The 54001-nt window shown below is 39.8% G+C and carries 50 protein-coding genes and 1 tRNA gene; 30 read left to right on the top strand and 21 right to left on the bottom strand.

The features are described 5' to 3' along the window. Positions 1 to 85: 85 nt before the first annotated feature. The 5 genes from pssA to cmk all read right to left on the bottom strand — a co-directional run bounded on the left by pssA (position 86) and on the right by cmk (position 4379). Complete coding sequence (gene pssA, locus I6E11_RS06620; protein WP_235337206.1) at positions 86 to 796, bottom strand: CDP-diacylglycerol--serine O-phosphatidyltransferase; 711 nt, start codon at positions 794 to 796, stop codon at positions 86 to 88. A gap of 9 nt (positions 797 to 805) precedes the next feature. Then, a complete protein-coding gene (locus I6E11_RS06625) occupies positions 806 to 1492 on the bottom strand; it encodes a phosphatidylserine decarboxylase family protein (RefSeq protein WP_235337207.1) in 687 nt (228 codons plus the stop codon). A gap of 248 nt (positions 1493 to 1740) precedes the next feature. Next, positions 1741 to 2721 (bottom strand): 6-phosphofructokinase, encoded by a 981-nt coding sequence (gene pfkA, locus I6E11_RS06630; protein WP_235337209.1) that lies wholly within the window; start codon positions 2719 to 2721, stop codon positions 1741 to 1743. Between the two features lie 106 nt (positions 2722 to 2827). Then, positions 2828 to 3694 (bottom strand): 4-hydroxy-3-methylbut-2-enyl diphosphate reductase, encoded by an 867-nt coding sequence (locus tag I6E11_RS06635; RefSeq protein ID WP_235337210.1) that lies wholly within the window; start codon positions 3692 to 3694, stop codon positions 2828 to 2830. Then, positions 3687 to 4379, bottom strand: coding sequence for a (d)CMP kinase (gene cmk / locus I6E11_RS06640; protein ID WP_235337212.1), 693 nt, complete (start codon positions 4377 to 4379; stop codon positions 3687 to 3689). Before cmk ends, I6E11_RS06635 begins: the two co-directional genes overlap by 8 nt. A 193-nt stretch (positions 4380 to 4572) precedes the next feature. Here cmk and I6E11_RS06645 point away from each other — a divergent pair, with 193 nt between their 5' ends. The 8 genes from I6E11_RS06645 to I6E11_RS06680 all read left to right on the top strand — a co-directional run bounded on the left by I6E11_RS06645 (position 4573) and on the right by I6E11_RS06680 (position 9732). Beyond that, positions 4573 to 5259 carry an energy transducer TonB gene (locus I6E11_RS06645; protein ID WP_235337213.1) on the top strand — a complete coding sequence of 229 codons (687 nt, stop codon included), beginning with the start codon at positions 4573 to 4575 and terminating at the stop codon, positions 5257 to 5259. Between the two features lie 67 nt (positions 5260 to 5326). Then, the gene (locus tag I6E11_RS06650; protein ID WP_235337215.1) at positions 5327 to 6310 is read left to right on the top strand and encodes a polyprenyl synthetase family protein; all 984 of its coding nucleotides are present in this window, start codon (positions 5327 to 5329) and stop codon (positions 6308 to 6310) included. After that, a complete protein-coding gene (locus I6E11_RS06655) occupies positions 6307 to 7086 on the top strand; it encodes a TatD family hydrolase (protein WP_235337217.1) in 780 nt (259 codons plus the stop codon). The genes I6E11_RS06650 and I6E11_RS06655 overlap by 4 nt, the downstream gene beginning before the upstream one ends. Positions 7087 to 7244: 158 nt before the next feature. Beyond that, positions 7245 to 7332, top strand: a tRNA-Ser gene (locus I6E11_RS06660). Positions 7333 to 7412: 80 nt separating this feature from the next. After that, on the top strand, positions 7413 to 8168 hold the full coding sequence (locus I6E11_RS06665) for a MotA/TolQ/ExbB proton channel family protein (protein WP_154043203.1): 756 nt from the start codon (positions 7413 to 7415) through the stop codon (positions 8166 to 8168). A gap of 8 nt (positions 8169 to 8176) precedes the next feature. After that, on the top strand, positions 8177 to 8644 hold the full coding sequence (locus I6E11_RS06670) for a hypothetical protein (RefSeq protein ID WP_204404377.1): 468 nt from the start codon (positions 8177 to 8179) through the stop codon (positions 8642 to 8644). Between the two features lie 30 nt (positions 8645 to 8674). Continuing rightward, on the top strand, positions 8675 to 9265 hold the full coding sequence (locus I6E11_RS06675; RefSeq protein ID WP_204447124.1) for an ExbD/TolR family protein: 591 nt from the start codon (positions 8675 to 8677) through the stop codon (positions 9263 to 9265). A gap of 2 nt (positions 9266 to 9267) precedes the next feature. Beyond that, on the top strand, positions 9268 to 9732 hold the full coding sequence (locus tag I6E11_RS06680) for an ExbD/TolR family protein (protein WP_154043200.1): 465 nt from the start codon (positions 9268 to 9270) through the stop codon (positions 9730 to 9732). 60 nt (positions 9733 to 9792) lie between these two features. Here I6E11_RS06680 and I6E11_RS06685 read toward each other — a convergent pair whose 3' ends face one another. Together I6E11_RS06685 and I6E11_RS06690 are read right to left on the bottom strand one after the other, a co-directional pair. Further along, positions 9793 to 10326: a GNAT family N-acetyltransferase gene (locus tag I6E11_RS06685; protein WP_235337218.1), complete on the bottom strand. Its 534-nt coding sequence runs from the start codon at positions 10324 to 10326 to the stop codon at positions 9793 to 9795. A 23-nt stretch (positions 10327 to 10349) separates the two neighbouring features. Continuing rightward, positions 10350 to 11639, bottom strand: coding sequence for a M64 family metallopeptidase (locus I6E11_RS06690; RefSeq protein WP_394800110.1), 1290 nt, complete (start codon positions 11637 to 11639; stop codon positions 10350 to 10352). Positions 11640 to 11785: 146 nt separating this feature from the next. Here I6E11_RS06690 and I6E11_RS06695 point away from each other — a divergent pair, with 146 nt between their 5' ends. Next, positions 11786 to 12268, top strand: coding sequence for an Lrp/AsnC family transcriptional regulator (locus I6E11_RS06695; RefSeq protein ID WP_235337221.1), 483 nt, complete (start codon positions 11786 to 11788; stop codon positions 12266 to 12268). Positions 12269 to 12271: 3 nt separating this feature from the next. Here the strand turns inward: I6E11_RS06695 and I6E11_RS06700 are convergent, their stop codons facing one another. Both I6E11_RS06700 and I6E11_RS06705 read right to left on the bottom strand, forming a co-directional pair. After that, positions 12272 to 12760, bottom strand: a complete 489-nt coding sequence (locus I6E11_RS06700) for a dihydrofolate reductase (protein WP_235337222.1) — start codon at positions 12758 to 12760, stop codon at positions 12272 to 12274. A gap of 20 nt (positions 12761 to 12780) precedes the next feature. Continuing rightward, the gene (locus I6E11_RS06705; RefSeq protein WP_235337224.1) at positions 12781 to 13575 is read right to left on the bottom strand and encodes a thymidylate synthase; all 795 of its coding nucleotides are present in this window, start codon (positions 13573 to 13575) and stop codon (positions 12781 to 12783) included. 89 nt (positions 13576 to 13664) lie between these two features. Here I6E11_RS06705 and I6E11_RS06710 point away from each other — a divergent pair, with 89 nt between their 5' ends. Further along, complete coding sequence (locus tag I6E11_RS06710) at positions 13665 to 15098, top strand: methyltransferase RsmF C-terminal domain-like protein (protein WP_235337225.1); 1434 nt, start codon at positions 13665 to 13667, stop codon at positions 15096 to 15098. Here I6E11_RS06710 and I6E11_RS06715 read toward each other — a convergent pair. Further along, positions 15082 to 17229 (bottom strand): DNA topoisomerase 3, encoded by a 2148-nt coding sequence (locus I6E11_RS06715; protein WP_235337226.1) that lies wholly within the window; start codon positions 17227 to 17229, stop codon positions 15082 to 15084. The genes I6E11_RS06710 and I6E11_RS06715 overlap by 17 nt on opposite strands. Before the next feature lie 754 nt (positions 17230 to 17983). Between I6E11_RS06715 and I6E11_RS06720 the strand changes: the two genes are divergently transcribed. Beyond that, positions 17984 to 18496 carry a flavodoxin family protein gene (locus I6E11_RS06720; RefSeq protein ID WP_235337227.1) on the top strand — a complete coding sequence of 171 codons (513 nt, stop codon included), beginning with the start codon at positions 17984 to 17986 and terminating at the stop codon, positions 18494 to 18496. After that, on the top strand, positions 18484 to 19089 hold the full coding sequence (locus I6E11_RS06725; RefSeq protein WP_235337228.1) for a hypothetical protein: 606 nt from the start codon (positions 18484 to 18486) through the stop codon (positions 19087 to 19089). Before I6E11_RS06720 ends, I6E11_RS06725 begins: the two co-directional genes overlap by 13 nt. Before the next feature lie 46 nt (positions 19090 to 19135). Here the strand turns inward: I6E11_RS06725 and recQ are convergent, their stop codons facing one another. Beyond that, a complete protein-coding gene (recQ, locus tag I6E11_RS06730) occupies positions 19136 to 20947 on the bottom strand; it encodes a DNA helicase RecQ (RefSeq protein ID WP_235337229.1) in 1812 nt (603 codons plus the stop codon). 146 nt (positions 20948 to 21093) lie between these two features. On the opposite strand from recQ, the gene I6E11_RS06735 reads away from it, so the two are divergent. From I6E11_RS06735 to I6E11_RS06765, 7 genes are all read left to right on the top strand, one after another. Then, positions 21094 to 21558: a helix-turn-helix domain-containing protein gene (locus I6E11_RS06735; protein ID WP_235337230.1), complete on the top strand. Its 465-nt coding sequence runs from the start codon at positions 21094 to 21096 to the stop codon at positions 21556 to 21558. After that, complete coding sequence (locus tag I6E11_RS06740; RefSeq protein WP_235337232.1) at positions 21545 to 23509, top strand: dipeptidyl-peptidase 3 family protein; 1965 nt, start codon at positions 21545 to 21547, stop codon at positions 23507 to 23509. Before I6E11_RS06735 ends, I6E11_RS06740 begins: the two co-directional genes overlap by 14 nt. A 9-nt stretch (positions 23510 to 23518) precedes the next feature. Beyond that, on the top strand, positions 23519 to 24190 hold the full coding sequence (locus tag I6E11_RS06745; protein ID WP_235337233.1) for a DNA alkylation repair protein: 672 nt from the start codon (positions 23519 to 23521) through the stop codon (positions 24188 to 24190). A gap of 53 nt (positions 24191 to 24243) precedes the next feature. Next, a complete protein-coding gene (locus I6E11_RS06750) occupies positions 24244 to 24702 on the top strand; it encodes a Fur family transcriptional regulator (RefSeq protein ID WP_235337235.1) in 459 nt (152 codons plus the stop codon). A gap of 23 nt (positions 24703 to 24725) precedes the next feature. Further along, positions 24726 to 25997 carry an adenylosuccinate synthase gene (locus I6E11_RS06755; protein WP_235337237.1) on the top strand — a complete coding sequence of 424 codons (1272 nt, stop codon included), beginning with the start codon at positions 24726 to 24728 and terminating at the stop codon, positions 25995 to 25997. 365 nt (positions 25998 to 26362) lie between these two features. Next, positions 26363 to 28306 carry a ribosomal protection-like ABC-F family protein gene (gene abc-f, locus I6E11_RS06760; RefSeq protein WP_235337239.1) on the top strand — a complete coding sequence of 648 codons (1944 nt, stop codon included), beginning with the start codon at positions 26363 to 26365 and terminating at the stop codon, positions 28304 to 28306. 60 nt (positions 28307 to 28366) lie between these two features. Next, the gene (locus I6E11_RS06765) at positions 28367 to 30403 is read left to right on the top strand and encodes a M13 family metallopeptidase (RefSeq protein WP_235337241.1); all 2037 of its coding nucleotides are present in this window, start codon (positions 28367 to 28369) and stop codon (positions 30401 to 30403) included. A 62-nt stretch (positions 30404 to 30465) separates the two neighbouring features. Here I6E11_RS06765 and I6E11_RS06770 read toward each other — a convergent pair whose 3' ends face one another. From I6E11_RS06770 to I6E11_RS06780, 3 genes are all read right to left on the bottom strand, one after another. Further along, positions 30466 to 31065 (bottom strand): LysO family transporter, encoded by a 600-nt coding sequence (locus I6E11_RS06770; RefSeq protein WP_235337242.1) that lies wholly within the window; start codon positions 31063 to 31065, stop codon positions 30466 to 30468. Next, the gene (locus I6E11_RS06775) at positions 31062 to 31319 is read right to left on the bottom strand and encodes a LysO family transporter (RefSeq protein WP_394800111.1); all 258 of its coding nucleotides are present in this window, start codon (positions 31317 to 31319) and stop codon (positions 31062 to 31064) included. The genes I6E11_RS06770 and I6E11_RS06775 overlap by 4 nt, the downstream gene beginning before the upstream one ends. A 511-nt stretch (positions 31320 to 31830) precedes the next feature. After that, on the bottom strand, positions 31831 to 32841 hold the full coding sequence (locus tag I6E11_RS06780) for an aspartate-semialdehyde dehydrogenase (RefSeq protein ID WP_204401907.1): 1011 nt from the start codon (positions 32839 to 32841) through the stop codon (positions 31831 to 31833). A 181-nt stretch (positions 32842 to 33022) separates the two neighbouring features. Between I6E11_RS06780 and I6E11_RS06785 the strand changes: the two genes are divergently transcribed. The 5 genes from I6E11_RS06785 (at position 33023) to I6E11_RS06805 (ending at position 38360) form a co-directional block, all read left to right on the top strand. Continuing rightward, the gene (locus tag I6E11_RS06785; RefSeq protein WP_235337244.1) at positions 33023 to 35170 is read left to right on the top strand and encodes a cation:proton antiporter; all 2148 of its coding nucleotides are present in this window, start codon (positions 33023 to 33025) and stop codon (positions 35168 to 35170) included. Further along, positions 35149 to 35874, top strand: a complete 726-nt coding sequence (locus I6E11_RS06790; RefSeq protein ID WP_154044301.1) for a tRNA threonylcarbamoyladenosine dehydratase — start codon at positions 35149 to 35151, stop codon at positions 35872 to 35874. Before I6E11_RS06785 ends, I6E11_RS06790 begins: the two co-directional genes overlap by 22 nt. 13 nt (positions 35875 to 35887) lie before the next feature. After that, positions 35888 to 36538 (top strand): ABC transporter ATP-binding protein, encoded by a 651-nt coding sequence (locus I6E11_RS06795; RefSeq protein ID WP_204390702.1) that lies wholly within the window; start codon positions 35888 to 35890, stop codon positions 36536 to 36538. A gap of 40 nt (positions 36539 to 36578) precedes the next feature. Beyond that, a complete protein-coding gene (locus I6E11_RS06800) occupies positions 36579 to 37418 on the top strand; it encodes a CvfB family protein (RefSeq protein WP_235337245.1) in 840 nt (279 codons plus the stop codon). 129 nt (positions 37419 to 37547) lie between these two features. Continuing rightward, positions 37548 to 38360, top strand: a complete 813-nt coding sequence (locus tag I6E11_RS06805; protein WP_235337246.1) for a DUF4890 domain-containing protein — start codon at positions 37548 to 37550, stop codon at positions 38358 to 38360. A 157-nt stretch (positions 38361 to 38517) separates the two neighbouring features. Here the strand turns inward: I6E11_RS06805 and I6E11_RS06810 are convergent, their stop codons facing one another. From I6E11_RS06810 to I6E11_RS06830, 5 genes are all read right to left on the bottom strand, one after another. Beyond that, positions 38518 to 39846 (bottom strand): TolC family protein, encoded by a 1329-nt coding sequence (locus I6E11_RS06810; protein WP_235337247.1) that lies wholly within the window; start codon positions 39844 to 39846, stop codon positions 38518 to 38520. A gap of 27 nt (positions 39847 to 39873) precedes the next feature. Beyond that, positions 39874 to 40968 carry an efflux RND transporter periplasmic adaptor subunit gene (locus I6E11_RS06815; RefSeq protein WP_235337249.1) on the bottom strand — a complete coding sequence of 365 codons (1095 nt, stop codon included), beginning with the start codon at positions 40966 to 40968 and terminating at the stop codon, positions 39874 to 39876. A gap of 184 nt (positions 40969 to 41152) precedes the next feature. Further along, complete coding sequence (locus tag I6E11_RS06820; RefSeq protein ID WP_235337251.1) at positions 41153 to 42397, bottom strand: ABC transporter permease; 1245 nt, start codon at positions 42395 to 42397, stop codon at positions 41153 to 41155. A gap of 2 nt (positions 42398 to 42399) precedes the next feature. Next, a complete protein-coding gene (locus I6E11_RS06825) occupies positions 42400 to 43647 on the bottom strand; it encodes an ABC transporter permease (RefSeq protein WP_235337252.1) in 1248 nt (415 codons plus the stop codon). A gap of 15 nt (positions 43648 to 43662) precedes the next feature. After that, on the bottom strand, positions 43663 to 44382 hold the full coding sequence (locus I6E11_RS06830) for an ABC transporter ATP-binding protein (protein ID WP_235337254.1): 720 nt from the start codon (positions 44380 to 44382) through the stop codon (positions 43663 to 43665). Positions 44383 to 44520: 138 nt separating this feature from the next. On the opposite strand from I6E11_RS06830, the gene I6E11_RS06835 reads away from it, so the two are divergent. Continuing rightward, positions 44521 to 45495 carry an ROK family protein gene (locus I6E11_RS06835; RefSeq protein WP_235337256.1) on the top strand — a complete coding sequence of 325 codons (975 nt, stop codon included), beginning with the start codon at positions 44521 to 44523 and terminating at the stop codon, positions 45493 to 45495. A 76-nt stretch (positions 45496 to 45571) separates the two neighbouring features. Here I6E11_RS06835 and I6E11_RS06840 read toward each other — a convergent pair whose 3' ends face one another. Continuing rightward, the gene (locus tag I6E11_RS06840) at positions 45572 to 45967 is read right to left on the bottom strand and encodes a VanZ family protein (protein ID WP_235337258.1); all 396 of its coding nucleotides are present in this window, start codon (positions 45965 to 45967) and stop codon (positions 45572 to 45574) included. A 92-nt stretch (positions 45968 to 46059) separates the two neighbouring features. Between I6E11_RS06840 and I6E11_RS06845 the strand changes: the two genes are divergently transcribed. Then, complete coding sequence (locus tag I6E11_RS06845; RefSeq protein WP_235337259.1) at positions 46060 to 47427, top strand: sodium-dependent transporter; 1368 nt, start codon at positions 46060 to 46062, stop codon at positions 47425 to 47427. A 15-nt stretch (positions 47428 to 47442) separates the two neighbouring features. Beyond that, positions 47443 to 48171, top strand: coding sequence for a ComEA family DNA-binding protein (locus I6E11_RS06850; protein ID WP_235337261.1), 729 nt, complete (start codon positions 47443 to 47445; stop codon positions 48169 to 48171). A gap of 137 nt (positions 48172 to 48308) precedes the next feature. On the opposite strand, the gene I6E11_RS06855 is transcribed toward I6E11_RS06850, so the two are convergent. Beyond that, complete coding sequence (locus I6E11_RS06855) at positions 48309 to 49730, bottom strand: alkaline phosphatase (protein ID WP_235337263.1); 1422 nt, start codon at positions 49728 to 49730, stop codon at positions 48309 to 48311. Positions 49731 to 49870: 140 nt separating this feature from the next. Between I6E11_RS06855 and I6E11_RS06860 the strand changes: the two genes are divergently transcribed. The 3 genes from I6E11_RS06860 to I6E11_RS06870 all read left to right on the top strand — a co-directional run bounded on the left by I6E11_RS06860 (position 49871) and on the right by I6E11_RS06870 (position 52893). Then, positions 49871 to 50788, top strand: coding sequence for a fimbrillin family protein (locus I6E11_RS06860; protein WP_235337265.1), 918 nt, complete (start codon positions 49871 to 49873; stop codon positions 50786 to 50788). Positions 50789 to 50881: 93 nt separating this feature from the next. After that, entirely contained in the window at positions 50882 to 51451 is a 570-nt protein-coding gene (gene xpt / locus I6E11_RS06865) for a xanthine phosphoribosyltransferase (protein ID WP_235337267.1), read from the top strand. A gap of 110 nt (positions 51452 to 51561) precedes the next feature. Next, positions 51562 to 52893: a nucleobase:cation symporter-2 family protein gene (locus tag I6E11_RS06870; RefSeq protein WP_235337269.1), complete on the top strand. Its 1332-nt coding sequence runs from the start codon at positions 51562 to 51564 to the stop codon at positions 52891 to 52893. Positions 52894 to 54001 lie beyond the last annotated feature (1108 nt).

Below are 54001 nucleotides of genomic sequence, written 5' to 3' on the forward strand. Positions count from 1 at the left end.
ATGAAAAATATTATACCTAAAATGTGAAACATAGTTATTGCTTTTTTCTAGTTATTAATACAATAACTGTGCCAAGTTTATTGTATTATGATTTTTTGTACGTAATGGCAGATAATATTATATACCATATTATAACTATAGTAATACCACTTAACCTGAAAAGAGTAAGCAATATAATACTTACTATAAGGAAAATGTATTTAATGCTATTGTATTTCCATGAAAGATTCTTGAACTTTAAGGAGAACATAGGCAATTCAGAAACAAGAAGCAATGACATTATTATTACTAATAATAATAGATATAATGCATTAAATTCTTCAAGTAAAATAGAATTCTCGTTTATGCATATAGCTAATGAACTCCAAAAAAGGGCATTGGCTGGTGTGGGCATACCAATGAATGAACTAGTCTGTCGTTCGTCTAAATTAAACTTGGCTAGTCTAAGTGCTGAAAAAACAGATATTAGAAATGCACAATACGGGATTAGTTTTGATATACCTAACATAAACTCTGGTATATTTACCTCTTTAAATAGGGAAAAAACTATTGCAGAAGGTGCGAGTCCAAATGTTATATTATCAGCTAATGAATCAAGCTCCTTTCCAATAGGGGAAGAAACCTTTAATAATCTAGCGGACATACCATCGAAGAAGTCAAATACAGCACCTAATACTATAAATAACATAGCATTTCTATAGTCGCCTAAAAAAGCCATGTACGATGCAATGCACCCACAGAATAGATTGCAACTTGTGATGCTGTTAGGGATATTTCTTATAATGATATTGGGCATATGTTTTTTTTATTTTAGTTTTGCTATCACAGTTTCATTTCCTGTTGTCTTTTGGTTCATTTTTACGCAAACCTCTGAATCTAAAGGTAAGTATACGTCAACTCTTGAACCGAATTTAATGAATCCCATATGTTCGTCTATATAGCATTCTTCTCCGGGAGTAGCATATGTAACTATTCTTCTTGCCACAGCTCCTGCTATCTGACGTGCCATAACAGTCTTACCCTCAGGAGTTTCAATTATTATTGTTGAACGTTCGTTTTCTGTGCTGGCTTTGGGTAGCCATGCTTTCATAAATCTTCCGCTATGATGTGCCACATGTTTTACTACGCCATCAACTGGATACCAGTTAGCATGTACGTTGGTGATATCCATAAAGATAGAAATCATTAATCTGCGGTCATGGAAATATTCGTGCTCATCAACTTCTTCTATTACAACAATTCTTCCATCTGCAGGTGCAACTACCGTTTTTTCAGTTTCACCTTTGTACAACCTGATAGGACAACGGAAAAAATTAACCATTAGCAGATATAATACAATACTTATTACAGCAACCACATAAAAAGGAATTTTATTATCTATGAGGAAGAAAAATGCTGAGTTAATCGCTATGAGTATTATTGCGCTTGTGATTAATATATTGGTACCCTCATGATGTATGCGGATTTTTTTCAATTTCTTTATTCTATTCATGGTGATTAATGTAAGTGTGTAAGTTTAAACATACAAAAGTAAGGGTATTTTAATTACTCTGCAAATAAAAATAATAGAAAAAACTATTTTAAGGTCATATTGTATATTTCTTCCGTTATATTTTTGTATTTGGGCTACAATTCTTAAATGTTTCCAAGTAATGTTGTGTTATTATATATATGTAAATAATCCCGGACATCCAATTATCTTATTGGCATATCCGGGATTATTTTTAGTTTATTCTTTTATCAGATTGATAATTCATTCAGTACATTCACCAGCTCACGGTCAATAGGCTTGTCATTCTTTATAGCCTTTGCGAATGGGACATATACAATTTTGTCATTTTCAATACCAATCATTACGTTTCTTTGTCCCTCCATAAGTGCTTGAATACTTGCTACTCCCATGCGGCTAGCTATAATTCTGTCGTGTGCTGTAGGTCTTCCTCCTCGTTGCAGGTGTCCCAATATCGTAACACGTACATCATACTGTGGGTATTCATTTTTTACGCGTTCTGCATAATGCATTGCCCCTCCTGTGATTTCACTTTCGGCAACCAATACTATAGAACTGCTCTTTGATTTACGGAACCCGTTTTTAATAAATTCTTCCAATTGGTCGACTTCTGTGTTAAATTCAGGGATAATAGCAGCTTCGGCTCCTGCTGCGATTGCTCCGTTTAACGCTAAGAAACCAGCATCTCGTCCCATAACTTCAACGAAAAACAAACGTTCGTGAGATGTTGCTGTATCTCTTATCTTGTCCACTGCGTCAAGTATGGTGTTCAATGCTGTATCGTAACCGATTGTTGTATCAGTTCCATAAAGGTCATTGTCTATTGTTCCAGGAAGACCTATACATGGAACATCAAATTCTTCTGCTAATAATCTTGCTCCAGTTAGGGAACCGTCACCACCAATTACTATCAAAGCATCTATGCCTTCGCGTACCATTGTTTCGTGGGCAATTTGACGTCCTTCCGGAGTTTTGAACTCCATACATCTTGCCGTTTTTAATATTGTACCGCCTAGTTGTATGATGTTACTTACATTTTGAGTCTTGAACTCTTGTATCTCTCCGGTGATAAGTCCTTTATATCCTCTATAAATACCTTTAACTTTTAATCCGTTGTAAATAGCAGCGCGAGTTACGGCGCGGATTGCTGCATTCATACCTGGAGCATCTCCTCCAGATGTAAGGATACCAACACATTTAATACTTGCCATATTGTTGAATATTATTAGTTTGTTTCGATGTTGCAAATTTACAAATTCCGTTGTTATGTTGTATTAAATCTATGTGTATTTTAAGTTAATATGGATTGTAAATTCTTTAGTCTTTATTCAGGATTACATTCTTGCATTTATCCATTAGCCATTTAGGAGTTGAGGTAGCCCCACAAATACCAATCGATCTTGCGTTTTGGAACCATTGCATATCTATATCTTCCGGTTTGTCAACCTGATATGTTCTTGGATTAATTTCTTTGCATTCGTGGAATAATATCTTACCATTCGAACTTTTTTGCCCGCATACAAACAAAATAACATCGTGCGCGGCTGCGAATTTCCTTATGTTAGGCATACGGTTCGCTACCTGTCTGCATATGGTGTCAAAGTACTGAAATGTTGCCGATGGTGAGATGTTCTCTTCTATGTAAGAAACTATTCTTCTGAATTCGTCAAGAGATTTCGTCGTTTGTGAATATAATCTAATATCTTTATTTAAATCTATTTTGTTAATCTCATCTATTTTTTCGATTACTATAGCTTCTCCATTAGTTTGTCCTACTAATCCAAGAACTTCGGCATGGCCGTTTTTACCATATATAACTATCTGTTTTTTCTTGTCCGTTTCCTCTGTCTTATATTCCTGCTTTATTCTCTTTTGCAGTCTTAGAACTACAGGACATGTGGCATCAATGATCTCGATGTTATTCTTTTCAGCTATTCTGTATGTCTCGGGTGGTTCGCCGTGAGCACGCAGTAGCACCTTGACGTTCTTTAATTTTGCGTATTCCTCATGGTTTATTGTTATCAGCCCAAGCTTTTTCAGACGTTCGCATTCCTGACCGTTATGTACAATATCGCCAAGGCAATACAGTGGAGTCCCTTTTGCCAGTTCTTCTTCCGCTTTTTTTATGGCTGTTGTTACACCGAAGCAAAATCCTGATTCATTATCTATTTCTATGTTATACATTGGCGGCTTTCAGAAATTCATTTTTTAACCAAGTTCTTTGTTCTTCTATAGACATGTTGCTGTTGTCCAGAGTTATTGCATCATCTGCTTTTTTCAGAGGACTAACTTCTCTGGTTTGGTCTATTCTGTCTCTTTCTTCTACATTTCTGAGTATGTCTTCGTAAGAAACGGATTGACCTTTAGCTGTCAATTCGTCATATCTTCTCTGGGCTCTGATTTCTGCCGATGCAGTTACAAAAATTTTTAATTCGGCATCCGGAAAAACGACAGTTCCTATATCTCGTCCATCCATTACTATGCCTTTGTTCTTTCCCATTTCCTGCTGTAGCCTTACCAGAGCTTCTCTCACGAAACCTAATGCGGCCACAATGCTAACTTTGGATGATACCTCCATAGTCCTGATTTTTGATTCAACATTCACTCCATTTAGATATGTTTCAGGCTTGGACGTATTGGGGTTTAAGCAGAATGAAACGTGAATATTATCAATTTGTTTTCTTAGTTCGTCTGTTTTTATATTTCCATCAGCGTTAAAGAGAGAGTTTTCTATACAATATAATGTAATAGCCCTATACATAGCACCGCTGTCTATATAGATATATCCAATTTCTCTGGCAAGATCTTTTGCCATTGTACTTTTCCCGCAAGAAGAGAAGCCGTCTATGGCTATGGTTATTTTTTTCATATGATGTGTATTTATATAATAATGTGTAATTATACTATTTGAAAGTCAAAGATAAAGAAAAGTTTTTACTGTTTTGTCCGCGTTTATAGAAATCTTTCCGTTTTAGTCTATTTTTGTCGTTTTGGTGTTGGTTTTTAAAATAAATGTGCTACATTTGCACTCAGAGAGTTATTAACAATTTATCAAATCATTTATGGAAGTTAAAAAATCGCCCAAAGCAGACCTCGAGGGTAAGAAATCCACGTGGATGCTGATTGGTTACGTGCTGATATTGGCAGCAGTGTTTGTGGCTTTCGAATGGACAGAACGCGACAAACAGGTGACTACCGATACTGGTGTCGTTGAACCGATTTTTGAGGAGGAAATGATTCCTATCACAGAAGAACCGGAGCAAAAGCAAGCACCTCCTCCACCAGAAGCTCCGAAAGTAGAAGAAGTAATTCAGATTGCAGAAAACGATGCGGATGTAGAAGAAACTACTATCAAATCTAGTGAAGAAGACAATACAGCCGTAGAAATCAAGTACATTGAACCTGTAGTTGAAGAAGAAGAACCTGTAGAAGAAGAAATCTTCATGGTTGTAGAACAAATGCCTGAATTCCCAGGTGGTATGGCAGAATTGATGAAATTCCTCGGACAGAACATCAAATATCCTACTATCGCTCAGGAAAACGGTATTCAGGGACGTGTAATCGTTCAGTTTGTCGTTAATCAGGACGGTTCTATCGTTGACCCTGTAGTTATGCGCTCTGTCGATCCATATCTTGACAAGGAAGCTCTTCGAGTTATCAGTACCATGCCAAAATGGAAACCAGGTATGCAGCGTGGTAAAGCTGTACGTGTAAAATATACAGTGCCTGTAACATTTAGATTGCAGTAATAACTTTATAACAATAATAAGGCTGTCCTTTGGGGCAGCCTTTTGTTTTTTCAAATACTAGAGCATTATGAAGCAGTACGAAGATAAAGAATTATTAGAGTATGTACAGAATTATATTGGACAATTGTCATATGTTCATGAACCGGAAAATCTGTATAAACCAATAGAATATGTACTAGGATTGGGTGGAAAGCGAATACGCCCGGTATTGATGCTTATGGCCTATAATCTTTACAAAGATGATGTGTCGGCTATTTACCAGCAGGCTGCAGCTTTGGAAACCTACCATAATTTCACTTTGCTTCACGACGATTTGATGGACAAAGCCGATATGAGAAGAAACAGGCCCACGGTTCATAAAAAATGGGATGAAAATACTGCCATATTATCAGGTGATGCAATGCTTATTCTATCATTTAAAATGATGATGGAATCGTGCCCAATGGAGTATGTTTCAGACGTAATGTCTACTTTTAGCAAGGCGGCACTTGAAGTCTGCGACGGTCAGCAATGGGATATGGATTTCGAAAAAAGACTAGATGTGAGTGTTGATGAATATATGAATATGATTCGTCTGAAGACTTCAGTACTTTTGGCTGCTTCTCTTAAGATAGGTGCTATATTAGGAGGAGCTACCAGTCAGGATGCCGATTTGCTTTATGATTTTGGTATTAAGATGGGACTTGCTTTCCAGCTTCAGGATGACTATCTTGATGTGTATGCCGATTCTTCTGTATTTGGAAAGAATATTGGAGGAGACATTTGTTCTAATAAAAAGACCTTTATGCTTATCACAGCTTTAGCGAAATCTTCGGAACAAGATAGGGTAGAACTCGAAAGGTGGATAAGTTTGGATGATTTTGTTGCAGACGAAAAAATAAAAGCTGTAACATCTATATATAATAAAGTGGGTGTGCCGGAAGTATGTATGGAAAAGATAAATGAACTATATACCGAAGGTTTGCAAATACTTGAAAAAGTGTCTGTAGATGATGCTTTGAAAAATATATTAAGAAACTTTACCGGAAAATTAACGAATCGAGTATTATGATAGGACTTATAGATACCCATACCCATCTTTTCTGTGAAGAGTTCGATGATGATAGAGGACTTGCAGTCATAAGAGCCAAGGAAGCTGGAGTGACCCGACTGTTTATGCCCAATATAGATGATACAACTATAGATCCTTTATTGTCCTTATGTGATACCACACAAGGATGTTATCCCTTGATGGGCTTCCATCCCACTTCAGTAGATGCCGACTGGAAAAACAGGCTTGCTAAAGTAGAGACTGTGTTGCGTTCTGGGAAAACTTTTTACGGGATAGGTGAGGTTGGCCTTGATTTATATTGGGATAAGACTTATGCCGAGGAACAGAAAACAGTTTTCAGAACACAAATAGAATGGGCTTTAGAGTTTAATCTTCCACTTATTGTCCATTGTAGAAATGCGCATGATGATTTGATTGAGGTTATGTCCCCATATGTAAATACTCCACTTAGAGGTATTTTCCATAGTTTTGGAGGAACTCTTCAGGAAGCGAGCCAGCTGTTGGCTTTCAAGAATTTTATGTTGGGGATAAACGGAATAGTGACTTTTAAGAAAAGCACATTACCTGAAGTAGTCAGTCATTTGCCACTTGACAGGATTGTTCTTGAAACAGATTCGCCGTACTTGGCTCCAGTTCCATATAGGGGAGGTAGAAATGAAAGTGCCTATATATTGTCGATTGCAGCCAAACTTGCAGAGGTATTTGATACGACAATTGATGATATAGCACGTATTACTACTACAAATGCATTAAAAGTCTTCCAAAATGCCGATTAAAGTCTTTAAATAATATTAATTTTATGACTTATCGAAAACTTTTTCTGCATTTAGGCTATGTAAGAAAAAAAAAAAGAATACATTTGTGACTGAAAAAGGACAAAAGAGTACCGATTACGGATAAAATTAAATATGTAAGAAGGGAAAAATGATGTTGAGGAGAGGTGCTCGAGTGGTTGAAGAGGCACGCCTGGAAAGCGTGTATACGCCAAAAGCGTATCACGGGTTCGAATCCCGTTCTCTCCGCGATAGTCAAAGAGAAAAAATAACAAATAAGAATAAACAATAAACTATTAATTAATTAATCTTAAAAAATTAGACACACAATGAAAAAGTTATTTGCAATTCTTGCAGTAATGGGAGTTCTCTCATTCGGAATGACTCAGTCTGTTATCGCACAGGACGCTCCTGCGGCAACTGAAACAGTAGTAGTTGAAGAAGGTGGTATGCACAAAGAACTTAAGACTAAGTTCATCGAAGGTGACGCTGGTTTCATGTCTTTGGTTGCTATCGCATTGGTACTTGGTTTGGCTTTCTGTATCGAACGTATCATTTACTTGAGCCTTGCTGAAGTTGACACTAAGAAATTGATGGCAAAACTTGAAGAAGCTTTGGAAAAAGGTGATGTAGAAGGTGCAAAAACTATCTGCCGTAACACTCGCGGACCTGTTGCCTCTATCTGCTATCAGGGATTGATGAGAGTTGACGAAGGTTTGGATGTTGTTGAACGTTCTGTAGTTTCTTACGGTGGTGTTCAGGCTGGTTACCTTGAAAAAGGATGCTCTTGGATTACATTGTTTATCGCGATGGCTCCGTCACTCGGATTCTTGGGTACTGTGATTGGTATGGTCATGGCGTTCGACCAAATCCAGATGGCAGGTGATATTTCTCCGACAGTCGTAGCAGGTGGTATGAAAGTGGCCTTGATTACTACTATCTTCGGTCTTATCGTAGCTTTGATTCTTCAAACTTTCTACAACTACATCTTGTCTAAGATTGAAGCTATCACAAGCCAGATGGAAGACTCTTCAATCACTTTGCTTGATATGATTATGAAGTACAACTTGAAATACAAAAAATAATAAGAACGATGACTAAATTATCATATAAAGTATCTTACTACGTATTCTATGTCTGCGTAGCACTTATCTTGGTGGTACTTGGCATGTTCTACGGTGTAGGATACAGCGAAACAAACGCAGCAGGTTTGACAGAACCTGCCAATACTCCGGCTTTGATGTATTTAATGTACGGATTGTTTGCATTATGCGTGGCTGTGACTATCATAGCAGCGGTTATCCAATTCGGTGCCGCACTAAAGGATGACCCAAAAGCTGCATTGAAATCATTCTTGGGATTTATTCTTTTGGTAGTTCTACTAATCGTAACTTATAATATGGGTTCTGACGAAACCGTAGTTTTAGGTGGTGGCGTAACCTATGACAATAAGTTCTTGATTAAGGTTACTGATATGTTCTTGTATTCAACCTATGTACTGCTCGTAATAGCAGCAATAGGTACTTTGCTGAATTTATTAGGCGTATTCAAGAAAAGATAAAGTTTTAATTTTATTGTAAGATAAAAATATATGGCAAAAACAAAAAGAAAAGTGCCAGGAATCAATGCAAGTTCCACGGCCGATATTTCTTTTATGTTGCTTATTTTCTTCCTTATAACGACATCAATGGACACCGACCGTGGTTTGGCAAGGCGTCTGCCCCCACCACCGGAAAGTGAAGAACAAAAAGATGACATTATCATTAAGGAAAGAAACATTCTCCAGGTTAAACTTAACAAAGATGACAATTTGATGGTTAACGGAGAAGTTGGTTTTGACATAAGACAACTTAAAGACAAAGCAAAAGAATTCATTGCCAATCCGAATGATGACCCTAATATGCCGGAAAAGCATAGAAAGAATCTACCATTCTTTGGCGATGTTATGATAACTGAAAAGCATGTAATTTCTGTACAGAACGACGTTGGTACAAGCTATGATGTTTATATCCAGGTTCAGAACGAATTGGTAGCTGCTTATAATGAATTGCGTAACGAATTAGCGATGTCACAATTCGGCAAATCATTTGCAGACTGTTCAGAAGAACAAAAAGAAGCTATCATAGATTACTATCCACAGAAGATATCTGAAGCAGAACCTAAAAAATATGGAGGAAAATAATAATGGGAAAGTTTAATAAAACAGGTAAGCGAGAAATGCCGGAGTTGAATACTTCGTCTCTGCCTGACCTTATTTTTACCATTTTGTTCTTCTTCATGATTGTGACTACTCTTCGTGAGGTTACATTAAAGGTTCAATTTAGGGTTCCACAGGCAACAGAATTGGAAAAGCTTGAAAAGAAGTCATTGGTTTCCTTCATCTACATAGGCAAACCGTTACCTGAGTTCCAAAAGAAAATGGGTACTACAGACCGTATCCAGCTGAACGATAAATTCTCTGAATCAAACGAAGTTCAAGATTACATTTATCAGGAACGTGAAAACATGAAAGAAGAGGACAAACCTTTCATGACAGTATCACTGAAAGTTGACGCAAAAACTAAGATGGGTATTGTACAGGAGGTTAAACAAGCACTTCGTCAGGCATACGCTTTGAAGATCAACTATTCTGCAACACAGCGTCAGTAATAGTAAATTGATAGACATAAAAAAAGAGTTACCTTATCGGGTAACTCTTTTTTTATGTTGTTAAATGGTGGAATAGACTTTACTATATATCTCAGACTTGATTTTTTCAAAATATGTATCAATAGATTCCGTACCTGTAAACATTATATGCATAGGTATCGAAGTTCCATTTGCTCTGTATGGAGGCTGCATATATGACTTTGAGCATAAGTTGAAACCATTCCTTTCATAAAAGCCAATGCGCCTTTTGCTTAATTCATCTTCAGGAAGTTCTACTTCAAGGACTATTGTGCTACCTTTAAAGTCATTTAATAACGTCTGCATAATAGACTTTCCATATCCTTTGTTTCTTACGTCAGGTGCTGTGGCCAAATGTTCCACGTAGTAAAAACCGTCAAGTTTCCAAAGTGTAATCAGTCCCACAAGTATATCACCATCTGTTATCAGATATGCTGTAAATGAAGAATTGTTGTCTGTATAATGTCTTTGCATATCGTCATCCCTTCTCTCATCTTCAGGAAAGGATATATGCAACAAGTTTTCTACAAATGTATATCTAGAATCCGCAGTGTTTATTGGTATAAATTTAATCATAAAAGTAGTATTTAAATTATTAATTATTTTACGTAGAAATCAATAAGGCGTTGTAATGCACGCTGGCAAACGGGGCAAAATGCTTTAGCTTCATTTGTACGCATTCTGCAGTCCGGCGTAGGTCTGTATATTCCTTTCATGCTATATCCAGCTCCCTGATAGACACCTATTTCTGTTGTAGATTTATTATTGCTTTTGGTAACCTTGGTAGGAATAGCAGTATTATCGATATCAATCATGTCTTTCCATTTACTTTCAAAATCTACCAATGTGCTGATATTTTGTTCCCACGGTTCAATGTCGTACGGGTACAGTGGACTTGGAGCCTCTGTATAAGCATATTCATCTGCCAGCCCCCCAAAACTGTGTCCAAACTCATGTACCACTACCGGTTCAAACATACTGTGGTGTGCTGTTGTAAGTGTAAATGAGTTATAAATGCCACCACCCCCATAAGTATCGGTATTAGCCAGGATAATAATATGTTCGTACTGTATTCCAGCAAGTAGGTCATGTATGTCGTTTACACTGCTTGATGTAAGATATCTGTCAGAATAGAATGTATCGAAATGCGAACTGACTGCCGTTGATTTCCAAATCTTCTCTCTAGGTATACTGACACCGCTGTCATTTGATTCGCTGGCAACAGCTATTACATTAAAATGTTTCTTGTTTTCTTTGAACGGAGAGTGGCTGAAAATGGCATTGCAAGCTTTGGTAGCATCTTTATAGAACATTTCAATGTCAGATTTTGAATATCCTTCTGCCATTATTACAACGTCTATACATTTATCCGCCGGACCATTTCCCATTAGATATCTGTGTGGAGTGATATTACTTTTCCCAATTTCCTTTATTAAAATATCATCAGGTTTTACAGTATGCGAAAAAAAAGTCGATACTTCACGCCTTGCATTAAAAAGTTCAACGGTAACCACCGCTTCCTTTTTTGGGAAAGGCATTAGGAATGTATTTTCATATCCTTTACTCAGGTATTCAGACTCAGCCTCTCCCAGCCATTCCTGGAATAAACTTGAGAATGAAGTTGTATAAATAACCATTCCAGATTGTTTGTCTGTCATTGTTATTCGTCCGTTTCCATCCAGAGGAAGTTCATTCAGATGAGTTCTTCTGCCTGCCCAGCCGTCAAAAGATTTAAGTTCGTCCAATACTACAAGCTGATTTTTTTTATTGCCGGTGAACAAATAGTCAGCCCTAAGTGTTTTATTTGAAAAGAAGATGTCAAACTCCTGGCCTGATGCCGAAGTATACATTGTCAATCCTAAAAAAAATGATAGAAATGCCTTTGTCATAATAATTAGAGTCTGAATTTATTTATAATATATAAAAAAATAAAGTATCTGTCACAAAGATAATTAAATCTAGAATAAATATAAGAACTTTATTATATATAGTTTGAATAAAAATACTACCTTTGTATAAATTAAAATTTTAGGAAATGGGACGTCAACAGTTAGACAGTTTGGATGAAAAGATTCTGCGTATGATAGCAGAAAATGCACGTATTCCTTTTTTGGAGGTTGCTAGGGCTTGCAATGTTTCTGGTGCAGCGATACATCAGAGAATTCAGAAACTCAATTATCTTGGAATATTGAAAGGTTCTGAATTTATTATTGATCCGGAAAAGATTGGATATGAGACTTGTGCTTATATCGGTTTGTATTTGAAAGATCCGGCTCAGTTCGATACGGTGACAGAAGAATTGAAAAAGATTCCAGAAGTGGTGGAATGTCATTTCACTACAGGCCAGTATGACATGTTCATAAAAATTTATGCAAAGAACAATCATCATCTTCTAAGCATTATTCATGACAAACTACAGCCATTGGGATTGTCTCGTTCTGAAACTATTATATCATTCCATGAGGCAATCAAACGCCAGATGCCTATAGCTGATCTGGCGAATGATGATGATGAATAAACTTTATTTTATACGTTCATAATCACAAAAACAATATGAGTAGAGATGCTTTTCATCCGTTGAATGGCATTCTCTACTTTTTTCTTGCCATATTTCTTGTGATATTTCAGGGAAGAAAGCATCTGCCTCTTTTTCACAGTCGTCTATTTCCGTAATGTACAGACGATCGGCAACGGGCATTGCTTCTTTGTATAGGCTTGCTCCACCTATGATAAACACCTCAATTTCGCCTTTGCAAGCTTCCAATGCTTCTTCAAGGCTATGGAAACATTCAGCACCAGGGAACGTAATGTCCTGGCTGCTCAAGACAATATTTCTTCTGTTAGGCAATGCACCCTTAGGTAGAGATTCAAAAGTCTTTCGGCCCATTATTATGGTATGTCCTGTAGTAAGTGTCTTAAATCTTTTCAGGTCGTTTGGAAGCCAGTACAGAAGTTCGTTCTTATATCCTATACCGTTATTCTTGTTTATAGCTACAATAATCGAAATCATAAAAATCAGTCCGTTAATAATTATACAGAAACCTTGCCGGCAATGTGTGGCCAGGGATCATAGTTTTCTAGTTGGAAGTCCTCGTATTTGAAACTGAAAATATCCTTTACGTCAGGATTGATTTTCATTACAGGAAGGGGACGGGGTGTTCTTGTCAACTGTAAGTCTACCTGTTCCAGATGGTTGAGGTAAATATGAGCATCTCCCAAAGTATGTATGAAATCGCCCGCTTTCAGTCCTGTCACCTGCGCCATCATCTGCAGCAGAAGAGCATACGAAGCTATATTGAACGGCACTCCCAGGAATGTATCCGCACTTCTCTGATACATCTGCAGACTCAGACGTCCGTCAGCTACATAGAACTGGAAAAACATGTGGCATGGAGGTAGATTCATATTGTCAAGGTCGGCCACATTCCATGCATTTACGATGATACGTCTTGAGTCAGGATTATTCTTTATCATATCCACAGCCTCCGAAATCTGGTCGATAAACTTACCGTCGTAAGTAGGCCACGAACGCCACTGATAGCCATAGATATGTCCCAAATTACCATCCTCGTCTGCCCATTCATTCCAGATTCTTACACCGTTTTCCTGAAGATACTTCACATTGGTGTCACCTTTCAGGAACCAAAGAAGTTCGTGGATAATTGATTTAAGATGAAGTTTCTTTGTTGTAACGAGTGGAAAACCATCTTCAAGGTTGAAACGCATCTGATGCCCGAACACACTGATAGTACCAGTTCCGGTACGGTCGTCTTTCTTTACGCCCTCAGTCTTTATGCGTTGAAGTAAGTCTAAATATTGCTTCATGAGTTTATGAGTTTTATTTGATGGCAAAGTTAATCAAAAAATATTATGAAAAACATTACCTTTGCAGATATTAATATATACTGTAAAATATGAATTTCCCCGTTTCATTTATATCACGAACAGTAGCCCTGATGGGCGAGGAAAACTGCAAAGCTCTTTGCGAAGCGATGCAGAAAGAAACACCGGTAAGCATACGAATCAACGGAGCGAAAACCGTACAGGAGCCTGACGATGCACAGCTTATTCCGTGGACAACTGATGGATATTACCTGTCGGTACGTCCCACATTTACGTTCGACCCACTGTTTCATGCCGGTAGCTATTATGTTCAGGAAGCATCATCCATGTTTCTCGAGAGAGCTTTGAGCCAGTATGTAGAATCGCCGGTTATTGCCCTCGATCTCTGCGCCGCTCCGGGAGGAAAGTCCACACTGCTCCGTTCATTATTACCCGGAGGAAGTCTGCTTATTGCCAATGAAGTGATGCGCAACCGTTCGCAGATACTTGCCGAAAACATAGTTAAATGGGGAAATTCTGAAGTGATAGTAACCAATAATGACCCTTCGGACTTCACACCATTGGAATCACTTTTTGACGTAATTCTGACAGACGTTCCATGTTCCGGCGAAGGAATGTTCCGTAAAGACGAAGTGGCTGTAGATGAGTGGAGTCCAGCCAACGTAGGATTATGCTGGGAACGTCAGCGCAGAATACTCCGTGATATATGGCCTTGCCTTAAGCCCGGAGGACTGCTGATTTACAGCACATGTACATTCAACCGTGAAGAAAACGAAGACAACGTAGCTTGGATAGCAAGCGAACTTGGTGCGGAGGTACTTCCTGTAGAAACAAACGAGGAATGGAATATAACAGGCAACCTTGCCGGATATGATTTTCCGGTCTATCGTTTCCTGCCGCACAGAACTATCGGTGAAGGACTCTTCATGGCTGTACTCCGCAAGAACGGTACACCGGACGAAGAATATGATATCCTGTCCGACTGCAATCCGAAAAAGAGCGGCAAGAAAAACAACAAGAAGCAGGACAAGAAACAAAACACCCTGACCATAACCAACGAAATAAAATCATGGATATGCAGTGGCGAAGATTTTGAATTCTTCATAGACGGAACTATAGCCATAGCCAAGTCGCAAAGACTGAGCAGTCTAGAAAACCTTCTGAAAGACAAGGGAAACAATATCCGAATACTTCATCGCGGAATTACTCTTGCCGAGAATAAAGGCAAAGACTGGCAGCCACATCACTCGCTAGCCATGAGTACAAGCCTCAACAAAGAGAGTTTTCCGCAGGCTGAGTTGAGTTATGAACAGGCAATAGCATACCTCAGGAAAGAAGCAGTTACTCTAGATGCTTCAGTACCTAAAGGATATGTACTTGTGACATACCGCAACACACCTCTGGGTTTTGTAAAGAACATAGGAAACCGTGCGAACAATCTCTATCCACAGGAATGGAGAATACGCAGCGGATATATGCCCGACGAGGTCAGAACGGTTTTCTGAAACCACAACCGTTCTTCCATTCCGAACAACCGTATGCAGTTTTACCCTTTATGATGGTACCCTTACCGCATAAAGGGCAAATCTTGCCAACTATATCGTCAGCAACGGCTTGCGGTTCGTTTGCTTTTTTCTCAGTTTTCGGAGTAGCTTTCTTGCGTGGCGTCTTTGCTGCAGCCGATTTCGCGGCCGCATCTTTTCCGGTGGAGCTTTTCTTTGCAGCAGCCTTCACATCCTCCTCCGAAGTTACTGTCACACGGCGGTTGCTCGTATCTCTTATCACGCTGTATACTATCTCCGTAACCATCTGTTTCAGCTCGCTGATAAATGTAGCAGCATCATAGCTTCTCTTTTCAATCTCGCGAAGTTTCTTTTCCCAGATACCTGTCAGCTCCGCAGATTTCAGCAATTCCTCATGGATAAGCTGTATCAGTTCCACCCCTGTAGGTGTAGCTATAAGATTCTTTTTTTCCTTTCGGATATATCTTCGTTTGAACAAAGTCTCGATTATGGCAGCTCGCGTAGAAGGACGGCCTATACCGTTTTCCTTCATTGCATCGCGCAGTTCATCGTTCTCCACCAACTTACCGGCAGTTTCCATCGCTCGGAGTAGGGTAGCCTCTGTGTAAGGACGTGGCGGCTGTGTCCACTTTTCGAATAGTGAAGGATAGTGCGGTCCGCTTTCGCCTTTCGTAAATGCAGGCAGAGTTTTTTCTTCGTCATTTTCCTTCGTATCATCCTGCTGTTCTTTAGAGAACACCACTCTCCATCCCTGTTCCAGGATTTGCTTTCCCGTCACCTTGAATTCAATGGAATCCGCTTCACCTATCACCGTAGTGGTAGAGAACTTACAGTCCGGATAGAACACGGCTATGAAACGCCTTGCAATAAGGTCGTAAACCGTTTTCTCCATATTCGTAAGCTCACGCGGCTGCACACCCGTTGGGATAATGGCATGGTGGTCCGTAACTTTTGAATTGTCGAATACCTTTTTCGATTTTATCAGCTGTTTGCCCGCCAGAGGAGCCGTATACACGGCATAATCCTTCAGACCTTCAAGAATCTTAGGACACTTGGGATATATATCGTCACTCAGGAAAGTAGTATCCACACGCGGATAAGTAGCTACCTTCTTTTCGTAAAGCGATTGGATAAGCTGTAAAGTCATGTCGGCAGAATAACCGAACTTCTTGTTACACTCCACCTGAAGCGAAGTAAGGTCGAAAAGCCTTGGCGGAGCCTCAGTACCTTTCTTCGATGAAATGTCAGTAATGGTAAACGGAGCGTTCTTTATGCGTTCCAGCAATTGTTCGCCCGTAGCCTGGTCAGTGATAGGCGGAATACCCCTGTTTGCATCTTCTTTAGCCGGAGTTTTCTTCTTCAGTTGCGGATTTTCCTTTTCAGCAGCAGCCTCTTCAGCAAGTTCCTCGTCACTCTTGCGCACTATGGCAGAGAATACAGTATCCCTATACGAAGTTTTCAACTCCCAATACTGTTTAGGTACGAAATTTTCTATCTCCTGCTGCCTTTTCACGATAAGAGCCAGTGTAGGAGTCTGCACGCGTCCTATAGACAAAACCTGCTTGTTCTGTCCATACTTAAGGGTATAAAGTCGTGTGGCATTCATCCCTAAAGTCCAGTCACCTATAGCACGGCTGAGTCCGGCCTCATACAAAGGCTGGAATTCCGACTGGTCCTTCAGATTTGCAAATCCCTCTCTGATGGCCTCTTCCGTAAGCGACGAAATCCACAGACGCTTTACCGGACATTTCGCCCCGGCCTTCTGCATCACCCATCGCTGTATCAGTTCCCCTTCTTGTCCGGCATCACCGCAGTTTATAATCATGTCAGCCTTCTGCATCAACGATTCTATTATCTTGAACTGCTTTTCTATTCCTGAATCGTTTATCAGCTTTATCCCGAAGCGTGGCGGTATCATAGGCAGGCTTGCCAGCGACCACGATTTCCACTGCGGAGTATATTCGTGCGGCTCTTTCAGCGTACACAGGTGTCCGAATGTCCATGTCACCTGATATCCGTTCCCTTCTATGAAACCATCCTTCTTGTTGTGTGCGCCAAGCACTTCCGCTATATCTCTTGCCACACTGGGCTTTTCGGCTATGCAAACTATCATTCTCTGTCAGTATATTCTTTATAAAATCGTTAATGTCATGCAATTTTCGTGATTTTTTCCGATATAACCAAATAAATGTGGTATTTATAGGGATTGAGAAAACAGGGTACAGCTTACATTAAATAATGAAAATTGAAAAATCCAAAGAAATAAATCGGCTGATTTTTAAATTTTCCAAAGAAATAATTGATTTTACTGTAGCAGATATCGAAAGAATCAAAGCATGAAACAAGGCTTTTTTATAATTTTCGACTATGCTAATTTTGGTGCTGACAATTGTCGGCAGCATTGCCCACTATAGTCGGCAGCATTACTGACAATGGTCGGCAGCTCTGCCCACTATAGTCGGCACCAAAAAATGTGCCGTTGTTTTCAGTCTTTTTTGTCTGCTTGTTCGAATATATGATATTAAACAGTATTTAAATAGCGTTTAAACACTGTTTAAATGATTTTCAAAATGTTTGCAAAGGCTTTGCAAAAGGTTTGCAAGGGATGGGGAACAGTTATATTTTATAGCAACCGGATAGTGGGCTTTCTGAAGGTCTATGAAACAGATAAAAAGCAAGGAGCTAACTTTAAAAATCGCTCCTGTTTCTCCATCAACTACATGGTGGCCGAGATTGATAGTACAAAAACACATACTTTTTGCCGCTTTTCCAGGATTTTAATATAATCCACATTTTCTTCCACCGTAAACATTTCCTTATAAACATTTGTTTTTATGTTCAGAAACCAGAATAACAAATGTAAATCTATGAAACTGATAATGAGTGACAGACCCATTAATGTAGAGATAGGGGGGAATAAAGATATAAAATACATAGACTTATCGTCGATGAAGATTTCCAATTGTGTGGGATGCTTCGGATGTTGGACTAAAACACCGGGCAAGTGTGTAATCAGAGACGATGCTACCAAAGTATATCCATTTATAGCGGAAAGCAGTTCTGTGATATACGTAAGCCATATAAAATATGGCGGTTACGACTCAGTGATGAAAACAATGCTTGAGAGAGCTATCCCGATACAACAGGCTTTTATACGTATACACCGGGGAGAGACTCACCACGTGCAACGCAATGTGACAACAAAGGATGCTACAATAATAGCGTATGGTGATACTGACAAAGAAGAACAAGAGATATTCCACAGGCTTGTGGAACGCAATACGCGAAACATGAACATTGGGAAATATGAGATAATATTTGTAACGGAACAGGACGTGGAGAAAACTGTTCAAAATGAATTGAAGAAATGGGAAAAATAATGATTCTTAACGGCAGTCCGCGTGCCCCGAAATCGAATTCGAAAAAGTATTCGGAGATTTTCATGAAATACAGCAGACTGCAATGTGATTATTTCAACATAACTAGGTCGAACCATATGGAGATTATTGCTGAGATGGAGAAATACCAGGATGTCATTATAGTGTTTCCACTGTATGCCGATTCTCTTCCGGTAGGTTTGCTGAACTTTCTGAAAAATTTGGAAAACAATCTTCCGGCGCAAAGACCTGTTATTTCAATACTGATTAACTGCGGATTTTTGGAATATGAGCAGAATAGTGTGGCTGTAAGCATGATAAGATATTTCTGTAGACGCAATAATTTCACTATTGGCTCGACACTTATGCTGGGCAGTGGAGAGGCAATTCTTGGTACTCCATTCAGATATATAGCTGTAAGGGCAATAAAAAGATTGTCGGAATCTGTTAATAAAGGAAACTACCAAAATATAACAGCTACAATGCCACTCCCAAAATGGTTGTTTAAGATGGCGGCCCGTTCATATTGGATTCGTTACGGGAAGAAATTCGGAGTAAGTGAAAAAGAAATGCAGCGCCTTGAAATAGAGGTCTGACAAAAACGCATAGCCAATAAACAGACTGTAATTGTCTGTTTATCGGCTATTTCTGTGCATTAATATATAGTTTTATTGCTTCTACAAAATCTCGTCCGTATTTTTTCTTTTTATATTCGCTTAGTCCGGGGATATCGTCCAGACTTTGAATGTCGACAGGTTTCTTGTCGCATAGTGATAGCAAAGTGCTGTCCGACATTACTATGTATGGAGGTATGGCTTCCTGTTCTGCCAGTTTTAGCCTTAATAAACGTAGAGTTTCGAAAAGAGAAACTTCGTGTTCGTTTTCTTTCGAATCATCTTTAGGGGAAATGTTTGTTATGACATGACTGTACTGTTTGTGCGTAGTGTCTTCTTTTATTACAACTAATTGGGCTTTTTGTTTTCCGTATAGAACTTTATGCCCCAAATCTGTTATTTTAAGATGGTTATTCTCGTTATAGGCTATTTCCAGATATCCGGAATTGAGCATTTGCAGTATATAGTTTTGCCAGTGGCGGGATGGTATTTCCCTTCCTATTCCGAATGTCTTTATTTTATCATATTCCTTTTCTGCTATTTCTTGGGTATAATTGCCGCGTAGTATTTCTATTAGTGTACTGGTGGCTATTTGTTGGTCCGTACGGGCAATAGCACTGAGAGCTTTCTGTATAATTATTGTTCCGTCAAATCTTTCAGGAGGATTACGACATACGTCGCAGTTGCCGCAGTCGTGGTCTGTAGTTTCTCCGAAATAACTCAAAAGTATTCTTCTGCGGCATATGTTTGCTTCTGCATATTGCTGCATTCTGTTTAGCTTTTCGATATTGATTTCTTTTTGATTGCTCTCTTCCGCAAATTTTGTAAGTTGAATCATGTCGCCTAAGGAGTAGAATAGGATGGTGTCACTTTTTATTCCGTCTCTCCCTGCACGGCCTATCTCCTGATAGAAACTTTCTATACTTTTTGGCAAATTGTAGTGTATTACCCATCTGACGTTCGACTTGTCTATTCCCATTCCGAAGGCTACTGTAGCGCATACTATCTGTACACGGTCATTGATGAAATCGTCCTGTGCCTTTTCACGCTCAGAATTTGAAAGCCCTGCATGATATACTGTGGTGTCGAAACCTTCGTCGGCAAGAAGTTCTGCTACTTTCTCTGTGGTCTTTCTGCTCATGCAGTATATTATTCCGCTTTCATTTTCGTGTTTTTCTATGAACCTTTTTATTATTCTGATTTTTTCTTTTTGCTGATAACCTTTCTTTACATCAAGACTAAGATTTGGACGATCGAACGACGAAATGAATATTTCAGGTTCCCTCATTTTAAGTTGTTTCATTATGTCCTGACGTGTAATCTTGTCTGCCGTTGCAGTAAGGGCTATAATTGGTATGTTGGGGAATTGTTTCCGAAGTATATCCAGTTGTGTATATTCGGGACGGAAATCGTGTCCCCACTGTGATATACAGTGTGCTTCGTCGATTGCAAACAGTGAGATTTTTATGTCCTTCAGAAGATAGTTGGATTCTGCCAAAATCCTTTCGGGGGATATATATAGCAGTTTCACTTTCCCTTGCAGACACTCCATGCGTATTGATGTGTTTTCGGTGTCAGTGTTCATGCTGTTTATGGCACGTGCAGTTATACCATTGGCCTGTAATGCTTCTACCTGATCTTTCATCAATGAAATGAGTGGTGAAACCACTATGGCTGTACCTTCCATCATGAGTGACGGGATTTGGTAGCATAAGGATTTGCCTCCACCTGTGGGCATCAGTACGAGTGTATCCTTTTTATTGAGTATGTTTGTAATTATTTCTTTCTGCAGAGGACGGAAACTTGTGTATCCGAAGTATGTTTTTAGGATATTGAGCATTTCTTTATTATAATTTTAGGGATGCAAAGATAATATAGATGCCTGAATAGACAGAAAAAACATTGACAAAGATTTTGTGGTCTGAAAAAAAACTTACAAATTTGTGTTATAAAAACAGTAAACCAGACTAAAAGAATAAAGCACAAATGGAAAATAAGCATGAATTAATCAATAATGAAAATGAAGTACAAGTGAAGATGCCATATAATCTCAGGGAAAAGAAGATTAAGTCGGCACCCTATAGAGATCTTATCAGAACAGAATTGGCAGATGAACTTTATGACAAAATATATGAGCTGGTTGTAACACAAAAAAGATACAAACAGCCTAATTTTTCAGCAAGTGATTTGGCTAAAATGTTGAAAACTAATACCAGATATCTTTCGGCTGTGGTTAATTCAAAATTCAAGATGAATTTTTCGTGCTTGCTCAACGAGTACAGAATACGCGATGCAAAGCATATGCTTACAAATAAGAAATATGTAGGCAAAAATATTGAAGAAATAAGTGCCATGTCCGGATTTGCTAACCGTCAGTCTTTCTATGCTGCTTTTTATAGAATTGTAGGTATTACTCCAAGTGAATACAGAAAAAAACATGAAAACATCTGATGACAATTTTAGCTATTCTGTAGATAAGTTTGCTGATCTGCAGATATTAAGATATAAAGTACAAGGCTTTGACTCTTTAACACTTAAACAGAAAGAACTTATATATTACCTTTCGGAAGCTGCATTGCATGGACGTGATATATTGTTCGACCAGAATGGGAAATATAATTTAAAAATACGTCGCATGCTGGAAGCCGTTTATATGGGCTATGATGGTGACCGTACTGATACTGAATTTCAGGCATTGGAAGTCTATCTGAAACGCGTGTGGTTCTCAAGCGGAATACATCATCACTATTCTACCGATAAGTTTTTGCCTGGCTTTACGGTAGATTTCTTGCTTAATGCAGTTATGTCTTTGGATAAATCTATGTTGCCATTGTCCGAAGGTGAGACTGTTGCAGGGTTGTGTAATAAATTGTTTCCTGTGATATTTGATCCTGAGATAATGCCTAAACGTGTAAATCAGGCCGACGGTGAAGATTTGTTGCTTACTTCGGCATCTAATTATTACGTAGGTGTTACCCAGCAGGAAGCAGAGAATTTCTATTCAGCAATGAAATCATCCGAAGATGAGACTCCTGTAATGTATGGTATGAATAGCCGTCTGGAAAAGAAAAATGGCGAAATAACCGAAGTGGTTTGGAAACTTGACGGTGAATATGGCAAGGCTATCAGCAAAATAGTGTATTGGCTTGAAAAAGCTATGTGTGTGGCAGAAAATCCGAAACAGAAGGAAGTAATAGCGTTACTTATTGAATTTTACCGCACCGGGGATTTGAATATATTTGATGAGTATTCCATTTGTTGGCTTAAGGATACTGAATCTCGTATAGATTTTGTTAATGGATTTATTGAAAGTTATGGCGACCCTCTTGGCATGAAAGCCAGTTGGGAGTCTATCGTAAACTTCAAGGATCTGGAATCTACACACCGTACAGAAGTGTTGAGCAGCAATGCACAGTGGTTTGAAGATCACTCGCCTGTTTCTTCATCGTTTAAAAAATCCGAAGTAAAGGGAGTTTCCGCAAAGGTGATTACTGCGGCTATACTTGCCGGCGACCTTTATCCGGCCAGTGCCATAGGTATCAATCTTCCTAATTCTAACTGGATTCGCAGTGTGCATGGCTCCAAATCTGTGACAATAGGCAATCTGACTGATGCATACAACAAGGCTGCAAAAGGTAATGGCTTCAGAGACGAGTTTGTTTACGGTGAATATGAAAAGGAACTGCTTGATAAATATGCCGATATAACAGGAGATCTTCATACAGACCTTCACGAATGTCTTGGTCATGGCTCGGGTAAATTACTTCCAGGGGTTGATCCGGATGCTTTAAAAGCTTATGGCGCCACTATCGAGGAAGCACGTGCTGATTTGTTCGGACTTTATTATATACCGGATGCAAAGATGGTGGAGTTGGGACTTACTCCTGACAGTGAGGCTTATAAGGCTGAATACTATTCATATATGATGAACGGGCTGCTTACACAGCTTGTAAGGATTGAACCGGGCTGCTGCATTGAAGAATCACATATGCGTAACCGTCAGCTGATAGCTGCATGGGCTTTGGAGCACGGAGCGGAAGATGGGGTAGTGGACCTCGTTGTAAAGGATGGAAAGACTTATGTTGTGATAAACGATTACGAAAAGCTGCGTTCTCTGTTTGGACAATTGCTCGCTGAAATTCAGAGAATAAAGAGTGAAGGTGATTATGAAGCTGCACGCTCATTGGTTGAAAAATATGCAGTGAAAGTTAATCCTGCATTGCATTCTGAAATTCTTGAGAGGTACAGAGCTCTCAATCTGGCACCATACAAGGGATTTATTAATCCGGTGTATAGTGCAGTTACCGATGATGAAAATAATATTACTGATATAAATATAGATTATAGCGAAGGATATACAGAACAGATGCTTCGTTATAGTCGTGACTATTCTAATCTTTGATTTAATAACATGAATGACGTACAAGAAACAATAAAAGACATAAAATCGAAATTCCGCCTGTTTATGAACGGTGTCATCTCGCAGAGCATGCGTGAAAAAGGGATGGACTATAAGTTGAATTTCGGAATAGAATACTCCCGCATCAAGGAGATTTCTGCCGGATATGAGAAGAACCATGAGTTGGCTCAGGCCTTATGGAAAGAGAATATCCGCGAATGCAAGATTATGGCCACATTGTTACAGCCTTCTGATTCTTTCTGTAAGGAAATAGCCGAAATCTGGATTGAGGATATGAAATATCCTGAATTGGCTGAGTATACAGTCATGAATCTTTTGCAGCATACTGATTTTGCTTCCGAGGTGGTGTTCCAATGGATTGCCGACGAACGTGTGTATTTCCAGTTTTGTGGCTATATGCTGATTACTCGTCTGTTTATGAAAGGCATGAAACTGAATGAACGTGCCGAGGCTGAGTTTATGGATCAGGCTTTTACTGAAATTGAAGGCAATGAGCCTATGGTAAAGAAGGCTGCTGCAACTGCACTTAAGAAGTTTGCTGCCCAGTCTAAGGAAAATGCAAAAATGATAGGCCGACAGTTGGGGCTTTTAAGTAAATCTGCCAATCCGGATTTGAAGCTTTATATCGACGAAATAAAATATGATATAGAATATTGCATTTAGTTTTCCTGGATTGAGTAAAATATATTAACTTTGACGGCTGAAGATATTTTTTAATGGCAGATAGAATAAAAGATACAGTAAAACAGGTACTCACAGAGTATCTTCAAAAGAACGGACATCGGAAGACGCCCGAGCGATATGCTATACTAGATTCTATATATTCTATAAAGGGGCACTTTAATATCGAGACTCTTTTACAGTACATGGAAGAGAAAGAAAAGTTCCGTGTCAGTCGTGCTACCTTGTATAATACCATTATTCTCCTCATAGATGCCGGTCTGGTAATCAAACATCAATTCGGAAATACATCCCAGTATGAACGTTCGTACAATAATGAAACTCATCATCACATGATATGTACTGTGTGTGGAAAGGTTTCCGAGTTCGAGGATGAAAATCTGAAGCAGGCCATTGTGCAAAGTAAATTGAAAGGTTTCCAGGCTACACATTATTCGCTATATATTTACGGATTGTGCAATAAATGTGTGGCAAAACGAAAAAAGAATAAATAAAAACTATTTTAAATATAACTATCATGAAAGTAGATGTCTTGTTAGGTTTACAGTGGGGCGACGAAGGAAAAGGTAAAGTTGTCGATGTTTTGACTCCACGTTATGATGTAGTTGCGCGTTTTCAGGGTGGTCCAAACGCAGGTCATACTCTGGAATTTGAAGGACAGAAGTATGTTCTCCGTTCTATTCCGTCAGGAATTTTCCAGGGCGACAAAGTAAATATTATCGGTAATGGTGTGGTACTTGATCCAGCATTGTTCAAGGCAGAGGCAGAGGCTCTTGAAGCTAGTGGACATCCTTTAAAGGAACGTTTGCACATTTCCAAGAAAGCGCATCTTATATTGCCTACACATCGTATTCTGGATGCTGCATACGAAGCTGCAAAGGGTGCATCAAAAGTTGGTACCACAGGTAAAGGTATCGGTCCTACATATACAGACAAAGTTAGCCGTAACGGTTTGCGTGTAGGCGATATATTGAATAATTTCGAAACTAAATATGCCGCAGCAAAAGCTCGTCACGAACAGATCCTGAAGAGTCTTAATTATGAATATGACATCACTGAACTGGAAAAGCAGTGGATGGAAGGAATTGAATACCTCCGTCAGTTCAACCTTGTAGATAGCGAGCATGAAATAAATAATCTCCTTAAAGAAGGCAAGAGCGTACTTTGTGAAGGTGCTCAGGGAACTATGCTTGACGTTGACTTTGGTTCTTATCCGTTTGTTACTTCTTCTAATACTATTTGTGCAGGTGCTTGTACTGGTCTTGGACTTGGCCCAAACAAAATTGGTGAAGTTTACGGTATTATGAAAGCTTACTGTACACGCGTAGGTTCTGGTCCTTTCCCAACTGAATTATTTGATGAAACAGGAAAGAAAATCCGTGATTTGGGTCATGAATATGGTGCAGTTACAGGTCGTGAACGTCGTTGTGGATGGATTGACCTTGTTGCTTTGCGTTACTCTATCATGGTCAATGGTGTTACACAGCTTATCCTTATGAAGAGCGATGTTCTTGATGGATTTGAAACAATCAAGGCTTGTGTAGCTTATAAGGTGAATGGCGAAGAAATAGACTACTTCCCATACGATATCAACGAAGGTGTAGAACCTGTTTATGTTGAGATGCCGGGATGGAAAACAGATATGACTAAGATGACAAGTGAAGATGAATTCCCTGAAGAATTCAATGCTTACATCTCGTTCCTTGAAGAACAGCTTGGTACTCCTATCAAGATTGTTTCTGTAGGTCCTGACCGTGCACAGACTATCGAAAGATATACAGAAGAATAATTTTCGAGATTATAGTTTTTTGAGCCGTCGGTTTCCATAACGGAATGGAAACCGACGGCTTTTGTTTTTTCGTAAGCCAAACTGTTTATTTAGTGGATAAATATTTAAATTATGGACTTTTTTCTTTTATTTTGAAAGAAATCTCTTTAAAATTTTTGCAATTGTTTATTTTAATATATATTTGTGGAGACAAATTATTAATTACTATCTCTCTCTTAAATTTAATCCTTCAGTAGGGAGGCGTTCTCTGTGATTGAGAGCGTCTCTTATTTTTTGTATTCATTATAAAATCTTGTTAACCGATAATTCCTGTTTAATGTAAAAATAGTAACTTTGCCGACACTTTGTAAATCAATATGTAGAGAATGATTTCAGTAGAAGGATTAAAAGTTGAGTTTGGAGTTACTCCTCTGTTTGAGGATGTATCTTACGTGATAAATAAAAAGGACCGTATAGCTTTAGTAGGCAAGAATGGTGCAGGAAAATCTACAATGCTTAAAATTCTTGCAGGATTGCAGTCGCCCACGGAAGGCGTGGTGGCGGTTCAGCGTGGCATTACAATAGGATATCTGCCTCAGGTTATGGTGTTGAGTGATACCAAGACAGTAATGGCAGAGGCTGAAATGGCTTTTGAACATATTTTTGAGTTACAGGATAGTATCACAAAAATGAACCAGGAACTTGCCGACAGGACGGATTACGATTCTGAAAGCTACCATGAACTTATAGACCGTTTCACTCATGAAAATGAGAGATTCACTATGATGGGTGGAACAAACTATAAGGCTGAGATTGAACGTACGCTCACCGGATTGGGATTTTCAAGAACAGATTTTGACAGACCTACATCAGAGTTCAGCGGTGGCTGGAGAATGCGTATTGAACTTGCCAAGTTGCTTTTGCGCCGTCCGGATGTCCTTTTACTTGACGAGCCTACAAACCACCTTGACATAGAGAGTATACAGTGGCTTGAAAACTTCCTGAAGATGAGTCCTGGAGCAGTGGTACTTGTCAGCCATGACCGTGCTTTTATCAATAATGTTACCAACAGAACTATAGAGATTTCATGCGGACACATTTACGATTATAAGGTGCCGTATGATGAATTCATGATATTGCGTAAGGAACGTCGTGAACAGCAGCTTCGTGCTTACGAAAACCAACAGAAGGAGATAAAGGATACCGAAGATTTTATCGAACGATTCAGGTATAAGGCAACCAAGGCCGTTCAGGTTCAGAGCCGTATAAAGCAGCTTGAAAAGATTGTCCCTATTGAAATAGACGATGAGGATACTTCTTCTTTGAGACTTAAATTCCCTCCTGCCATTCGTTCGGGAAACTATCCTGTGATATGCGAGAATGTAAAGAAAGCATATGGTAATCATGTGGTGTTCCATGATGTTACACTTACGATAAACAGAGGCGAAAAGGTAGCCTTTGTGGGAAAGAACGGTGAAGGTAAGTCTACATTGGTGAAGTGTATAATGGATCAGATTCCTTATGAAGGCAAATTGGTGATAGGGCACAACGTGCAGATAGGGTATTTTGCACAGAACCAGGCACAGTTGCTTGACGAGAATCTGACTGTATTCGATACTATAGACCGAGTGGCAAAAGGTGATATCCGTTTGAAAATACGTGATATTCTGGGAGCATTTATGTTTGGTGGTGAAGCATCCGACAAAAAAGTTAAAGTGCTTTCGGGAGGAGAGCGTAGCCGTCTGGCAATGATAAAACTTTTGCTTGAACCAGTAAACTTCCTTATACTGGACGAACCTACCAATCATCTGGACATGCGCTCTAAGGATGTACTGAAAGAAGCAATCAAGGAGTTCGACGGAACAGTGATTGTGGTGTCTCACGACCGTGAGTTTCTGGACGGACTTGTAACCAAAGTGTATGAGTTTGGTGGTGGACTGGTGAAAGAACATATAGGAGGTATATACGATTTCCTTCAGAAAAAGAAGATGGAAAGCCTTAATGAACTACATCTCTCACAGTCGCCAACAGCTTCATCGCAGAAAAAAGATGTACAGCAGACGGTTCAGTCGGAAAGCAAGCTCTCTTATGAAGCCCAAAAGGAATTGAACAAGAAAATCAAGAAACTAGAGAAACATGCAGCCGATTGTGAAGACAGAATATCAAAGATTGAAATACAGATATCGCAGTTGGAAGAGAAAATGGCAACTCCCGAGGGTGCTGCAGATATGAAACTTTATGAGCAGCATCAGGAACTGAAGAATCAGATTTCGCAGATAGAGGAGGAGTGGGAAGCAGCTCTGATGGAAATAGAGGAACTTAATTCATAACAGCGGGGCTTCTTGCAAACTCATAAACTTAAAAACTAACAAACTAAATAATATCAATTTATGAAAACTAAACATTGTATTGCTTTTGCAGCATTGGCTGTGGCCGCACTGTCCGGATGTGCCGGCCAGAAAGAAGCAAAGGTTAGTACAGGTATAAACCTTGCCAACCTTGACACAACAGCAGTTCCGGGAAACGATTTCTTCCGTTTTGCATGTGGTGGTTTTAACGATTCTCATCCGCTTACAGCAGAATATTCTCGCTATGGTGCATTCGAAATGCTAATCGAGGACAATCAGAAACAGCTGAAGGAAATGATTGCAGGATTTGCTTCAAAAGAAAATCCTGCAGGAAGTCAGGGACAGAAGATTGGAGATTTGTATAATCTTGCAATGGATAGCGTTAAGCTTAATGCAGACGGTATAACTCCTATCAAACCAATGCTTGACAGAATAGCTGCAATATCAGACAAGAACCAGATAATGCAGATTAAGGCAGAAATGTTCAATAACGGTATCGGTACATATTTCAGCAATTATGTTTACGGTGACCCGAAGAACAGCACTTTGAATATTTTCCAGATTGCGCAGGGAGGTATTAACCTTGGAGAAAAGGAATACTATCTTGATACTGACGAAAGTACAACCGCTATCCGTGAACAGTACAAACTGTATATCACTAAGCTTTTCACATTGGCTGGTTTCTCAGAAGATGAGGCTAAGCAGAAGATGGCTGACGTAATGGAAGTGGAAACTGCTATTGCAAAAGCTTCTTACAGTGCTGTAGAACGCCGTAATCCAGAGGCTAACTACCATAAAATGTCATACGATGAACTGAAGAAGACATTCCCTGGCATAGACTGGGATGCTTATCTCAAGGCTTTGGGAGTAGAAGGTGTGACAGAACTTAATGTAGAGCAGATAGAGCCTATCAAGGAAGTGGAAAAACTTATAAACACTTTGCCTCTTTCACGTCATATCTCTTATCTGCAGTATAATCTTCTTGATGCTGCAGCCAGCTATCTTAGCGATGATTTCGTAGCTGCAAGATTCGATTTTTATGGCAAGGTATTGTCTGGACGTCAGGCAAACCAGCCACGCTGGAAACGTGCCGTAAACTCTGTGAACGGAATGTTGGGCGAGATAGTTGGACAGATGTATGTAGAGAAATACTTCCCTGCAGCAGCCAAAGAACGTATGGTGACATTGGTTAAGAACCTGCAGACAGCACTTGGCGAACGTATCCAGGCTCAGGAATGGATGAGCGACAGCACTAAGGTGAGAGCTATGGAAAAACTTTCTACATTCCACGTAAAAGTAGGTTACCCTGACAAATGGAAAGATTATTCAGATCTCAACATTGAGAAAGATTCATACTGGGCAAACGTATGCCGTGCTGCACAGTGGGGTACAAAAGATATGTTCAGTCGTATCGGTAAGCCGGTAGACAAGGATGAATGGCTGATGAGTCCTCAGACTGTAAATGCTTATTACAATCCTCAGACAAACGAAATCTGTTTCCCTGCTGCTATTCTTCAGTATCCGTTCTTCGATATGAATGCTGATGATGCTTTCAACTATGGTGCTATCGGTGTGGTAATCGGTCATGAAATGACTCACGGATTCGATGACCAGGGACGTCAGTACGACAAGGACGGTAATCTGAAAGACTGGTGGGCAGAAGGTGACGGCGACCGTTTCAATGAACGTACAAAAGTTATGGTTGACTTCTTCAACAACATTGAAGTTCTTCCTGGATTGAAAGCTAACGGACAGCTGACTTTGGGTGAAAACATTGCCGACCACGGAGGCTTGAATGTTTCTTATCTTGCATTCAAGAATGCTACTAAGAACAATCCTCTTCCTGAAGAAGACGGATTTACAGCCGACCAGCGTTTCTTCATTGCTTATGCAACACTTTGGGCAGGCAATATCCGTGAAGAAGAAATTCGTTCTCGTACTAAGTCGGACCCTCACTCACTTGGCGAATGGCGTGTGAACGGTGCTCTTCCACACGTAGATGCATGGTACGAAGCATTCGGAATTACTGAAAAGGATTCTATGTATCTGGCACCTGAAAACCGTTGTAGAGTTTGGTAAATATTTGCCTATAGCATAAAAAATCCGTTTGTGGTTGTATGGCCGCAAACGGATTTTTTATGTTATATAGAGCAGAAAAATGTAACCAGGAATGGTACGCTGAAATCTACAACAAATCCATGAAAGATTGAAATAACTACGAACTCTTGACCGCTGTATCGGGTGATGATGGGCAATGTGGTGTCCATAGTAGTTGCGCCTCCTGATGATATCGGGGCAAGATTGCCGAAAATCTTAACCAGTACCGGAGCCGCCACAAGTGTAATTATTTCTCTCATAATGTTTGACAATAAAGCTATAGTTCCCAACTCTGCTCCTTTATATTCTGTTATAAAAATACTGGATAGAGAGTAATATCCGAATCCGCTTCCCACTGCCATACATTCGGCTATGCTTCTGTTTGGAACAACAATACTGGCCAGTGCTGTGCCTGCCAAAGTTCCAACAATTGTCATTATGGGTAGCATTACCAGTCTTGGATTTAGCGAACGGAAGTTCTTGATGGTTTGTGAATCGTTACCAATGCTAAGACCTACACAAAACATAAGTGCGCATAATGCATAGAAACTGATGTCGGAGCATTCCTCACCGGGAACTATATTAAATAACCCTGAAAGGCATCCCAAGATGAAGAAACCTACTATAATCAAACTTCCTTTCATATTTTGCCTCCCTTTTTGCTTTTGTATAAGGCATACCACAAAGCCCACGCTGCAATACAACTTCCGGTCACGGCGAATACTGTAATGATGGCTGCATCTAATCCCAGATTTGCAATGCCTTCGGTTATCTGTTTGTTACTTCCCACTTCTGTTCCCAAAATGTAGAGTAATACCCATATCAGAACCGTAATGGCTTTGCTTATAAATGGTATTTTTTTCTTTATGGAGTATCCGGTAAGAATTCCGGCTAACATAAGGAGTATGACGGTAAACATATATTCTTTATTAAAATGTTTGGTTTATATTATTGTTCGGCAAAAGTAGTCATATTATTTTATATATCTTGCCGATTGGTGATTTTACAGCTGTTTTTATCCAGATTAAATAAATGTTTAAAATCAGGTATGATTGTTTAATAAAAGTGTATAGTATGTAAATCATGTTATAAAACATGATTATGGTGATATAATATTTGCAGATTCAATAAAAGTCATTACCTTTGCACTGTGTTTTTCATAGTATTAGATTTAAGGTTAATAAAGGTTGGAGTACAGCGGTACTCCTTTTTTTATGCCCATAATTCAAGGTGTACGATTTTTGAATAAAACGTCAAGACGTTTTAATCAAAACGACAGGACATTTTATGTAAAACGTCAGGTCATTTTTTTATGATTACTTTGTTGTGTTTTTATATATAAAAAAACGGAGATCCCAATAGGTTAGGAATCTCCGTTTTTTGTCTAATTAAATATTACTGTTGAAGAATTATCCAATGTTTTTTACTTTGATAAGATATTCAGCAATCTGAACTGCGTTAAGTGCAGCACCTTTCTTTATCTGGTCGCCTACAATCCAGAATGTAAGACCGTTTTCGTCTGCCAAATCCTTACGTATACGTCCCACATAAACAGGGTCTTTGCCGGCTAGGAACAAAGGCATAGGGTATTCTTTTTCGGCAGGATTATCCATCAGAACAAGTCCTTCGCCCTTTGAGAATGCTTCGCGAGCTTCTTCTACTGATACTGGACGTTCTGTTTCAATCCAGATGCTTTCTGAGTGTGAACGAAGGGCAGGAACACGAACACAAGTTGCACTTACCTTAACGTCTGAGTGCATGATTTTACGTGTTTCGTTGTACATCTTCATTTCTTCCTTAGTATAACCGTTTTCAGTGAATACGTCAATCTGAGGGATGAGGTTGAATGCTAGCTGATAAGCGAATTTTTCAACTGTTACAGGCTCGTTGGCCAATACCTGACGATACTGTTCGTAAAGTTCGTCCATAGCTGCTGCACCTGCACCGCTGGCAGCCTGGTATGTTGATACGTGGACGCGTTTTATATGTGTAAGGTTTTCTATGGCTTTTAGTGCCACAACCATCTGTATGGTTGTGCAGTTTGGATTTGCTATAATGCCACGTGGGCGGTCTAATGCATCTGCGGCATTGACTTCCGGAACTACCAGTGGAATATCGTTATCCATACGGAAAGCACTGGAATTGTCTATCATGACAGCTCCGTACTTGGTTATTGTTTCCGCAAATTCTTTCGAAGTACCGGCTCCGGCGGAGGTAAAGGCTATGTCAACACCCTTAAAATCATCGTTGTGCTGCAGAAGTTTGACTTCTATTTCTTTTCCACGGAATGTGTATTTTCGTCCTGCACTACGTGAGGAACCGAACAAAACTAATTCATCTAAAGGAAAATCTCTTTCTTCGAGCACTCTCAGGAACTCTTGTCCTACGGCTCCGCTCGCACCAACAATTGCTACTTTCATGTCTTTATAAATCTATTAAGTTAATATTTCCCTAACTATTATATATTCGTAAATTTTAGTCGTATTGTATCGTTTGTTATTATTTAGACTGCAAAAATAAAACATTCTGACTGATAAATATTGAAACTCGGAATTTTTTTTCTATTTTTGTTCAATAAATGAAAAATTACGATACGAATTTATGACAGATTTGCTCAATTTACTAGACCTTGATTTTCATTTCCCCATAACAGACCCGACGTGGATTTTCTTTTTGGTGCTGGTAATCATATTGCTTGCTCCTATTATCTTAGAAAAACTGCATATTCCGCACATCATAGGAATGATATTGGCCGGAGTCGTTATCGGTGAGCATGGATTTAATATCCTGGCGCGCGACAGCAGCTTTGAACTGTTCGGGAAAGTAGGACTGTATTATATCATGTTCCTTGCCGGTCTGGAAATGAATATGGAGGACTTCAAGAGCATACGTGGAAAAGCGATGGTATTGGGGTTGTTGGCCTTCGTCATTCCGTTGGGCATCGGTTTTTGGACCAATGTAAACATCTTGGGCTATGGAGTCGTCTCTTCGGTATTGCTTGCCAGTATGTATGCGTCGCATACTCTTATCGCTTACCCCATTGTCATCCGTTACGGCATAAACCGCCATCGGGCTGTAGGTATCGCGGTAGGGGGTACGGCGGTGACAGATACCCTTACTTTGCTTGTGTTGGCAGTCATCGGCGGCCTGTATAAAGGCGAGACTTCGGATATGTTCTGGGTATGGCTGGTGTTGAAAGTGTTAGTGCTTGGAGCCATCATTATGTACACTTTCCCGCCTATAGCCCGCTGGTTCTTCCGCCGTTATAGTGACAATGTGGTGCAATATATTTTTGTCATGGCGATGGTGTTCCTTGGTGCCGGACTGATGGAAATCGTTGGCATGGAAGGTATATTGGGAGCGTTCTTGGCCGGATTGGTATTGAACCGTTTGATTCCTCACGTGTCACCGCTGATGAATCATTTGGAGTTTGTGGGTAACGCGTTGTTCATCCCTTATTTCCTTATAGGTGTCGGCATGCTGATAAACGTAAACGTGTTGTTCGGGCATATAGATTCTATAAAGGTAGCTTCTGTGATGATTGTGGTGGCATTGGTCGGGAAATGGATAGCTTCGTGGTTGACTCAGAAGATTTTCCGGATGCGTGCCGTGGAGCGTGAGTTGATGTTCGGGCTGAGCAACGCGCAGGCGGCGGCCACTCTGGCGGCGGTATTGGTGGGTTACGACATTATCCTTCCCTCCGGTGAGCGGCTGTTGAACGAAGATGTGTTGAACGGGACGATTTTGCTTATATTGGTGACATGTGTTGTCAGTTCGTTCATTACCGAACACACGGCCAAGCAGATTGCCACGAGCGACGATGTAGGCTTGGATGAAGGCAAAGAGCATGAAAAAGAGCGTTTCCTGGTTCCTATAGCTAATCCGGAAACTTTGGAAAGCTTGATGAGTTTGGCGTTGGTCTTGCGCAACGAAAAGATAAGCGACAATTTGGTTGCGCTTAGTGTCATCAACGACAACAACGATTCGGTGAAGCAGGAAATGCGAAGCAAGCGTAACTTGGAGCGGGCGGCCCAGATAGCAGCGTCAACCAATGTGCGGATGAAGACTGTTAGCCGTTTTGATTTGAACATAACAACAGGCATTCTTCATACGGCAAAGGAATGTGATGCGACTGACATTATCATAGGTTTGCATTATAAGGCGAGCATCGTTGACTCTTTTTTCGGTAACATGACAGAGAATTTGTTGAAGAATACATATTTGCAAGTGATGATTGTGCGTTTCCTGATACCTGTCAATACGTTGCGCCGAATAATTGTGGCGGTGCCTCCAAAAGCCGAGTTCGAGCACGGTTTTACCAGATGGATAACATATATGTGCCGTTTGAGCAGCCAGCTTGGGTGCAGGGTGCATTTTTATGCTCCTTTGCGTACTTTGGGATACATCAGCGGTTTTATACAAAAGAAATTCAAGGACACGCGCACCGTTTATTCCGAACTTGAGAATTGGGAAGACTTGTTGTTGTTGACCGGGCAGGTTAATTACGACCATCTGCTGGTTATTGTAAGTGCGAGGTGCGGGTCTATTTCTTACGATTCTTCTTTCGAGAAACTTCCGACGCAGGTCTCCAAATATTTCAATAACAACAGCATCATGCTGCTCTATCCTGAACAAAAAGGCGATCCTAACGAGAGTCTTTCTTTCTCCGACCCGCACGGATGGGCAGAGACGCAATATTATGATAAAGTAGGTAATTGGATTTATAAATGGTTCAAAAAGAATTCGTAAATTGGCAGCAGCGCACGGAACTGTTGCTGGGAAGAGAAAAAACGGAGCGGTTACGCCGTGCCCATGTACTGGTGGTAGGTTTGGGAGGAGTAGGGGCGTATGCTGCCGAGATGTTGTGCCGTGCAGGCATAGGGCACATGACTATAGTAGATGCCGATACCGTGCAGCCTACCAATATTAACCGTCAGCTTCCGGCACTTCATTCCACGTTGGGGCAATACAAGGCAGATGTGCTTGCCACACGTTTTCGCGATATTAATCCCGATATACGATTGGATGTATTGCCTGTATATTTGAAGGATGAAGCTATTACGGAGTTGCTGGACAGTGAAAGGTTTGATTTTGTTGTTGACGCCATTGACACCGTGGCTCCGAAATGTTATCTTATATATAATGCTTTGAAGCGAGGGCTAAAGATAGTCAGCAGCATGGGGGCAGGTGCCAAGAGTGATATTACGCAGGTCAGATTTGCCGATTTATGGGAGACTTACCATTGCGGACTTAGCAAGGCTGTGAGAAAACGTTTGCAGAAAATGGGGATGAAGCGGAAATTGCCGGTGGTGTTCAGTACAGAGCAAGCAGATACGAATGCCGTCGTATTGGTAGATGACGAGCAGAATAAAAAATCGACTACAGGCACTGTGAGCTATATGCCGGCGGTGTTCGGGTGTTATCTGGCTGAATATGTGATAAAGAGAATCTAAACATTCCTGAGATATGATAGAGATAGAAGGAATAACGAAAAGTTTTGGACAACTTCAGGTGTTGAAAGGTATAGACTTGAATATTGATAAAGGTGAGGTCGTGAGTATTGTAGGACCGAGTGGAGCGGGAAAAACCACGCTTCTTCAGATAATAGGCACTCTTGACAGAGCTGATTCGGGTAGGGTAATTATAAACGGTACTGACGTAAGCCGCATGAAAGAGAAAGAACTGTCTGCGTTCAGGAATAAGGAGATAGGTTTCGTTTTTCAGTTTCATCAGTTGCTGCCTGAGTTTACTGCATTGGAGAATGTCACTATTCCTGCCTTGATTAAAGGAGTTTCAGCTACAGATGCTCGCAAGCAGGCACTTGAAATGCTGAACTTTTTAGGATTGTCAGACCGTGCATCACATAAGCCGGCAGAACTCTCGGGTGGAGAGAAACAGCGTGTGGCTGTGGCAAGGGCTTTGATAAACAATCCGGCTGTAGTGTTGGCTGATGAACCTTCGGGAAGCCTTGACACTAAGAATAAGGAGGAACTGCACAATCTGTTCTTTGAATTGCGCGATAAGCTGGGGCAGACTTTCGTAATAGTAACTCATGATGAAGGACTTGCCGGCCAGACTGACCGGACTATTCACATGCTGGATGGAAGGATTGTTTAACCAACAACTATAAACCAACAACTAACAACTATATATAATTATGAGTCATATTAAATTGGGAGAATATAACCTTCTGGAAGTCGTAAAGGAAGTAGATTTCGGGGTTTACCTTGATGGTAGCGAAGATGGAGAAATATTGTTGCCTACACGTTATGTTCCTCAGGGATGCAAGCCTGGTGACGTACTGAATGTGTTTATTTATCTCGATATGGACGAACGTCTGATAGCTACAACTTTGCAGCCATACGTTAAGGTCGGCGAGTTTGCGTGTCTTGAAGTGGCATGGGTGAATCAGTATGGGGCATTTCTAGACTGGGGATTGATGAAGGACTTGTTTGTACCTTTTCGCGAGCAGAAGATGAAAATGCTGAAAGGAAACTCGTATGTGGTGCATGTACATCTTGACGAGGACAGTTATCGTATTGTGGCGTCAGCAAAAGTTGAGAAGTATCTTTCAAAAGATATGCCGGAATACAATGCGGGCGATGAAGTGGAAGTACTTGTATGGCAGAAAACAGACCTTGGATTTAAGGTGATAGTTGACAACAAGTTCGGAGGAATGATTTTCAAGAATGAAATATTTACCGATGTGCGTACAGGCATGAAGATGACCGCTTATATCAAGCAGGTTCGTCCGGACGGAAAGATAGACCTTGAACTTCAGAAAGGGGGAGTGAAGAAGGTAGAAGATTTTGCTGACACTCTTCTGGAATATATACGCAGCAATGGTGGCTCTACACCTTTGAACGACAAGACAGAGGCAGACGTGATTTACAGTACCTTCGGTGTAAGCAAGAAGACTTTCAAGAAAGCGGTAGGCGACCTGTACAAGAAACGTCTCATAGTGCTTGAAGGCGAACAGGGAATACGTCTGGCTTAATGATATTTGTGTATATAGGGTTTATTCTATATGCTGTAGGAACTTTCCTAAAAACGTTTGGGAATATTCTGTTGTAGGGGGATTTTTATCCTCCTATTTTTGTATCAGGAAATTAAAAACAGTAAGATTATGAAGAGAAGAATTTGTTTAATGCTTATGGCAGTCGCAGCTTTTATGTTTGTATTGCCTGCCAGTGCCTTTGATTTGGGCGATGTAAGAGTGAATGCCCGTTTCCTGACAGACAGAATGGCTTTCGAACTGAAGTTGAACCAGCGTCAGTATAATGATTTGTATGAGATCAATTTTGATTTTTTCAATAATGTTGATCCGTATGTCTCGGCTTTATCGCGCGCCGATGCCCGTGCTATGGATGCTTACTACAGATTTCTTGACGAACGAAACGACGACCTACGATGGATTCTGTCAAGTTCGGCATACGTGAAGTTTATGTCTATAGATTATTTCTTCAGACCTATATATGCAGTGAATAATGTATGCTATGTGCGTATATATAAGGTGTATCCCGACAGGCGTTTCTTCTATTATGGATTGCCGGTACGTTACTACTCATACAGAGGAGCACATGGACGTAAGTTTTATGGTGGAGTGAGTTATTATAAAAAGAACTTCGGAAAGCATTACAACCATAAGGTGTATGCCGGAAATTATCAGTGCAGACCGGAGTACAGACCCCATGATTTCGGCCGACCAAATCCTTCGGTAAGACCTCCAAGACCGGTGTGTCCTCCACAAAGACCGGTTCCACCTGCAAAACCTGTCCGCCCGTCAAAACCTGTACCTCCTTCTGTGTCGCGTCCGCCTAAACATGACTATGATAAGCATGACAGATACGAACATCGCGATAAAAGAAAGAGTGAGACAATAAAGATCAATGAACGTATTGACAGGAGTTCTACACGTAAGTCAATACGTGAAATTTAAATCAGAAGCAATAGTTTTTTCATAATATACATATCTCTCTTTTATAAATCGTATTGTTTTTTTGTAAGGTAAAAGTTTAAGGATATAAAAAACGACAATACTGTATCAGTTGGTGACTGTCAGGTATTGTCGTTTTTCTGTTTTGGGTATATTGTTTTTATTTCAGAGTCAATGGTACTCCCTTATAAAAATCAAGTATCTTTGTTCTGAATATATAGTCGTATTTTGCCTGAAGCCTTTCGGATATGGCTTTCATCCAGCTTGTACGGCTTTCGTTATACTCTGTAGCGTTGGCTTTGCCTTCTGCATATTTTTCTTTCATCAGATTGAAAGAAGCTTCTGCGGCCTGGTCGGCCGTAAGGCTACTCTGGTATCTGCTTTCAGCACCAATGGCGTTATAATATGCCTGCTGAATTTCCTTGTATAGAGCTTTTTTGCTGTCCTCTAGTTGCCAATTTAATGTGTTCTGCTGTATGCGTGCACTTCTTACCTGGTTTCTTGTACTGAAACGGTTGAATATAGGAATATTCAATTGGAATCCAAAGTATTGGCTGAAGTTATCCCTTAATTGGGAACCGAACACAGGATTGTCCATACCGGCTACTTTGTAGTAGTTTGTACTAAGACCGGCCCCGAAACTGAGTTGCGGATAATAAGCACTTTTAGCTATCTTGACAGATCTTGCAGCTCCTTCCAGACGGTATTGTGCTGCTTTGATGGAAGGTTTGAACAGTACAGCCTGATTATAGATATCAGTGGGAGAGGTTATACTGCTCATATATTCTTCCATATCGGCTTGGGGAATTTCGATAGAAAAATTGTCAGGAGAAGGCAATTCGAGCAGCTGGCTTAAATCAAGTAATGCCAACTTATAGTTATTGTCGGCCTGTACTGCAGAAAGCTGGTCCTGCGCCACTCTTGACTTAGCTTCAAGCCATTCGGCTTCCGATGCTTTTCCTGTCTTGAAATATGCTTCTTTCTGTGCCAGCATCTCCTTGCTTAAATCCACTTGTACATGTGCCACCTGGGCAAGTTCATCGTTGAACAGCACTTGAAGATAGGCTGAGGCTACCTGTATGCTTATATCTTCCTTTGCCTTATTCAAATCTTCTGTTGCGGCTTGCAGATTTAATTTTGCAAGAGCGATATTATGGGTTATTTTCAGACCTGTGAAAAGTGGAATACTGGTATTCAGATTGAATGCCGTGTTTTGAGTATTCAGGCTTTTGTATGTATTGTCAGCCTGCAGGCTTCGTCCGAAATTGAATGAGTGTGATGCTCCACCGTTCAAGTCGGGTAGTCTGCTCCATTTGGCAGTGTTAAGTTCTACTGCACTTTGTTCTTTCGATGCTTCCTGCTGCTTTATGCTAAGGTTATTTTCTATGGCGTGTGTGATACATTTCTCCAAGTTCCATTTTTCCTGTGCATAGACATTGGCAGAAAGCAGAATCATAAGTGCTGAGGTGGTTATTATTCTGTTATTCATTTCAGTTCTTGGTTAAACTGTTATACATTATTCTTTTCTAAGTCCGCGAACAAGTTCGTTTTCTTTAAGTCCGGATTTTACTTCAACGTTTATACCGTCGCTTACGCCTGTTGTAACTGTCTTGCGTTCGAACTTTTGTCCTGAAACACTGTCTGTGAGCAGGTATACGAAGGTGGAATCGCCTTTGAATTCAAGTGCACTTTCCGGTATGCTGAGAACATTGTTTGCTCTTTGAAGCTCCATTTCGGCATTTGCACTGTAGCCGGAACGTATTGTAACACTGTCAGGAACGGTTATTGCAGCTTTAATTTCAAACTGATTGGCACCGTTGTTCTCTACACTCTTCGGTGATATATACTCCAGAGTAGCACTGAAGACCATATCCTGTAATGCTCCGAGTGTAATCTTTACAGGTATACCTACTGATATCTTACCTACTTCAGTTTCGTCTACATTACCGCGGAATATAAGGTCGCTCATATCGGCTACGGTTGCAATTGTGGTACCGTCATTGAATGTATTACTCATTATAACCGAGTTACCTACTTTGATAGGAACGTCAAGGATAAGTCCGTCGATAGTGGAACGGATAAGCGTGCTGCTGAATGAAGCACTGTTCTTTGTGATACCCTCCTTGATGATTTCCAGGTTGTCCTTTGCGGCCTGTATCTCTTCGCGAGCCTGTTTTGTGGTGAGTAATGTCTTCTCATATTCTTCTGTACTTACAAGTTTTTTTTCGTACAGTTTTTCCATTCTTTCAAGGTCTATTTCTGCCTGACGTCCGTTCATTTCGGCTAGGCGTACACGGCTTTCTGCCGAATTGAGTTGTCCTAATTCAGGAATGACTTTTACCTTTGCTATGACTTCGCCTTTTTTTACGTTTTCGCCGGCTTCCTTGTATACCTCAGAAATGATACCCGAAATCTGTGGCTTGATTTGCACCTCGTCTCTGGGCTCAATCTTACCTGTTGCCACAGTCGTCTGAATAATGTCTGACTTTACTACTTTTGATAAATTGTATTCAACATCTTTTGGTTGCGATTTCTGATAGAGAAATACGAAAGTTCCAAGGAACAGTAGCGCAATGACTACCATTATACCTATCCTGATAAATTTCTTCATATAATTTGGTTTTTAAGTTTTTAAATTTGTTTTTTAGACAAAAGAACAAAAGGGCAGATGTTTTATATGTTCTTATGTCTTATATTTGTAAGTGTGTTAGAACTTGAACTTGTTTGTCCAAATTCTTAATTAGCTTCGCTGACCTTCGGTTCTTAATTTTTCATTCTTAATTTTTAATTAATAATTACTCATCCCTTATAGCTTCAATAGGCTTTATTGCCATAGCACGGAAAGCGGGAGCCAGTCCGGCAAGCAATCCAAGAATAAGCAGTAAGACACAAGCCCCGATTGCTCCCCAAAAACTTATCTGGAAATGGGCGGTAGAAGTAGGGGAGGAAAGAGCCTGTTCTACAACGTTGAGCAGGAATACTGCAAATGATATGCCGCTCATTCCGGCTATTATGGTCAGTACCATACTTTCTGTAAGAATCTGGCTTAATATATCGTTAGGCCGTGCTCCGATAGCCCTTCTGATACCGATTTCAGTAGTTCTTTCTTTCACTGTCACCATCATGATGTTGCTCACTCCTATGGCTCCGGCAAGCAGGGTGCCAAGACCTACCATCAGTCCAAGTACCTCTATTCCGGAGAATAGATTGTCCATCATTCCGAACATGGCTTCTGCATTTACGCTTATAACAGCCTGTTTGTCGTCCGGATGAACATTGTGTGCACGTTTGATAACAGTTTCTACCTTTTCCTGAATTTCGCTAACAGAATATCCTTTCTTTACTGTAAAACTCAACATCTGGATTTTGTCTCCATAATTATAGTTGTTTTGCATAGTAGAGAAAGGTATTATTATAGATGTTTCTGCTTGTCCCTGTACAGACATATTTCCGGCAGCCATGTTTACTCCAATTACTTGATAGTAAATGCCACTAACTTCAATATACTTTCCACAAGGATTACTCTTGTCCGGGAAAAGACTTTCGAATATTCTGCTGCCAAGGACACAAACTTTCCTCCTATTTATTATATCCATGTCGTTGATATAACGTCCCATTGATATTTGTGGTTCTTCTATCTTTGCATAAATAGGATAAAGACCTTTCAGTGTGCCGGAAGTCTTGTTTTCGTTGTATACCATATCAATACCCCATTTGGTAATGTTAGGTGTGACAACTTCTATTTCCGGGACACTGCGACGTACTCTTTCTACATCGGTATTGGTGAGTTCCCAAAATCGTCCTTGCTGAAATCCTTTGTATGCCTTGCTCGTCTGGTTAGTACCCATAAAACCTGAGTTTGTGGCAAATCCGACAAACTGTTTTGCCATCAGGTCTTGTACGCCTTTTGTTCCACCCATGATGGCGACAAGCATGAATATCCCCCAGAAGACACCGAAAGCAGTAAGCAGGCTTCGTGTCTTGTTCCTTGTTATGGTAAGGATTATTTCCTCGCATGTATCTAAATCAAATCGTCTCATAATCAGTCAGCTCTAAGTGCTTCTATAGGTCGTATCATTACAGCTTTTCTTGCAGGAAACAGTCCGGCAAGCGTTCCGGCTATTATCAGTGTGAGTGTAGCCTGTATGGCTATACTTATGTCTACAGTAGGATTCTCAAAGACAGTCATTGAAAAAACACCGGCATCTACCACTTGCTTTCCGGCAACGATGTTCATATATTCTGTAGTAGCAATACCGGCAACCATGCCTATATATCCGAAAAATGTTGTTATTACCACACTTTCCGATATTATCAGCCATAGTATGGACGAAGGTTTTGCTCCAAGTGCTTTTCTTATTCCAAATTCGTGTGTTCTTTCTCTTACTGTAATCAGCATAATATTACTTACTCCCACTATCCCGCTCAGTAGAGTGAAAATACCAATTACCCATATCGATATGTTTAAGATATTAGTTGCCGATTGTTGTTGCAGATATTGCGTAAATCTGTTCCAAATCCATATTGCACTGTCATCGTCCGGAGCAAAGTTATTGTTTTTGGCAATTGCAGTGCGATATTCTTTTTCAAATATGTCATTGTCAGCAATGTCTGTAAGGTTTTCGGTAGCGAATATGATATTGTCTATACTGTCACCTTTGGAATAAATAAGCTGTAATGTTGTGAAAGGAACAAGTGCGCTTGGAGAGAAACTGTTTTGATCAGAATATATTCCAACAACCTGATACATAACCCCCTGCGAGGTGATATACTTTCCTATTCCTTCTGATTTAGGGAATAGTATGTCGGCTGTCTTTTGGTGAAGAACAATTACTTTTCTCATCTCTTCCATATCACGATTATTTATGAACCTTCCTTTCACTAGCCTCATAGGTTCCATCTCGGTATGGTTGGGGAATACACCATTGATAGTTATACTTACGTTTTCTTTACCGTAAGTCAATATTCCACTGTGGCTTGTGGTAGCTCCAACTGTAGTAATGTTCTCCGTAAATCTTTTCGATGTTATTTTTAAATCAGTCTGGTTTAAGGATATGTTTCTGCCTTCGTTCAGTCCATTGAATGCTTTTGATGTTACTCCAGGATAAATTTTCATGGAATTCATCTTCATGTCGGCCGACTGGTTTTCGAAGGCATGGATAAGTCCGTTTCCTGCCCCCAAAAGAACAATAAGCATGAATATACCCCAAGCTACAGCAAATCCGGTAAGTGCTGTACGCAGCTTGTTGCGCATTATTGTGCCGTATATTTCTTGAATAAGATCTATCATTTCTTCTCTTGTATATTATTTCATGAATCCGTTTTTGCCGAACGGTGATGCATTGTGGTCTATGTTGTCTTCTATTTTTTCTATGACACCATCCTTTATATGAATGATTTTGTTTGTCTGATTTGCCACTCCGCTTTCGTGTGTCACTATTATAATAGTCAATCCTTCTTTTTCATGAAGCTCTTTTAGTATGTTCATCACTTCTACAGAGGTTTTACTGTCTAGTGCACCTGTCGGTTCGTCGGCCAGGATAATTTCCGGTTTGGATATTAGAGCTCTGGCTATTGCAACTCTTTGTTTTTGTCCTCCTGACAATTCATTTGGCATGTGATGTGCCCATTCTTTCAGTCCGAGCTTTTCCAGATATTCCATTGCCAGTTCATTTCGTTTCTTTCTGCCAACTCCCTGATAATATAATGGAAGCGCTACATTTTCCATAGCGTTTTTGAATGAAATAAGATTGAATGACTGAAATATAAAACCTATCATCCTGTTTCTGTATTCTGCAGCCTTGGTCTCGCTTAGGTTTTTAATCAATACTCCATTTAATGTGTATTCTCCAGTGTCGTAATTGTCAAGAATCCCCAATATATTAAGTAATGTGGATTTGCCAGATCCGGAAGCTCCCATTATGGAAACAAATTCACCTTTTTTTATTTCAAGGTTGATTCCTTTCAGTACATGTAGCGGAGCTCCGTTATGATATGTCTTGTTTATGTCCTTTAGATGAATCATTTTGTCAATTGATTAATAATACGTGGCTAAATTAGAAAAAAACTGATACATTCGTATTAATATTTATTTGAAAAATTTGGGAGATTATTGTCTATTGTATATTTTTGTGTCAATAATTAACCCTAAACAATAAATGTCATGACTGTAAATATGGAAAAACCCTATGTGGTTGGTATGGACATCGGCGGTACAAATACCGTATTCGGTGTAGTTGATTCTCGTGGAAACGTGTTGGCTTCCGATTCAATTAAGACTCAACAATATGAAGAAATAGAGGAATATGTAGATGCTGTGTGCAAGAAGCTAATCCCTCTTTTACAACAATTTGGCGGTGCTGAGAAGTTTAAAGGAATGGGTGTAGGTGCACCAAACGGTAACTATTATAAAGGAACTATTGAATTTGCTCCAAATCTTCCGTGGAAGGGAGTTATTCCTTTGGCAGCTATGTTTGAAGATAAGTTGGGAATACCAACGGCTCTTACAAATGATGCCAATGCTGCTGCTATAGGTGAAATGACATATGGCGCAGCTCGCGGTTTGAGAGACTTCATCATGATAACACTGGGTACAGGTGTAGGTAGCGGTATCGTAGTAAACGGACAGTTGGTTTACGGTCACGACGGTTTTGCCGGTGAGCTCGGTCATGTTGTAGTAGAACGCGATGGTCGTATTTGCGGATGTGGACGTAAAGGTTGTCTTGAAACTTATTGTTCTGCTACTGGTGTGGCGCGTACAGCACGTGAATTCCTAGTAGCTCGTTCGGAACCAAGTTTACTTAGAGAAATACCAGCAGAAGAAATAGTATCGAAGGATGTTTATGATGCCGCTATAAAAGGAGACAAACTGGCTCAGGAAATTTTTGAATATACCGGAACAATTCTTGGTAGAGCTTTGGCTGACTTTATTGCATTCTCAAGCCCTGAAGCTATCATTCTGTTCGGTGGTCTTGCAAAGTCTGGCGATCTTATCATGAAACCTATCCAGAAAGCTATGGAAGAGAATGTGCTTAAGATTTATGCCGGCAAGACAAAACTGTTACTCTCTCAACTTAAAGATGCTGATGCAGCGGTACTTGGTGCCAGTGCATTGGGTTGGGAAGTTAAGGAAGACTAAACTTTTCTTCTAATATTTTAAATGCTCATCAGACTATGTTTATACAATGTTTGATGAGCATTTTTTATGTACATTATTATTTGTTATTATGTTTCTTCCATATATACGGACGCAGCACGTAATAACTGAAAACACAACCCAATATAACTCCGGTGATATTTGCCAGAAAATCGTACCAATCGCCACCTCTGGTTTCTGTAAGCGTGGCCTGACCTATTTCTATTAGACCGCTCATAATTATTGGACATAAAATTCCACCTATTATAAGATGTTTTTTTATCAAAGGAAAATGTTGTCTGAGGTGTTCCGACCATAATACAACAGTAAGTCCTCCATACATACATATATGGACTACCTTGTCTATATGCTTAATCTCGTTAATGGATGTTTGTGGAGGTTTGAAAAACGACAAATATAATATTGCTGCTATTACCAAAATAGACAGTGGATAACGTTTTAAATATGTAATCATGTTATAAATATTAATTTATTCGCCAAAAATATGATATTTTTCGTACATTTGTGCCGTATAACAGTTCTATTTATCATTTAATATGTTTTTTTATGCAACATCATCACGACAGAGTTAGTTTTGGAAGTAAATTGGGAGCAATATTGGCGGCGGCAGGTTCTGCAGTGGGATTGGGTAATATATGGCGATTCCCTTACGAGGCAGGAAATCACGGTGGTGCTGCTTTCATCCTTATATATTTAGGATGTATATTTATATTCGGTTTGCCTATAATGGTAGCAGAATTTACAATAGGCCGTAGTGCCAAAGCCAGCACAGGAGGTTCTTTCAGTGTTTTGGCGCCTGGAACAAAATGGAAATGGGTAGGTTATCTGGGTGTGCTTACTGGCTTTCTTATATTGGGATACTATTCCGTTGTGGCAGGATGGACGTTGGAATATTTGCTTCAGGCTGCTATCGGTGGATTTCAAGGAAAGAATGCCGACGGTTTTATAGCAATGTTCAATGAGTTTTCATCCGACCCGTTGCGTCCGATAATATGGCTTACAGTTTTCATGCTGCTTACTCATATTGTCATAGTAAAGGGAGTTAAGAATGGTATAGAGCGTTCTTCTAAGGTTATGATGCCTGTTCTTTTTATCTTGGTGGTTCTTTTGGCTATATGTTCTGTCACATTGCCAGGTGCAGAAAAAGGATTGGAATTCCTTTTCAAACCAGATTTCAGTAAAGTTACACCTGAGGTTTTCCTTGGAGCAATGGGACAGGCTTTTTTCTCTATGAGTCTTGGTATGGGATGCCTGTCCACATATGCATCGTATTTCGGTAAGGATACAAGGCTTGGACATACGGCCATGAGTGTAGGTATCATAGATACTTTTGTGGCTATACTTGCCGGAATAATAATTTTTCCGGCAGCTTTTTCTGTAGGCATAAATCCGGGTTCAGGTCCGTCATTAATATTTATAACACTTCCCAATGTATTTCAGCAGGCATTTTCTGCCGTACCTTTCCTGGCTGTTATATGTGCCGTGGCTTTTTATTTGTTGCTTGCGTTGGCAGCACTTACATCAACTATATCATTACATGAGGTTTCTACTGCCTTTTTTCATGAAAAATTCGGACTTACCCGTGGAAGGGCTGCTACTATAGTATCGATAGGTTGCTGGACTATAGGAGTGGTCTCTTCGTTGGCATTGGGCGAATGGAGCGGTTATAAGATAGCAGGTATGAATTTTTTCGATGCGCTGGATTATCTCACGGCAAAAATCATGTTACCCGTTTCAGGAATGCTGTCTGCTATTTTCGTAGGTTGGGTTCTTAATAAGGCAATAGTGAAGGGTGAAGCCACAAACTATGGAGCACTGAAACCTACGTATTATCCTTTGTATATATTCATTCTGAAGTTTATAGCACCTCTTGGTATAATGCTTATTTTCCTTAACGAACTGGGATTGTTCTAACAAATAATTCTCATTATGTGGAAGGATTGGTTCTTTTATACACGTGCTCAGCGTAGAGTGATTGTACTTATGCTGGTACTTTTTGTTCTTCTTATATTTCTGTTGACCGGTGAAAAGATGAATAAGGACAGAATAGAAATAATGGCTGAGCCGTTGCTTATAGCCGATTCTCTATATACCAAGGTTGAAACAGAGAGGATAGAACGTGAAAGAAAATATAAAAGTAAAACCTACAGAAAGGAATGGACCACTTTCGAGAAAGATAAGAAACAGGGCATAAGTCCTGCCAAAGTGGTTGATGATAAAATTAGAAAAGACTCTTTTAAATTTCCCAAACAGGAAAAATACTCTACTGGAATAATTATAGATGTAAACACTGCTGATACATCTATCCTGAAAAAAATACCTGGAATAGGAAGAGTAATTTCCAGAAATATAGTGAATTACAGAAACCGTTTGGGAGGTTTTTATGATGTCAGCCAGTTGCTTGAAGTGAAATATGTCGATTCTACCTTGCTTGCATGGTTTCAGGTGAAATCTGATGTTTTCCGAAAAATCAATGTAAATAGGGCGGATATAGACGAGTTGCGTTCGCATCCTTATATGGATTTTTATAAGGCTAAAGCCATTGTTGATTTCAGACGCAAACGTGGACGTATCAGTGGAATGTCTCAAATTTCAATGTTCAAGGAATTTACTAAAGAAGATATAGCCAGGCTCAGTCATTATTTTTCGTTTGAATAACCGGAATATATGTAACTTATGTTTTCATAAACAATTTTATTAGCCGTTTACCGGCTGTTCAGTGAACGTTTACTGAACGGTTAGTAAACGGCTAATAAATGTTTTGCAAATGCTGTTGTTCAAAACGAAATGTGTATTTATTTTTCTATTGTATATCCGGCAGCTTTGGCTATAAGTGTTGGAATCTGTACATTATCCAGTCTGCCACTGAAATTTTCAGCACCTGCTCCGATAGCAAATACCGGTACATAGCCAGCAGAGTGTCCTCCACTGGTCCATCCAACAAGTGCCGTTTCGTTTATTATACGTTTAGCCTCTGCTGCAAGAGCTTCGTCCTGGGCATATTCGCTTTTTTCCATTTTTGCGCTCTGTCCTTTAAGTGTCTTCTCATAAACGTTTTCAAGACGTGCTTCTTGTTCTTCCGAAAGTTTTATTTCATCCCAGAAACCGAAATTGTCTTCCAGGGCTTCTTTTACAGCTTCCCAAGGAACATTGTTTTTATATTTCTTTCGCATACCGTTCAATACTTTTGTGAATCCGCTTTCACTTGTTTTCTGGTTTGCCAGAGTTCTCAGGTTCAGTTTGTACTCTCCTGTACCCAATACTATACCTCCTGTTTCATGGTCGGCAGTCACTACTATCAGAGTTTCGTCTGGATGTTGTTTGTAGAATTCATATGCTATCTTGATGGCATTGTCTAAATCCTGTACTTCACGGAACGCAGTGGCAGCATCGTTGCTATGGCAAGCCCAGTCAATCTTTCCGCCTTCTACCATAAGGAAGAAACCTTTGCTCAAGTCTTTCGACAGGAAGTCTATGGCCGAACGTGTGATGTCCGAAAGGGACAAGTCTGTATCTGTTCTGTCTATTGCATATGGAATGGCACTTCTGTCCATTTTAGAAGCATCTTCGCTTTGGAAAAGAATCATTTTTTCAGCTTGTGAACACTTCTTGGTATATTCATTATATCCTCTTGCAATGCAATAACCATATTCATCGGCCATTTTGTATAGGTTTTTGGCATTTTTATTTTTATCATTATCCGGCTCCATAAAGTCGGAACCTGCATAGAACTCAAATCCGGCTGTGTATAGATCGGCGCCTATATTGTAATAACTGCTTCTTCCTGCTTCATGTGCATAAAAGGCTGCAGGAGTGGCATGGTCTATGCTTACGCTAGTTGCTATACCAACTCTTTTCCCACTGTTTTTTGCCCATACAGCAACACTGTTTACGGGTGTTTCCAAGTCTTTCAACACCCCAATGGCTCCGTTTTTGGTTTTGTTTCCAGTGGCCAATGCTGTTCCGGCAGCAGCAGAGTCTGTTACACCGTTAGTGGCCGAAAATGTGGTTGCAATGGTAGAGACTGGAAACTGTGTGAAACATAAAGGCTCAATGGCTATTTTACCTTTAAGTTCCCCCTGGAAAAGCTCTGTTCCTTGAACCTGGTTTACCCCCATTCCATCACCTATAAAATAGAATACGTATTTAGCCTGCTGTGCAAAGCTTAAATTAAAAGAAAGTAATAATAGGGCAAAAAAAAGATAGAATTTTTTCATATGATATTGTTTTGTTTTTAGTTCAGACAAAAATAAGCATTAATTGGTCTTAAATCATAATTTAATATTTTTTTGCTCTTAATTTGTGGGTATATTGCAACTGCGGCCGTTTAGATATTACAAACAAATTATTTTTTATTATGATAAGAGAATTTTTTTTATCTGGATTGTCACTCTTTTTTTGTGCGTGCAATAGTGAATCAGGATTGCCTGATACTGATATGTCTGTAAAATTATTGGTGCAGATTGGTTCTAATCCATTGTCAAGAACAGTGACAGAAACCGATGGCAGTGTAAGTTTTTATGATGAAGATAAGGTAGGAATGTTTGTAGAAAACGTCGAAAATCCGGTTCTATGGACTTATAGGAACAACATTTGGAAAGCCGAAAAAAACGTTGAGTGGGAAAATCGTTCGGATGATTTTGAATTTCTGGCATATTATCCTTGCAGTCAGACAGAAGGAGTTATACGTACATCAGTTCCAATGCCCGACTTGGCTGTACAAACGGGGAACATAGACGATATAGGCGAAAAGGATTTTTTAGTTGGAAGATGCGTTACATCATATTCTGCCAACAACGGAGTAGTGTCTTTTGCCGGTGAAAATGCTTTTACACATGTTTTTTCACTTCTACATTTGAATATTATAAATGAGGACCAGTCACAATCTTTTATAATGGAGAGTTGTACGTTTTCGGGTGAAGGTATAGTAACTCCTTATGTCTATTCGTTCGATTCATCGTCTTCTGGAATGATTAAAGCCGGAACAGAAGAAGTTTCCGAATTGCAGATAGATGATTTGTCTTCGCTGTCATCAATAACTGTACTTATCAATCCAGTTGTTATGGAAGAACCTCTCAGGTTTACCTTGAGATATACTGTCGATGGAAAAAAGTATGAAGCTTCTGCTAATCTGGTGAAAAATTTCACGGCAGGAAGTTTTAATAAGTTGACATTAAGACTGGTCGACGGTGAATTGTCAATGACAGGCAACGAAGTACTCGATTGGAATGTCATTATGCTGGAAGATATAGTATTAATTGGTACTTCTATGTAATATATTGTCTTAGTTTTGTAATACATAAAGAGTTTTCTTGTAATTTTGCACCTTAAAATATTTTAGAAACTCTTTTAATAATTAGTTGCACGTATGAAAGCACTGAAGGAACGGATATTGCGAGACGGAAAATGTTTTGAAGGTGGTATCCTTAAAGTTGACAACTTTATCAATCATCAGATGGATCCTATTCTGATGAAGTCCATGGCGGTGGAATTTGTAAGGCGTTTTGCCAGTACCAAAATTAACAAAGTGCTGACTATCGAAGCCAGTGGTATTGCTCCAGCCATTATGGTGGGCTATTTGCTTGAACTTCCTGTGGTTTTTGCAAAAAAGAAGAAACCCAGCACAATGGAAAACATGATTACTACTACGGTTTATTCTTTCACTAAAGACCGAAACTATGATGTCTGTGTGAGCAGTGACTATCTGTGCCCTGGCGATAAAGTGCTTTTTATTGATGATTTCCTGGCAAACGGAAATGCAGCTAAAGGTATAATTGATCTGGTGAATAAGGCAGGTGCCGAACTTGTGGGTATGGGATTCCTTATCGAAAAATCGTTCCAACACGGAGGAGAACAGCTCAGAAGTATGGGAGTACATGTGGAATCGCTTGCTATTATTGAAAGCCTTGACGACTGCAAGATAGTTCTTAAAGAATAAATTGAAAAAGTTGGCAAGTCTCTAGTTACAAGTTAACAAGGTTTTCTATCCGTATGGTAACTTGGTCAACTCGTCAACTCGTCACCTAACTCATAAACTCAAATCAACAAATGGAAAATGAACAAAATGTAGCTCCGGGCGAGGGGCTTATTTACGGACTTAACGACCGTCCACCTTTAAAGGATACCATTTTTGCGGCTTTGCAGCATTTGCTGGCCATTTTCGTGGCAATCATCACTCCTCCGCTTATCATAGCAGGAGCATTGGGACTTGACATCGAAACAACAGGTTTCCTGGTTTCTATGGCGCTTTTTGCATCTGGTATTTCTACTTTCATACAGTGTAGGAGAGTAGGGCCTATCGGTTGCGGACTTCTTTGTATTCAGGGTACAAGTTTCTCTTTTATCGGTCCTATCATTTCTGCCGGACTGACAGGAGGACTGGCGTCTATCTTTGGAGCGACAATAGCAGCTTCTACTGTGGAAATGCTTATCAGCCGAGTATTGAAATATACACGTAAGATTATTACTCCGCTTGTTTCGGGTATCGTAGTTACTCTTATCGGTATGAGCCTTATTAAAGTTGGTATTTCTGCTTGTGGCGGTGGCGTTTCTGCACAGAACGACGGTACTTTCGGTGCATTCCAGCATGTGGGGCTTGCAGCTCTCGTACTTGTACTTATTATTATTTTCAACCGTAGTTCAAACCGCTATCTGCGTATGAGTTCCATCGTGATAGGTCTTTTGGTGGGATACGTTGTTGCTTGGGCTTTAGGTATGGTGGATTTTTCATCAGTGCAAAGCTACGGTGGATTCAATATACCTGTGCCTTTCAAATACGGAATTTCGTTTGACATCTCTGCCATCATAGGTTTGGGACTGGTTTATCTTATCACTGCAATCGAGGCATATGGAGATGTTACTGCAAACTCTCTTATCTCTGGCGAACCGGTAGAAGGAGAGAAGTTCGTGAAGCGTGCTTCGGGAGGTATCCTTGCCGATGGTTTCAACTCTATGCTTGCCGGTATTTTCAACTCTTTCCCTAACTCTATCTTTGCACAGAACAATGGTATGATTCAGCTGACAGGTGTTGCCAGCCGTTATGTGGGATATTTCATTGCCGGATTCCTCATTCTGTTGGGACTTTTCCCTGCTGTAGGTTTGGTGTTCTCTCTAATGCCTGAACCGGTGCTTGGAGGTGCAACACTTCTGATGTTCGGTACCGTAGCGGCAGCCGGAATACGTATCATAGCATCTCAGAAGATTGACAGAAAGGCTACACTGGTGATGGCATTGAGTTTCTCTTTCGGATTGAGTGTGGAATTGGTTCCGGAAATACTCTCCCAGCTTCCTGATACAGTGAAGAATATTTTCTCGTCAGGTATCACAACAGGAGGACTTACTGCTATTCTGGCAAATATGCTTATCAGAATAAAAGAATAATTTACTTAGGGATATATTCTTTAAACACAAAGCGATGACTGTTCCATAGAGGAGCAATCATCGCTTTGTTTCTATAATGAATTCCCGTAACACGAGGGTGTAACTATAGTCACACGTCCGTGTCACTATAGTTACACGTAGGTGTTACTGTCGTTACACGAACGTGTAACGCTAAAACTGTACTGTCTTTTCGGAGAAAACGCATCAAAATGACAATAACAGAATTTCCCTTGCACTTTTATTTGTTAATTACTAAAAAGCTTCTTCTGATAAAGTATACATGAAAGTAATTTCATTTCAGAAAAACTTCACACCGTTGTAATCTCTATAATCTCAAGATTCACTCATTTTATTTCCTTGATCTCATCATTGCATCCCCCATTTTTGCATCCCACCATATATTTTTTCCTTGATTTTCCCTGAAGCTCAAAATCCCTGTATAATCGGTTATCCATAGATATTAATAATAATGTGTATGTTCTACAGCATAGAATTGCTGCAGTAATATACCTGTAAAAAGTTTCCGTATATTTTTCATTGATTAACAATAAGTTAAGCGTCAACCCATAATTTTTTTGAAAAAAAAGTATCGTAAAGTATTGCGTGAAAGAAAAAAGTGCGTAATTTTGCACCCGCTTTCGAGAGGGAAAGTGATTGACGATGACATAATGACAAAAATCCGGTAGTGATTTCGGTATGTCCGAGTATCTTACCTTGCCATGCCGCAAGGGAGCGAGAAACGCATTCCGGAACTTGTCTGAAAAATATTTTTGAAAAAAACTTCAAAAAATATTTGCACGGTAAAAATAAATCGCTTACCTTTGCATCCGCTTTCGCTCTTAAAAACGGAAGTAAGTTCTTTGAAAGATTTTAGATAAACAAACAGAATGTAGTACAAGCGTCACATTATATATATGATGTGATGAAAAAAGATAAACCGTCAATTGAAATAAAAACAAACGGTATCCTGAACAGAGACAAAACGATATCCTGACGGATATTAAAAAATATTTTACAATGAAGAGTTTGATCCTGGCTCAGGATGAACGCTAGCTACAGGCTTAACACATGCAAGTCGAGGGGCAGCATGAACTTAGCTTGCTAAGTT

The organism is Bacteroides caecigallinarum (assembly GCF_021531075.1).
Classification (GTDB): domain Bacteria; phylum Bacteroidota; class Bacteroidia; order Bacteroidales; family Bacteroidaceae; genus Phocaeicola; species Phocaeicola caecigallinarum_B.

Bases quoted from the DNA above. Each gene is read 5' to 3' on its own strand.
- I6E11_RS06625 (WP_235337207.1), bottom strand. From the start codon at position 1,492: ATGAATAGAATAAAGAAATTGAAAAAAATCCGCATACATCATGAGGGT.
- I6E11_RS06735 (WP_235337230.1), top strand. From the start codon at position 21,094: ATGGAAAATAAGCATGAATTAATCAATAATGAAAATGAAGTACAAGTG.
- I6E11_RS06650 (WP_235337215.1), top strand. From the start codon at position 5,327: ATGAAGCAGTACGAAGATAAAGAATTATTAGAGTATGTACAGAATTAT.
- I6E11_RS06790 (WP_154044301.1), top strand. From the start codon at position 35,149: ATGGTTCAAAAAGAATTCGTAAATTGGCAGCAGCGCACGGAACTGTTG.
- I6E11_RS06855 (WP_235337263.1), bottom strand. From the start codon at position 49,730: ATGAAAAAATTCTATCTTTTTTTTGCCCTATTATTACTTTCTTTTAAT.
- I6E11_RS06850 (WP_235337261.1), top strand. From the start codon at position 47,443: ATGTGGAAGGATTGGTTCTTTTATACACGTGCTCAGCGTAGAGTGATT.
- I6E11_RS06755 (WP_235337237.1), top strand. From the start codon at position 24,726: ATGAAAGTAGATGTCTTGTTAGGTTTACAGTGGGGCGACGAAGGAAAA.
- I6E11_RS06635 (WP_235337210.1), bottom strand. From the start codon at position 3,694: ATGTATAACATAGAAATAGATAATGAATCAGGATTTTGCTTCGGTGTA.
- I6E11_RS06820 (WP_235337251.1), bottom strand. From the start codon at position 42,397: ATGAGACGATTTGATTTAGATACATGCGAGGAAATAATCCTTACCATA.
- I6E11_RS06705 (WP_235337224.1), bottom strand. From the start codon at position 13,575: ATGAAGCAATATTTAGACTTACTTCAACGCATAAAGACTGAGGGCGTA.
- I6E11_RS06800 (WP_235337245.1), top strand. From the start codon at position 36,579: ATGAGTCATATTAAATTGGGAGAATATAACCTTCTGGAAGTCGTAAAG.
- I6E11_RS06805 (WP_235337246.1), top strand. From the start codon at position 37,548: ATGAAGAGAAGAATTTGTTTAATGCTTATGGCAGTCGCAGCTTTTATG.
- recQ (WP_235337229.1), bottom strand. From the start codon at position 20,947: ATGCTCAATATCCTAAAAACATACTTCGGATACACAAGTTTCCGTCCT.
- abc-f (WP_235337239.1), top strand. From the start codon at position 26,363: ATGATTTCAGTAGAAGGATTAAAAGTTGAGTTTGGAGTTACTCCTCTG.
- I6E11_RS06775 (WP_394800111.1), bottom strand. From the start codon at position 31,319: ATGTTAGCCGGAATTCTTACCGGATACTCCATAAAGAAAAAAATACCA.
- I6E11_RS06745 (WP_235337233.1), top strand. From the start codon at position 23,519: ATGAATGACGTACAAGAAACAATAAAAGACATAAAATCGAAATTCCGC.
- I6E11_RS06740 (WP_235337232.1), top strand. From the start codon at position 21,545: ATGAAAACATCTGATGACAATTTTAGCTATTCTGTAGATAAGTTTGCT.
- I6E11_RS06685 (WP_235337218.1), bottom strand. From the start codon at position 10,326: ATGATTAAATTTATACCAATAAACACTGCGGATTCTAGATATACATTT.
- I6E11_RS06710 (WP_235337225.1), top strand. From the start codon at position 13,665: ATGAATTTCCCCGTTTCATTTATATCACGAACAGTAGCCCTGATGGGC.
- I6E11_RS06870 (WP_235337269.1), top strand. From the start codon at position 51,562: ATGGAAAATGAACAAAATGTAGCTCCGGGCGAGGGGCTTATTTACGGA.
- I6E11_RS06695 (WP_235337221.1), top strand. From the start codon at position 11,786: ATGGGACGTCAACAGTTAGACAGTTTGGATGAAAAGATTCTGCGTATG.
- pfkA (WP_235337209.1), bottom strand. From the start codon at position 2,721: ATGGCAAGTATTAAATGTGTTGGTATCCTTACATCTGGAGGAGATGCT.
- I6E11_RS06770 (WP_235337242.1), bottom strand. From the start codon at position 31,065: ATGAAAGGAAGTTTGATTATAGTAGGTTTCTTCATCTTGGGATGCCTT.
- xpt (WP_235337267.1), top strand. From the start codon at position 50,882: ATGAAAGCACTGAAGGAACGGATATTGCGAGACGGAAAATGTTTTGAA.
- I6E11_RS06795 (WP_204390702.1), top strand. From the start codon at position 35,888: ATGATAGAGATAGAAGGAATAACGAAAAGTTTTGGACAACTTCAGGTG.
- I6E11_RS06670 (WP_204404377.1), top strand. From the start codon at position 8,177: ATGACTAAATTATCATATAAAGTATCTTACTACGTATTCTATGTCTGC.
- I6E11_RS06675 (WP_204447124.1), top strand. From the start codon at position 8,675: ATGGCAAAAACAAAAAGAAAAGTGCCAGGAATCAATGCAAGTTCCACG.
- I6E11_RS06780 (WP_204401907.1), bottom strand. From the start codon at position 32,841: ATGAAAGTAGCAATTGTTGGTGCGAGCGGAGCCGTAGGACAAGAGTTC.
- I6E11_RS06845 (WP_235337259.1), top strand. From the start codon at position 46,060: ATGCAACATCATCACGACAGAGTTAGTTTTGGAAGTAAATTGGGAGCA.
- I6E11_RS06700 (WP_235337222.1), bottom strand. From the start codon at position 12,760: ATGATTTCGATTATTGTAGCTATAAACAAGAATAACGGTATAGGATAT.
- I6E11_RS06810 (WP_235337247.1), bottom strand. From the start codon at position 39,846: ATGAATAACAGAATAATAACCACCTCAGCACTTATGATTCTGCTTTCT.
- I6E11_RS06825 (WP_235337252.1), bottom strand. From the start codon at position 43,647: ATGATAGATCTTATTCAAGAAATATACGGCACAATAATGCGCAACAAG.
- I6E11_RS06665 (WP_154043203.1), top strand. From the start codon at position 7,413: ATGAAAAAGTTATTTGCAATTCTTGCAGTAATGGGAGTTCTCTCATTC.
- I6E11_RS06720 (WP_235337227.1), top strand. From the start codon at position 17,984: ATGAAACTGATAATGAGTGACAGACCCATTAATGTAGAGATAGGGGGG.
- I6E11_RS06715 (WP_235337226.1), bottom strand. From the start codon at position 17,229: ATGATAGTTTGCATAGCCGAAAAGCCCAGTGTGGCAAGAGATATAGCG.
- cmk (WP_235337212.1), bottom strand. From the start codon at position 4,379: ATGAAAAAAATAACCATAGCCATAGACGGCTTCTCTTCTTGCGGGAAA.
- I6E11_RS06815 (WP_235337249.1), bottom strand. From the start codon at position 40,968: ATGAAGAAATTTATCAGGATAGGTATAATGGTAGTCATTGCGCTACTG.
- I6E11_RS06860 (WP_235337265.1), top strand. From the start codon at position 49,871: ATGATAAGAGAATTTTTTTTATCTGGATTGTCACTCTTTTTTTGTGCG.
- I6E11_RS06680 (WP_154043200.1), top strand. From the start codon at position 9,268: ATGGGAAAGTTTAATAAAACAGGTAAGCGAGAAATGCCGGAGTTGAAT.
- pssA (WP_235337206.1), bottom strand. From the start codon at position 796: ATGCCCAATATCATTATAAGAAATATCCCTAACAGCATCACAAGTTGC.
- I6E11_RS06725 (WP_235337228.1), top strand. From the start codon at position 18,484: ATGGGAAAAATAATGATTCTTAACGGCAGTCCGCGTGCCCCGAAATCG.
- I6E11_RS06690 (WP_394800110.1), bottom strand. From the start codon at position 11,639: ATGACAAAGGCATTTCTATCATTTTTTTTAGGATTGACAATGTATACT.
- I6E11_RS06750 (WP_235337235.1), top strand. From the start codon at position 24,244: ATGGCAGATAGAATAAAAGATACAGTAAAACAGGTACTCACAGAGTAT.
- I6E11_RS06840 (WP_235337258.1), bottom strand. From the start codon at position 45,967: ATGATTACATATTTAAAACGTTATCCACTGTCTATTTTGGTAATAGCA.
- I6E11_RS06765 (WP_235337241.1), top strand. From the start codon at position 28,367: ATGAAAACTAAACATTGTATTGCTTTTGCAGCATTGGCTGTGGCCGCA.
- I6E11_RS06645 (WP_235337213.1), top strand. From the start codon at position 4,573: ATGGAAGTTAAAAAATCGCCCAAAGCAGACCTCGAGGGTAAGAAATCC.
- I6E11_RS06785 (WP_235337244.1), top strand. From the start codon at position 33,023: ATGACAGATTTGCTCAATTTACTAGACCTTGATTTTCATTTCCCCATA.
- I6E11_RS06835 (WP_235337256.1), top strand. From the start codon at position 44,521: ATGACTGTAAATATGGAAAAACCCTATGTGGTTGGTATGGACATCGGC.
- I6E11_RS06655 (WP_235337217.1), top strand. From the start codon at position 6,307: ATGATAGGACTTATAGATACCCATACCCATCTTTTCTGTGAAGAGTTC.
- I6E11_RS06830 (WP_235337254.1), bottom strand. From the start codon at position 44,382: ATGATTCATCTAAAGGACATAAACAAGACATATCATAACGGAGCTCCG.